Source organism: Cellulosimicrobium sp. Marseille-Q8652 (assembly GCF_965112045.1).
Map to the genome: position 1 here is coordinate 575,037 of NZ_CBCOPS010000001.1, position 57,671 is coordinate 632,707.

Annotated in this window: 40 protein-coding genes (2 of these 40 cut by a window edge); 13 read left to right on the top strand and 27 right to left on the bottom strand. The window is 72.5% G+C overall.

Annotation, left to right across the window (positions count from 1 at the left end):
- The 5 genes from ACWPWV_RS02515 to ACWPWV_RS02535 all read right to left on the bottom strand — a co-directional run.
- A protein-coding gene (locus ACWPWV_RS02515; RefSeq protein ID WP_454041390.1) for a sugar ABC transporter ATP-binding protein crosses the window boundary here: on the bottom strand, window positions 1–55 show its 5' end (the start). It extends 1,487 nt beyond the left edge of the window; the window shows 55 of its 1,542 coding nt (coding positions 1–55); it begins with the start codon at window positions 53–55; the stop codon falls past the left edge of the window.
- 180 nt (window positions 56–235) lie between these two features.
- Window positions 236–1,246: an ABC transporter substrate-binding protein gene (locus tag ACWPWV_RS02520; RefSeq protein WP_454041391.1), complete on the bottom strand. Its 1,011-nt coding sequence runs from the start codon at window positions 1,244–1,246 to the stop codon at window positions 236–238.
- A gap of 390 nt (window positions 1,247–1,636) precedes the next feature.
- A complete protein-coding gene (locus ACWPWV_RS02525; RefSeq protein ID WP_454041392.1) occupies window positions 1,637–2,719 on the bottom strand; it encodes an arabinan endo-1,5-alpha-L-arabinosidase in 1,083 nt (360 codons plus the stop codon).
- Window positions 2,716–4,227, bottom strand: coding sequence for an arabinosylfuranosidase ArfA (arfA, locus tag ACWPWV_RS02530; protein ID WP_454041393.1), 1,512 nt, complete (start codon window positions 4,225–4,227; stop codon window positions 2,716–2,718). Before arfA (ACWPWV_RS02530) ends, ACWPWV_RS02525 begins: the two co-directional genes overlap by 4 nt.
- Window positions 4,228–4,316: 89 nt before the next feature.
- Window positions 4,317–5,684: a glycoside hydrolase family 27 protein gene (locus tag ACWPWV_RS02535; RefSeq protein WP_454041394.1), complete on the bottom strand. Its 1,368-nt coding sequence runs from the start codon at window positions 5,682–5,684 to the stop codon at window positions 4,317–4,319.
- Window positions 5,685–5,999: 315 nt separating this feature from the next.
- On the opposite strand from ACWPWV_RS02535, the gene ACWPWV_RS02540 reads away from it, so the two are divergent.
- The 5 genes from ACWPWV_RS02540 (at window position 6,000) to ACWPWV_RS02560 (ending at window position 11,420) form a co-directional block, all read left to right on the top strand.
- A complete protein-coding gene (locus ACWPWV_RS02540; RefSeq protein ID WP_454041395.1) occupies window positions 6,000–7,334 on the top strand; it encodes an ABC transporter substrate-binding protein in 1,335 nt (444 codons plus the stop codon).
- Window positions 7,335–7,448: 114 nt separating this feature from the next.
- Window positions 7,449–8,417 carry a carbohydrate ABC transporter permease gene (locus tag ACWPWV_RS02545; RefSeq protein ID WP_454041396.1) on the top strand — a complete coding sequence of 323 codons (969 nt, stop codon included), beginning with the start codon at window positions 7,449–7,451 and terminating at the stop codon, window positions 8,415–8,417.
- 17 nt (window positions 8,418–8,434) lie between these two features.
- Window positions 8,435–9,292: a carbohydrate ABC transporter permease gene (locus ACWPWV_RS02550; RefSeq protein WP_454041397.1), complete on the top strand. Its 858-nt coding sequence runs from the start codon at window positions 8,435–8,437 to the stop codon at window positions 9,290–9,292.
- A 2-nt stretch (window positions 9,293–9,294) separates the two neighbouring features.
- Entirely contained in the window at window positions 9,295–10,716 is a 1,422-nt protein-coding gene (locus ACWPWV_RS02555) for an arabinan endo-1,5-alpha-L-arabinosidase (RefSeq protein ID WP_454041398.1), read from the top strand.
- Window positions 10,713–11,420 (top strand): YesL family protein, encoded by a 708-nt coding sequence (locus tag ACWPWV_RS02560; protein ID WP_454041399.1) that lies wholly within the window; start codon window positions 10,713–10,715, stop codon window positions 11,418–11,420. Before ACWPWV_RS02555 ends, ACWPWV_RS02560 begins: the two co-directional genes overlap by 4 nt.
- 120 nt (window positions 11,421–11,540) lie before the next feature.
- Here ACWPWV_RS02560 and ACWPWV_RS02565 read toward each other — a convergent pair whose 3' ends face one another.
- Window positions 11,541–12,167 (bottom strand): hypothetical protein, encoded by a 627-nt coding sequence (locus tag ACWPWV_RS02565; RefSeq protein WP_454041400.1) that lies wholly within the window; start codon window positions 12,165–12,167, stop codon window positions 11,541–11,543.
- Between the two features lie 771 nt (window positions 12,168–12,938).
- Window positions 12,939–14,030, bottom strand: coding sequence for a LacI family DNA-binding transcriptional regulator (locus ACWPWV_RS02570; protein ID WP_454042792.1), 1,092 nt, complete (start codon window positions 14,028–14,030; stop codon window positions 12,939–12,941).
- Between the two features lie 223 nt (window positions 14,031–14,253).
- On the opposite strand from ACWPWV_RS02570, the gene arfA (ACWPWV_RS02575) reads away from it, so the two are divergent.
- On the top strand, window positions 14,254–15,789 hold the full coding sequence (arfA, locus tag ACWPWV_RS02575) for an arabinosylfuranosidase ArfA (RefSeq protein WP_454041401.1): 1,536 nt from the start codon (window positions 14,254–14,256) through the stop codon (window positions 15,787–15,789).
- Window positions 15,790–15,886: 97 nt separating this feature from the next.
- Here the strand turns inward: arfA (ACWPWV_RS02575) and ACWPWV_RS02580 are convergent, their stop codons facing one another.
- The 10 genes from ACWPWV_RS02580 to ACWPWV_RS02625 form a co-directional block, all read right to left on the bottom strand.
- A complete protein-coding gene (locus ACWPWV_RS02580) occupies window positions 15,887–17,578 on the bottom strand; it encodes a glycoside hydrolase family 43 protein (protein WP_454041402.1) in 1,692 nt (563 codons plus the stop codon).
- A gap of 65 nt (window positions 17,579–17,643) precedes the next feature.
- Complete coding sequence (locus tag ACWPWV_RS02585) at window positions 17,644–18,642, bottom strand: glycoside hydrolase family 43 protein (RefSeq protein ID WP_454041403.1); 999 nt, start codon at window positions 18,640–18,642, stop codon at window positions 17,644–17,646.
- Complete coding sequence (gene araA, locus ACWPWV_RS02590) at window positions 18,639–20,147, bottom strand: L-arabinose isomerase (protein ID WP_454041404.1); 1,509 nt, start codon at window positions 20,145–20,147, stop codon at window positions 18,639–18,641. The genes ACWPWV_RS02585 and araA overlap by 4 nt, the downstream gene beginning before the upstream one ends.
- A 94-nt stretch (window positions 20,148–20,241) precedes the next feature.
- Complete coding sequence (locus ACWPWV_RS02595) at window positions 20,242–20,988, bottom strand: L-ribulose-5-phosphate 4-epimerase (protein ID WP_454041405.1); 747 nt, start codon at window positions 20,986–20,988, stop codon at window positions 20,242–20,244.
- A complete protein-coding gene (locus tag ACWPWV_RS02600; RefSeq protein WP_454041406.1) occupies window positions 20,985–22,673 on the bottom strand; it encodes a xylulokinase in 1,689 nt (562 codons plus the stop codon). Before ACWPWV_RS02600 ends, ACWPWV_RS02595 begins: the two co-directional genes overlap by 4 nt.
- 114 nt (window positions 22,674–22,787) lie before the next feature.
- Window positions 22,788–23,861 carry a LacI family DNA-binding transcriptional regulator gene (locus ACWPWV_RS02605; protein WP_454042793.1) on the bottom strand — a complete coding sequence of 358 codons (1,074 nt, stop codon included), beginning with the start codon at window positions 23,859–23,861 and terminating at the stop codon, window positions 22,788–22,790.
- Between the two features lie 38 nt (window positions 23,862–23,899).
- On the bottom strand, window positions 23,900–24,739 hold the full coding sequence (gene proC, locus ACWPWV_RS02610; protein ID WP_454041407.1) for a pyrroline-5-carboxylate reductase: 840 nt from the start codon (window positions 24,737–24,739) through the stop codon (window positions 23,900–23,902).
- Window positions 24,740–24,823: 84 nt separating this feature from the next.
- Window positions 24,824–25,483: a hypothetical protein gene (locus ACWPWV_RS02615; RefSeq protein WP_454041408.1), complete on the bottom strand. Its 660-nt coding sequence runs from the start codon at window positions 25,481–25,483 to the stop codon at window positions 24,824–24,826.
- Between the two features lie 244 nt (window positions 25,484–25,727).
- On the bottom strand, window positions 25,728–28,907 hold the full coding sequence (locus tag ACWPWV_RS02620) for a family 43 glycosylhydrolase (protein ID WP_454041409.1): 3,180 nt from the start codon (window positions 28,905–28,907) through the stop codon (window positions 25,728–25,730).
- 466 nt (window positions 28,908–29,373) lie between these two features.
- Window positions 29,374–29,907: a potassium channel family protein gene (locus ACWPWV_RS02625; protein WP_454041410.1), complete on the bottom strand. Its 534-nt coding sequence runs from the start codon at window positions 29,905–29,907 to the stop codon at window positions 29,374–29,376.
- An 88-nt stretch (window positions 29,908–29,995) separates the two neighbouring features.
- On the opposite strand from ACWPWV_RS02625, the gene ACWPWV_RS02630 reads away from it, so the two are divergent.
- Together ACWPWV_RS02630 and disA are read left to right on the top strand one after the other, a co-directional pair.
- The gene (locus ACWPWV_RS02630; RefSeq protein WP_454041411.1) at window positions 29,996–31,480 is read left to right on the top strand and encodes a DNA repair protein RadA; all 1,485 of its coding nucleotides are present in this window, start codon (window positions 29,996–29,998) and stop codon (window positions 31,478–31,480) included.
- Window positions 31,481–31,556: 76 nt separating this feature from the next.
- Window positions 31,557–32,642, top strand: a complete 1,086-nt coding sequence (gene disA / locus ACWPWV_RS02635; protein ID WP_454041412.1) for a DNA integrity scanning diadenylate cyclase DisA — start codon at window positions 31,557–31,559, stop codon at window positions 32,640–32,642.
- Between the two features lie 165 nt (window positions 32,643–32,807).
- Here the strand turns inward: disA and ACWPWV_RS02640 are convergent, their stop codons facing one another.
- The 4 genes from ACWPWV_RS02640 to ACWPWV_RS02655 form a co-directional block, all read right to left on the bottom strand.
- Complete coding sequence (locus ACWPWV_RS02640; RefSeq protein WP_454041413.1) at window positions 32,808–37,316, bottom strand: TIM barrel protein; 4,509 nt, start codon at window positions 37,314–37,316, stop codon at window positions 32,808–32,810.
- A 458-nt stretch (window positions 37,317–37,774) separates the two neighbouring features.
- The gene (locus tag ACWPWV_RS02645) at window positions 37,775–38,617 is read right to left on the bottom strand and encodes a bestrophin-like domain (RefSeq protein ID WP_454041414.1); all 843 of its coding nucleotides are present in this window, start codon (window positions 38,615–38,617) and stop codon (window positions 37,775–37,777) included.
- A gap of 134 nt (window positions 38,618–38,751) precedes the next feature.
- Window positions 38,752–43,473, bottom strand: coding sequence for a galactose-binding domain-containing protein (locus tag ACWPWV_RS02650; RefSeq protein WP_454041415.1), 4,722 nt, complete (start codon window positions 43,471–43,473; stop codon window positions 38,752–38,754).
- 487 nt (window positions 43,474–43,960) lie between these two features.
- Window positions 43,961–44,764, bottom strand: coding sequence for a hypothetical protein (locus ACWPWV_RS02655; protein WP_454041416.1), 804 nt, complete (start codon window positions 44,762–44,764; stop codon window positions 43,961–43,963).
- A gap of 209 nt (window positions 44,765–44,973) precedes the next feature.
- Between ACWPWV_RS02655 and ACWPWV_RS02660 the strand changes: the two genes are divergently transcribed.
- Window positions 44,974–45,882 carry an A/G-specific adenine glycosylase gene (locus tag ACWPWV_RS02660; protein ID WP_454041417.1) on the top strand — a complete coding sequence of 303 codons (909 nt, stop codon included), beginning with the start codon at window positions 44,974–44,976 and terminating at the stop codon, window positions 45,880–45,882.
- Window positions 45,883–45,888: 6 nt separating this feature from the next.
- On the opposite strand, the gene ACWPWV_RS02665 is transcribed toward ACWPWV_RS02660, so the two are convergent.
- The 4 genes from ACWPWV_RS02665 to ACWPWV_RS02680 all read right to left on the bottom strand — a co-directional run bounded on the left by ACWPWV_RS02665 (window position 45,889) and on the right by ACWPWV_RS02680 (window position 51,239).
- Window positions 45,889–47,742: a glycoside hydrolase family 127 protein gene (locus ACWPWV_RS02665; RefSeq protein ID WP_454041418.1), complete on the bottom strand. Its 1,854-nt coding sequence runs from the start codon at window positions 47,740–47,742 to the stop codon at window positions 45,889–45,891.
- A 217-nt stretch (window positions 47,743–47,959) separates the two neighbouring features.
- Window positions 47,960–48,847: a carbohydrate ABC transporter permease gene (locus ACWPWV_RS02670; protein ID WP_454041419.1), complete on the bottom strand. Its 888-nt coding sequence runs from the start codon at window positions 48,845–48,847 to the stop codon at window positions 47,960–47,962.
- Between the two features lies 1 nt (window position 48,848).
- Window positions 48,849–49,838 carry a carbohydrate ABC transporter permease gene (locus tag ACWPWV_RS02675; protein ID WP_454041420.1) on the bottom strand — a complete coding sequence of 330 codons (990 nt, stop codon included), beginning with the start codon at window positions 49,836–49,838 and terminating at the stop codon, window positions 48,849–48,851.
- 90 nt (window positions 49,839–49,928) lie between these two features.
- Window positions 49,929–51,239, bottom strand: coding sequence for an ABC transporter substrate-binding protein (locus ACWPWV_RS02680; protein WP_454041421.1), 1,311 nt, complete (start codon window positions 51,237–51,239; stop codon window positions 49,929–49,931).
- A 319-nt stretch (window positions 51,240–51,558) separates the two neighbouring features.
- Here ACWPWV_RS02680 and ACWPWV_RS02685 point away from each other — a divergent pair, with 319 nt between their 5' ends.
- Window positions 51,559–52,590, top strand: a complete 1,032-nt coding sequence (locus ACWPWV_RS02685) for a LacI family DNA-binding transcriptional regulator (RefSeq protein WP_454041422.1) — start codon at window positions 51,559–51,561, stop codon at window positions 52,588–52,590.
- A gap of 84 nt (window positions 52,591–52,674) precedes the next feature.
- On the opposite strand, the gene ACWPWV_RS02690 is transcribed toward ACWPWV_RS02685, so the two are convergent.
- Window positions 52,675–53,238 carry an amino-acid N-acetyltransferase gene (locus ACWPWV_RS02690; protein ID WP_454042794.1) on the bottom strand — a complete coding sequence of 188 codons (564 nt, stop codon included), beginning with the start codon at window positions 53,236–53,238 and terminating at the stop codon, window positions 52,675–52,677.
- A gap of 64 nt (window positions 53,239–53,302) precedes the next feature.
- Window positions 53,303–54,256 (bottom strand): sugar-binding transcriptional regulator, encoded by a 954-nt coding sequence (locus ACWPWV_RS02695; protein ID WP_454041423.1) that lies wholly within the window; start codon window positions 54,254–54,256, stop codon window positions 53,303–53,305.
- 259 nt (window positions 54,257–54,515) lie between these two features.
- Here ACWPWV_RS02695 and ACWPWV_RS02700 point away from each other — a divergent pair, with 259 nt between their 5' ends.
- The 3 genes from ACWPWV_RS02700 to glpK form a co-directional block, all read left to right on the top strand.
- Entirely contained in the window at window positions 54,516–56,264 is a 1,749-nt protein-coding gene (locus ACWPWV_RS02700; protein ID WP_454041424.1) for an FAD-dependent oxidoreductase, read from the top strand.
- Between the two features lie 80 nt (window positions 56,265–56,344).
- Complete coding sequence (locus ACWPWV_RS02705) at window positions 56,345–57,106, top strand: MIP/aquaporin family protein (RefSeq protein WP_454041425.1); 762 nt, start codon at window positions 56,345–56,347, stop codon at window positions 57,104–57,106.
- Between the two features lie 107 nt (window positions 57,107–57,213).
- Window positions 57,214–57,671, top strand: the beginning of a protein-coding gene (glpK, locus tag ACWPWV_RS02710; RefSeq protein WP_454041426.1) for a glycerol kinase GlpK. 1,060 nt of this gene lie beyond the right edge of the window; 458 of the gene's 1,518 nt are visible here — the first part of the coding sequence; it begins with the start codon at window positions 57,214–57,216; its stop codon lies off the right edge, out of view.

The following is a 57,671-nucleotide window of genomic DNA, read 5'->3' on the forward strand; positions in this document are numbered from 1 at the left end:
TGGAGATCCCGGTCATCTCGACGACGGGCGGACCGTCCGGGCTGGGGGTTGTCATCGCTGACCTTCCGTGCGGTCGACGGCGGCCGGTCGACGTCGACCGGCCGTGCCTGGTTGGGCGGCCGCGCGCCGGGGCCTCGATGGGCTCCCGGCGCGCGGCCGGTCCTCGGGGTGGGGGAACGCTACCGCGCTCTCCCCCGGGCGGGAACCCGGCAGGGCTCCGCGCGCTCCGTCGGGATCAGTACTCGCGGGTCGGCAGGGCCTCGATCGCCTGCTCCTGCGTGAAGGACTGGTCCTCGACCACGATGCGCTTCTCGACCTCCTCGCCGGCGACGACCTTCTTGATGATGTCGGCGAGGTCCGGGCCGAGCAGCGGGTTGCACTCGACGATGAAGTTGATCTTGCCGTCGGCGAGGGCCTGCATGCCGTCCTTGACCGCGTCGATCGTCACGATCTTGATGTCCTCGCCAGGGACGAGACCCGCGGCCTCGATGGCCTCGATCGCGCCGAGACCCATGTCGTCGTTGTGCGCGTAGACGAGGTCGATGTCGTCGTGCGCCTGGAGGAAGCCCTCCATGACCGTCTTGCCCTCGGCGCGCGTGAAGTTGCCCGTCTGGGAGTCGATGATCGTGACGTTCGGGTTGTCGGCCGTGGCGTCCTCGAACCCGGTCTTGCGGTCGATCGCCGGGGCGGCACCCGTCGTGCCCTGGAGCTCGACGACGTTGATCGGCTCGGTCGCGACGTTCTCGGAGACCCACTCGCCGGCCATCTCGCCCTCGAGGACGAAGTCGGACCCGATGAACGACTCGTAGAGCGTCTCGTCCTCGGAGTCCACGGCGCGGTCGGTGAGGACGACGGGGATGCCGGCCTGCTTGGCCTCCTCGAGCACCGAGTCCCAGCCGGACTCGACGACCGGGGAGAACGCGATGACGTCGACGCCCTGCGCGATGTAGGACCGGATCGCCTGGATCTGGTTCTCCTGCTTCTGCTGCGCGTCGGAGAACTTCAGGTCGAACCCGTTCTCCGCGGTGAGGGTGTCCTGGATGGACTTGGTGTTCGCCGCGCGCCAGCCGGACTCGGCGCCGACCTGGGAGAAGCCGACGGTGATCGTGTCACCGCTGCCGCCGCCGCTGTCCGCGGTGCCGTCGTCGCCCGTGTCACCGCCGCTGCTGCACGCCGCGAGCGCGAGGACCGCCGCGCCGGCGAGGATTCCGGTCAGGCGCGTGCGCGCCGTGGTCGTGCTGAACATGCTCTCCTCCTTGAGATGCGGCCCTCGGCGCCGTGCCGAGGTCCCGTTCCTTCGTGCCAGCCCGCCATCGGGCTGTTGACTCTTGTTCGTACGTGTTCAGATGTGTCCTTGTCTAGCGGTGTCACCGCCTCGCCGCAAGCCCCTCGGGCCGCGTCGCGGATCACCGTTCGGTAACCCTTGCGAGCTACCTGCCGGCCCTCCGACCTCCGTACCCTCCGAGCGATCAGCGCACCCGTGCGACAGGGCACGGATGTGAGCGCTAACACCCCCCTGGGCGGAGATGTTAGCGCTCACACGCGGCCGAGCGAAAGTCTTTCCGGTCACGGTTGGATCACGACCGGCTCCCCGCCCGGGAACACGGGGGCCGGCGGGCGCGCGCCCACAGCGAATTCACCCGACGGGCGCCGCCCGGGGCCAGCCGTCGTCGGTCCAGCCGAGCTCGTGCAGGGCGAGCCGGAAGTCGCCGCCCTCGCGCTCGTCGTAGTAGTGGAACGCGAGCACGTCCGCGGTGTCGGCCTCGGACACCGACTGCCCGCCCGGGCCGATCGCCCACCCGTCCGACGCGAGGAGCTCCGTCCCGCCCCCGAGCGCCATGTCCGTGCCCTCGGCGTCGAGGAACGGTCCCGCGACGTCGCGCGACCGCCCGACGGCGACCCGGTACGTCGAGTCCGTCCCGCGGCAGCACGAGTCCCACGACACGAAGAGGTAGTACCAGCCGTCGTGCTCGAGCAGCGCCGGGGCCTCGATCGCGTTGTCGGGCACGCCGGAGCGCGACGCGACCGTCACCGGCTCCGCGCCCTCGGCGGGCTTCCCGCTCGGCCACTCGACCGGCACCGCCTGGATCCCGCCCCAGAACGAGCCGAAGAACAGCCACGGGGAGCCGTCGCGGTCCTCGACCACGGTGGGGTCGATCGCGTTGAAGTCGTCCTCGCCCGGGCGCGACCGCACGACGGCGCCCTGGTCCGTCCACCCGTACCCCGGGTCCGCCGGGTCGATCGTCGACCCCGTCGCGACGCCGATCGCCGAGTCGTTCGAGCCGAACGTCGACGCGGAGTAGTAGAGGTACCAGGTGCCGTCGTGCTCGACCACCTCCGGCGCCCAGAAGTTCCCGACGCCGTCGATCTCGTCGCGCACCCACCGCGGGTCGCCGCTCGCGTCCCACGCGGTGCCCGCGTCCTCCCACGTGCGTCCCGCGTCGTCGGACCGGCGGACCTGCGGCGCGCCGAAGCCCACGCGCACGTCACCGGTCGAGTAGACGAACCACGGCTCGCCCTGCGCGCCGGCGACGAGCGCCGGGTCGTGGACCCGCACGTCGCCCGTGACGGGGATCGCCGTCCCCGTCACGGGCTCCCACGGCCGCACGACGGCCAGGACACCGGCGGCGGCCACCCCGACGAGCACGACCGCGACGACCACGGCGCGCACGACGACGGACCGTCCTGCGCGCCGCCGCGTCACCCGGGCTCGGCTCACGCCCGGGCCAGCCGCAGCACGGACCACGAGACGGCGGGGAGCTCGGCGCGTGCGCGGTCGTCCGCGACCTTCGCCGACGTGTTGACGACCGGGACGACGCTCGTCGCGTCGTCGGCCGTCGCCTGCCACGTGTGGTCCGGGTTCGAGAGCGTGAGCGCCTCGACGAGGCGCAGCCCGGGGAACCCGCGCAGGTCGACGTCGAGGTCGACCGCACGCGTGGTCGAGCGGTTGACCGCGAACAGCACCACGTCACCGGTCGCGGGGTCGTGCGTCGCCACGGCGTCGAGCACGGGGACGTCGCCGAAGCGTGCCGTCTCCTCGGCGGGCGACTGCACCGCGACGCGCAGCACGTCGCCCGCCGCGTGGCGCGCGGTCAGCGCGAACGGGTGGAACGTCGTCTGGCGCCAGGACCGGCCGCCCGGCTCGGTCATGATCGGCGCGATGACGTTGACGAGCTGGGCGAGCGACGCCGCGTGCACGCGGTCGGTGTTGCGCAGCAGCGAGACGAGCAGGCTGCCGACGACGACCGCGTCCGCGACGTTGTAGCGGTCCTCGAGCAGCACGGGCGCGACGGGCCAGTCGTCGCCCGACGGCGGCCGCGACTCGGCGCGCTTCTGGTACCAGACGTTCCACTCGTCGAACGAGATGCTGATCCGCCTGGAGTGCTTGCCGGCCGCTCGCACCTGGTCCGCGGTGGCGGCGACGGACTCGACGAAGTGGTCCATGTCCACGGCCGAGGCGAGGAACGACGCGAGGTCGCCGTCCTCCTCCCAGTAGTACGCGTGCGCCGAGACGTGGTCGACGTGCTCGTACGCCTCCGTGAGCACGACCCGCTCCCACTCGCCGAACGTCGGCATGTCGGAGCTCGACGAACCGCAGACCACGAGCTCGACGCCCGGGTCCATCATGCGCATCGCGCGTGCGGTCTCGGCCGCGAGGCGCCCGTACTCCTGCGGCGTTTTGTGGCCGATCTGCCACGGGCCGTCCATCTCGTTGCCGAGGCACCACATCCGGATCCGGTACGGCTCCTCGACGCCGTTGGCGCGGCGGCGGTCCGACCAGAAGGACCCGCCCGGGACGTTGCAGTACTCGAGCAGGTCGAGCGCCTCCTGGACGCCGCGCGTGCCGAGGTTCACGGCCATCATCGGCTCGACGCCGGCCTTCGCGGCCCAGCGCATGAACTCGTCGACCCCGACGGTGTTCGGGTCGCTCGAGTGCCACGCGAGGTCGAGGCGCGTCGGGCGCGCGTCGACCGGTCCGATGCCGTCCTCCCACCGGTAGCCCGAGACGAAGTTACCGCCCGGGTAGCGCACGGTCGTCACGCCGAGCTCACGCGTGAGGTCGAGGACGTCGCCACGGAACCCGTCGGCGTCGGCGGTCGGGTGGCCCGGGTCGTGGATGCCCGTGTAGACGCAGCGGCCGAGGTGCTCGACGAACGAGCCGAAGGTCCGGGGCCGGACGGGCCCGACGACGAAGGCCGGGTCGAGCGTGACGGTGGCGGCGTGCATGGGGTCCTCCGGGACGGTGCGGGACGGCGCCGGGTGCGGCGCCGGTCGGGTCGTGCGGGTCGGTGGTCGGGACGGGGGTGGTGATCGGGTCAGGGGTCGAGGCGCAGGAGACGCACGCCGTGCGCGGGCACGTCCACGTCGACGAGGTGGTCGCCGCCGGTCGCGGCGCTCGGGGGCACGAGCGGGACGCGCTCGCCGGTCCAGACGTCCACGAGGACCGGTCCGGCGCCGTCGACCCGACGCCCGCCGTCGCGCACCCCGGGCGCCACGCCGGCCCTGCCGACGGCGAGCCCCGCGGACGCCGCGGGCACGGTGACGCGGCGCGGCGACGACGCGGTCGAGAAGATCCCGGCCCAGCGCACGCCGTCGAGCGTGCGGTCGCCGGCGGCGCCCCACACGACCGTGTCTCCCTCGCGGAGCAGCTCGCGGCCCCCGGAGGACCGCAGGAGCACGTCGAGCACGTCGGTCCGGGTGAGGTCGGCGATCGTCGCCGCGTCGGACGCGGGAAGGTGCCCGCCCACGAACAGCGGCGAGCGGGCGAGGCACCACAGCGAGAGCATCGTGCGGCGCTCCGCCTCGGTGAGCAGGCTCTCGCGCGGCTCGCCGCGCTCGGCGCGCAGGCCGATGCGTCCCAGGGGGAGCATGTCGGCGTCGGCCCACGCGCCGGGACGCTGGTGCGGGGCCCAGCGCGCCATGCGCGCGAGCTGCGCCTCGACGTCGTCCCACCGGTCCCACAGGTCGTCGCTCACGCGCCACATGTCGGCGTGCCGGCGCAGGTGGTCGAGGTGGGCGAGGGACAACGACGTCCCCGGGGAGAGCGACAGGACGACCTCGCGCCCGTGCCGGTCCTCGGCGCGCGCGACGGCCGCGGCGAGCGCCTCGACCGCGTCGGCGTGGTAGGGCGCCAGCATGTCGTCGACCTTGAGGAGGTCCACGCCCCAGCCGACGACGCGGTCGACCTGGGCGTCGAGCCAGGCCCGAGCGCCGGGGTGGGCGAGGTCGAGACCGTAGTTGTCGCCGTTCCACGGGCACGTGCTCGACCGGTCGGCGATCTGCCCCGTGCGGTACGGAGTCCCCGGCACGGGGAGGTCGGCGTCGACGGCGCGCCGCGGGATGCCGCGCAGGAGGTGCACCCCGAACTGCAGGCCGAGGTCGTGCACCTGCCGCGAGAGGGGCGCGAAGCCTGCCCCGCCGGCCGCCGAGGGGAACCGCGCGGGGACCGGGCGCTGGACACCGAGCTCGTCGAGGAGCACCGGCGCGGCGGGGTTGTAGCCGCCGGCGCGCGCGGTCGGCTCGTACCACTGGATGTCGACGACGACCGTCGACCAGCCCGCGCTCGCCATGTCCGAGGCGAGGAAGCGGGCGTTGTCCAGGACCTCGGCCTCGGTCACGGTGGTGCCGAAGCCGTCCCAGGAGTTCCACCCCATGGGGGGCGTCAAGGACGCGGTACGGTGCATGGCGTGCGGGACCCCTCTCGGGCGGACAGGCGCCCCTCGTCGGTGACCGAGGCGACTTCTACAACGATGTAGACCGTGATGGTGCAGGGGCGGAGCAGGGTTCGTCAAGCCCGGGACGATCGAGGTGGCGACGACTTCTACATCGTTGCAAATCCGTGACGAGGCGCGCTTGACCGTGCGGCGGGCGGTGTGCAACCGTGCTCCCCATCGAGATTTTTCATCGATGTAAACGAGAGGTCGACGACGACGTCCGTGGCGGGACCCTCCGCCCCACCGACAGTCGCCCCCGCGACCACAGGACCGAGAGGAACCGTGATGAGGAAGTCACGACTCATGGCCGGCGTCATGGCCGGGATCATCGTCGCGAGCACGGCGGCGTGCAGCAGCGGCTCCGGCGGGGACGACGGGCTCACGTTCATGTTCCGCGGCGGCCCGGACGAGAAGGCGGCGTACGAGGCCGCGATCGCGAAGTTCACCGAGGAGACCGGCGTCGAGGTGAAGATGATCGTCACCGACGCCGACCAGTACGCGACCAAGCTCCAGGCGGCCGTCTCGGGCAACAACGTGCCCGACGTCTTCTACGTCGAGCAGGCGACCCTCCAGTCCTACGTGGGCTCCGGCGTGCTCATGGACATCACCGACCAGGTCGAGGAGCAGGGCGTCGACCTCGACAACATCTGGGAGTACGGCGTCGACTCCTACCGGTTCGACGGCACGCTCCAGGGCACGCCCGACGGCCGCCTCTACGGCCTGCCCAAGGACGTCGGCCCGTTCGCCTTCGGGTACAACAAGACGATGCTCGAGGCCGCGGGCATCCCCCTGCCCGACAAGGACGTCCCCCTCACCTGGGACGAGTTCGTCGCGATCAGCAAGCAGCTCACGACGGACACCGACGGCGACGGCGCGGTCGACCAGTGGGGCACCGGCCTCAACGTGCAGTGGAACCTGCAGTCGATGGTGTGGAGCAACGGCGGGGACTGGACGAACGAGGACCGCACCGAGGTCACGGTCGACACCCCCGAGTTCGCCGAGGCGCTCCAGGCCTTCGCCGACCTCACCAACGTCGAGGGCGTGACGCCGTCCGCGTCCGACGCGGCGACGCTCGACACCTACCAGCGCTGGATGGCCGGCGAGATCGGCTTCTTCCCCGTCGGGCCGTGGGACGTCAGCGTCTACAACGACCTCGAGTTCGAGTACGACCTCATCCCCTGGCCGTCCCTGGGCGGCGAGGAGAGCGCCACGTGGATCGGCTCGCTGGGCATCGGCGTGTCCGCGACGACGTCGGACGCCGAGAACGCCGTGAAGCTCGCGACCTACCTGTCGACCGACCCCGACGCGCAGCAGACGCTCGTCGACGCGAACATCCAGGTGCCCAACCTCAAGGACATGGCGCAGGAGTGGGCCGCCGCGCCCGACGCCGAGCCGGCGAACCGCCAGGAGTTCCTCGACATCGTGGAGGACTACGGGCGCGCGATGCCCGCCGCCTTCACGTACGGCGCGGAGTGGTACGACGAGCTGTGGGTCAACATCCAGCCCGTCCTCGACGGCAAGACGACGGCCGCCGACTACCTCGCCGAGACGCAGCCGAAGATGCAGACGCTGCTCGACGAGTCGAACGCCAACGCCGAGCAGGCCGCGGCCGGGAGCTGACCGTCCGGCACGGTCGTCGGGCGTCGCCCCGACGGCCGTGCCACCGACGGTCGACCGCCCGGTCGCGGACCGGCACGGTCGGGCACACCCGGACCAGCCCCGAGAGGAACCCCGATGACGCAGATCGCGGACGTCACCGACGACGCCACGAGCCCGCCCGGCGTGGAACCGCCGCCCCCGGCGCTGCGCAGCGCGAAGCAGCGCCGGCACCTGCACCGCACGGAGCACCGCTGGGCCTTGGCCTTCGTCGCCGCGCCGGTGCTCGGCTTCCTGGCCTTCACGCTGTACCCGCTCTGCTTCGCGGTCTACGCGTCCTTCACGAGCTGGAACGGGCTCGGGCCCATGCGCTTCGTCGGGCTCGAGAACTACTCGACGCTCCTCACCGACGAGTACTTCCACAAGAGCCTGTTCAACACGTTCTTCTACATGATCGGCATCCCGATCGGGATCGTCCTCGCGCTGATGCTGGCCATCGCGCTGAACCGGCGCCTGCCCGGTCGGACGTTCTTCCGCACGGTGTACTACGTGCCCGTGATCTCGTCGCTCGCCGCGATCGCCATCGTGTGGCAGTTCGCGTACAACGGCGACTTCGGCCTGATCAACCAGGTGCTGTCGTGGTTCGGGATCGACGGTCCCGACTGGCTCCAGAACACCGCGACCGTCAAGCCCGCGATCATCATCATGGCCGTCTGGAAGGGCCTCGGGTACTCGATGCTGCTGTACCTGGCGGCGATCCAGTCGGTGCCCGCGTCGCTCTACGAGGCCGCGGCGCTCGACGGCGCGAACGGCTTCCAGAAGTTCCGCTCCATCACGCTGCCGATGGTCCGCCCCGTCACGTTCTTCATCGTCGTCACGAACGTCATCGGCGGCGCCCAGCTCTTCACCGAGGTCAACATCATGACCCCGACCGGCGGCCCCGAGTTCAGCTCCGCGACGGTGGTCTGGTACATCGTGCGCAAGGCCTTCAAGTACCAGCAGATGGGCTACGCGACGGCGATGGCCGTCGTCCTCGGGCTGATCATCCTCGTCATCACGCTCATCCAGTTCCGCCTCAACCGGCGCAACAGCTTCAGCATCGACTGAGGGCAGGAGACACCACCATGAGCACCCCCCTCGCCGGCGGCGCCACGCGCTACCGCGTCACCAACATCGTCCTGCTCGTCGTGCTGAGCGTCTTCGCCGTCGTGATGATCGCGCCGCTCCTGTGGATGTTCACCACGTCGATCAAGACCAAGGCCGAGGTCTTCGCGCTGCCGCCCGTGTGGTGGCCCTCCGACCCGCAGTGGGACACCTACGTGCGGATGTGGTCGGACGCGCCGATCCTCTCCGGCTTCAGGAACAGCATCATCGTGTCCGTCACGGCGACGGTCGTCGGGTCCTTCACGTCAGCGCTCGCGGCGTTCGCGCTGGCGAAGATGCGCCTGCCGGGGAAGAACGCGATCTTCATCGCGCTGCTCACCGGCATCATGATCCCGTTCCCGACCGTCATGATCCCGCAGTTCGTCATGTTCTCCCGGCTGCACTGGGTGGACACCCTGCTGCCGCTCATCGTGCCGCTGCTGTTCGGCAACATCGTCATGATCTTCTTCCTGCGGCAGTACCTGCAGTCGGTCCCCGACTCCCTCGTCGAGGCGGCGAAGCTCGACGGCGCGTCGTACTTCCAGGTCTTCCGCGTCATGATCATGCCGATGATCCGGCCCGCGATCGCCGCCCAGTTCATCCTCTGGTTCATGACGGTCTGGAACGACTACCTCGCGCCGATCCTGTACCTGAACTCCCCGGAGAAGCAGACCATCCAGGTGGTCATCGCCAACCTCAACGTCGAGTTCGCCACGCAGCGCGACTACCCGCTGATCATGGGAGCGTCGTTCGTCGCGCTCCTGCCGATCCTCGTGGTGTTCCTGGTCTTCCAGCGCCAGATCATCGAGTCCGTCGCGCTCACGGGGTCGAAGGGCTGAGCGTGGCCGCCTCCACCACGCCGACCACGGCGGCCGCGGCGTCGGGTGCGTCTTCCCTCGGCGCACCCGACGCCACCCGCCCCGTTCCGCCGGAGACCCCGGACACCCCGGACTGGGGCGCGCGCCACGCGCACGACCCGACGGCCGTCGTCGACGACGAGGGCACGTACTGGCTGTTCTCCACCGACGCGTCCGCCGACGGCCCCGTCCCCGGGGGCGTCCAGGTCCGCCGCTCGACCGACCTCGTCACGTGGGAGTTCCACGGCTGGGCGCTCGCGGGGGTGCCCGGGCCGGCGGCGGCGTGGTCCGGCGCGGCCGGGCTGTGGGCGCCCGAGGTCGTTCGCGTCGACGACGAGTGGCGCATGTACTACTCCGCGTCGACCTTCGGCTCGCGCCGGTCCGCCATCGGTCTCGCGACCGCCCCGCACCCGCGCGGCCCGTGGACCGACTGGGGTGTCGTCGTCGCGAGCGAGCACGTCCCCGCACCCGAAGGTCTCGAGCACCCCAACGCCATCGACGCGAACGTCGTGACCGAGGCGGACGGGAGCCACTGGCTCGTGTACGGGTCGTTCTTCGCCGGGATCCACGCGCTCCGGCTCGACCCCGAGACGGGGTTCGTCGCCGACGAGCCCGCGCCCGGCACGCTCCACGACGCTCCCGGCACGCTCCTCGCGCGCCGGCCCCGCGCGGTCGACGGGGCCGTCGAGGGCGCGTTCGTCCTCCCCCGCCCGGGGGGCGGCTGGGCGATGCTCGTGAGCTACGGGTCGCTGTTCTCCACCTACCACCTGCGCGTCGCGGTGGCCGACTCCGTCACCGGCCCCTACCGCGACCGCGCCGGGCACGACCTGCGCGACCTCGACGCGCCGCCCGACGAGGTCGGCACGACGGTCCTCGCGAGCCACCGGTTCCCCGGCGGTCCGGGCGTCCTCGCCCCGGGCCACGCGTCGGTCCTCACCGAACCCGGTCGCCAGCTCCTCGTGCACCACGTGCGCGACGCCGAGGACCCGGCGCAGCACCGCGTCGAGGTGCGCCGGCTCGTGTGGACGCACGACGGCTGGCCGCTCGTCGCGCCGCAGCCCTGGGCCGGCCCCGACCGCGAGGTGGACGACACCGCGCTCTGGCCCACGAGCGCCGACGTCCTCGACGGCGCGTGGGAGCTCCTCCACCTGGCGGACCGCCCGGACGTCGTGCAGGACGCCCGGCGCGCGCGGCTCGACGTCGCCCCGGGCTCGGCCCGCGCGCTCGGCGAGGGCCGCTTCACCTGGACGACGACGGCCGGCACCCCCGTCTCCGCGGTCGCCTTCCCGTCGTGGGACGCCGTGCGCGGTCGTCCGGCACCGTCGGTCGTCGCGATCGGGTCCGACGGGCGCGTGGTCGCGGGAACGCGCACCGACGCCCCAAGCCCTGGGACCATCGACGCATGACCGACTCGGCCCGGCCCCGCACCGCGGACCCCGACGACACGAGAAGCCGGCGGCCGCTCGACGAGCGTCGCCCGTCCGGCGACGAGGTACCCGGCTGGGCCGGGCGTGTCATGACCGTGCTGCGGTTCGTCACGCAGCTCGTCGCGATCAACCTCCTGATGCTCGCCGGGACCGTGGCAGGGCTCGTCGTCGCCGGGTTCGCGCCGGCCCTGCACGCTGGTGGGCTGCTCCTCGCACGCCTGGTCGACGGCGACCCCTCCGACCACCTGTGGCGCGACTTCTGGGGTGCCTGGACGGGCGCGTGGCGCCGGACGGTGCTGCTCGGCCTCCCCGTCATCGCCGCGGCCCTGGTCCTCCTGCTCGACGCCCAGGTGCTGCGTGTCATGGACGGCCCCGCCGCCGCGGCGCTGCGCACGGGCGGCGTCGTCGTCGCGCTGTGGGTCCTCGTCGTGACGGCCTACCTGCCCGCCGTGACCCGCCGCTACGACGAACCGTGGGCCCCCACGTGGCGCTACCTCGTCCTCTCCCCCGCGATCGGGCCGCTCGTGGCCGTCGCGATGCTCGTCACGTGCGCCGTCGTCGCGGTCGTGCTGATCTACCTGCCGGTGCTCGGCCCGCTGCTGGGCCTCAGCGTCCCCGTGCTCGCGACGGGTCTGCTCGCTGACGGCCGCCTCGACCGCCTCGACGGGACCTCGGCGCGGTAGTCGGTCGGTGCCGTTCGGGGTCAGGTCCGCGGTGCGGTGAGCCATCACGCCTGCTCCTCGCTGACTCCATCTACTCGTGACGGTGCATCTGAAACGGGTACAGACGCTCGTCGTGAAAGGTCACCAGCGCACTGCTGGGCTCGCGCGCCACTGCTGACGGCGAGGTATCCAGGCCAGGGAGTCGGCCACCGCCATATCCGCGAGGATGACGACCGACTCGTCGTAGAGATGCCACTCGCCACGGGAGTACGCCTCAGCAGCGACAAGAAGGGCCGACCCGTTGTCGCCCCGGATCAGAACCTCCGTCAGAACACCTCGACCTGGTGAAGCGAGACCGTCGGCCACTGTGTCGTAGAGGGCGTCGACCTGGGTCAGCCGTCCATGGACAACCGGGATACCGCGTCGTGATCGCATGGAGCCAGCATCGACGTCGGGCAGCATCCGAGGTTGCCGTCGTGGCGAGAAGTCCAGGCCGAATGCGGCGTCGTCCTGGTAGACGCCGACGACCGCGTTCTGCTCGGTTGTCCGCGCGCGCAGCCAGGCAAATGGGGTGCGGAAGTCATCCGCGGTCGCCCAGGCAAGGGGCGCGTCGTTGTCGCCGGACTCCAGCGCCCACTCCTCGCCCTCCCACGACGCCACATCGAGCGAAGCAAACAGGAGCGCGGCGGCGATGTTCGCCGTCACCCACCCGACCTCATCCGCGAAGCCGGCCGCGGCGAGGAGATCAGAGACGGCCTCGCGAGTCATCTCCGTCAGCTCGTCGCTAGGTGGAAGCTGCCCCATGCCGCGAACAGACGAAAGGACGGGAACGGGCCCACCATCGTCGCAAGATACGGCCCAGACAACCTCGCCGCTACGACCAGTGAACTCCCATCCACGTCTGTCGACCTCGCCGCCGGCGTCGCTAGCGACAGTCGCTCGCCAGCATGATCGCCAGTTGGCCATTCGAGGACCTGTTTCCCTATCCGTGACCCTTTCCTTTCGTGCACGTTCAACGCCGCACCGAGGGCCGGCTTTGTCTCGCTCGACCCTAGTGGTCCCTGGCATCCATGTCGCACATCGGCTGGCATTCCCACGTGGCACTTCACCCGACGCAGGGCCTACCTGGCGGGGATCGCCTTGTCTCAGGACCTACTTGGCAGTCGTGCATCAGGAGACGCGCGACATCGCCGTGATCGCCGGCTCGGGCCGACGTCTGCGCGTCCGTCGCCCGTGGCGCCCGTTCCTCAGGTTGCAGGTGCCGTATCGGTCAAGCGGCGCGTGCGCTCGTCTTTCGACAACGCCAGCAGCCGAACGGACTCGGCACGTTCGGTAGCGCCGAGTCGGGCCCGTCGCTCCGCCGCTGCGCTGATGTACCGATCCCGCAGGACGGCGCAGGTCTCGCCGTCGTCCGCGCCGTCCGACACCCACAGCGAGCTGCTGCCGACATGAGTTCGTCGTTCCAGGACTCCCTTTACCCAAGTTGACCGACGGCACCCGGCCCCTCCGGGCGACCGGAGCTGCCCTCCGCCGACGCCGTCAGCCGGCGATCTGCTCGCGGACGGGTTCGACGGTCTCGACGCGACCCTCCTGGACGGCGACGACCTTCTCGCCGCCGCCGGCGGGCACGTCGCCGGTCGACTCGCGGCCGACGATCGACGAGTCGGGGACGACGCGACGGAACGGCGCCGGTTCGCCCGCGCCCCGTGCGTCGATCCGCGCGACGAGGAGCTCGACGGCGCGCGCGGCGATCTGCTCACGGCCCGGGGAGACCGACGAGATGGTCGGCACGGAGTAGCGCACGTCGTCGACGTCGTCGAAGCCGATGAGCGCGACGTCGCCCGGGACGTCGACGCGGCGCGCGTGGAGCGCGTGCAGCGCGCCGAGGGCCATGGCGTCGTTGAGCGCGAAGACCGCGTCGATCTCGACGCCCGAGTCGAGGAGCCGGCCCATCGTCTCGGAGCCGGTCGCGCGGTGCCAGAGGCCGGCCTCGCCGACGAGGCGCGGGTCGAACGCGATGCCCGCGTCCGCGAGCGCCTGCTGGTATCCCTCGAGACGCAGGGCCGCGGAGCCGACGGCCTCGCCCGCGTGCGCCCCGACGACGGCGATGCGGCGCCGTCCCAGCGCGAGGAGGTGCGCCGTCGCGGCGCGCGCGGCGGCGACGTTGTTCATCGTCACGTGGTCCGCCGGTGCGCCGAAGACGCGCTCGCCGAGGACGACGAGCGGGAACGTGACGTCGAACAACGGCAGGTCGGACGGTCCGAGGGCGAGCGGCGAGAAGATCACGCCGTCGGTCATGTCCTGGTACCGCCCGGACAGCACCTGCGCCTCGCGCTCACGGGTCGAGTTCGTCTGCTCGATGAGCACCGTGTACCCGTGGGACTCCGCCGCCCGGATGACCGAGTCGGCGAGCTCCGCGAAGTACGGGAGAGACAGCTCGGGCACCGCGAGCGTGATCATCCCGGTGCGCCGCGTGCGCAGGTTCCGGGCGGAGACGTTCATCCGGTAGCCGAGGTGCTCGATCGCCTCCTCGACGCGTCGACGCGTCTCGGGCCGCACGTGCGGGTAGGCGTTGACGACGTTCGACACCGTCTTGACCGAGACACCGGCGCGGGCCGCCACGTCGTGCATCGTCACCGGCAAGCTGCTCACTCCTTCGGGATTCCGTGCCCTCCCGGGCCCGGATGGGTCAACTGTGCCACGCACGAGGCACGGGGCTGTCGGAAGCATCGTCGACGAGTACTCTACATCGTTGTAAAGTGATCCCGTCGCTGCTCCTGACACGGTCGGGCCGGCGCGACGGACACCCCGGCAGTCCTGACGCACCGCCGGACCACCACGAGCGAGGATCCCGATGACGCACCCCCGCGCCCGCGTGGCGCTGCACCCCGACTTCCGGGTCGGCCCGATCGACCGCCGCCTGTTCGGCTCCTTCGTGGAGCACCTCGGCCGCGCCGTCTACACCGGCATCTACGAGCCGGGCCACGCCGCTGCCGACGAGCACGGCTTCCGCCGCGACGTCGCCGACCTCACGCGCGAGCTCGGCGTGACGATGCTGCGCTACCCCGGCGGCAACTTCGTCTCCAACTACCGCTGGGAGGACGGCGTCGGCCCGGTCGAGGACCGCAAGCCGTTCCTCGACCTCGCGTGGCGCACCGTCGAGCCGAACCTCGTGGGCACCGACGAGTTCCTGCAGTGGGCCGAGCGCGAGGGCTTCGAGCCGATGATGGCCGTCAACCTCGGCACGCGCGGCGTCGAGGCCGCTGCGGCGCTCGTCGAGTACTGCAACGGCGAGGCCGGCACGCGCTGGGCCGACCTGCGCATCGCCAACGGCCGCGCGGAGCCGTACGGCGTGCACCTGTGGTGCCTCGGCAACGAGATGGACGGCCCGTGGCAGATCGGCCACAAGGACGCGCACGAGTACGGCAGGCTCGCGGCCGAGGCCGGCAAGGCGATGAAGCTCGTCGACCCGTCGATCTCGCTCGTGGTGTGCGGGTCGTCCTCGATGCAGATGGACACGTTCGGGGAGTGGGAGCAGACGGTCCTGTCGTACACGTACGACCTCGTCGACCACGTCTCGATGCACGCGTACTACGAGGAGCTCGACGGCGACCGCGCGTCGTTCCTCGGGTCGGGCACCGCCATGGACCGCTTCATCGACCGCGTGGTCGCGTCCGCCGACGCCGTGGGCGCGCGCCGCCGCTCGGACAAGAAGATCACCATCAGCTTCGACGAGTGGAACGTCTGGTACCTCGAGTCCCGGTTCCCGGGCGAGACGAACCTGCCGGTCCAGCGCGACGCGCCGCGCATCATCGAGGACGTCTACTCGGCGCTCGACGCCGTGGTCGTCGGCGACCTGCTCGTCACGCTGCTCAACCACGCGGACCGTGTCCCGGTCGCGGCGCTCGCGCAGCTCGTCAACGTCATCGCGCCGATCATGACCGAGCCCGGCGGGGAGGCATGGCGCCAGCCGACGTTCCACCCGTTCGCGACGACGGCGCGCCTCGCGCACGGCGAGGCGCTCGACGTGCGCGTGGACTGCCCCACGACGACGACGAAGCGCCACGGCGACGTCCCGCTCGTCACCGCGGCGGCGACGCACGACGCGGAGACCGGCGCGCTCGCGCTGTTCCTCACCAACCGCTCGGCGGAGCCCGTCGAGGTCGACGTCGAGCACCTGGGCCTGGGCGTCGAGCTCACCGAGGGCTGGCGCATGGTCGCGGACCACGAGGCCGCCGTCGAGGGCCCCGCGCACGCGCGCAAGGTCGTCGACGCGTGCTGGTCGGCGGTGGACCTCGCGGTCGACGTCTCGGCCAGCTCGCGCACGACGACGGTCACGCTCGCGCCCGAGTCGTGGACCGCGCTGGCCGGGACGGTCCGCGGGGACTGACCCCCGCCGTCGGGCAGTCCCCTTACGTGTGGGCAGGAGACGGGCCCGGTCTGCGACGACAGACCGGGCCCGTCTTCTCGCACAGGGGTGCGGCGGATCAGGCGCAGGCCGCGCCGACGTGCTCGACCGTCACGGTGGTCGAGCGCTCCCCCGCCGTCGCCGTGACGGTCGCGCGCCCCGCGGGGAGCTCGGAGGAGCGCGCCGCGAACGCCTGGTAGGCGGACCGCCCGGAGGCGACGTCCACGACCGTGCGCGAGCCGTACGGCGTGGACAGCGCGATCGTCACCGGCCCGGTGTCCGCCGAGGTGGCGCGCACCGCGAGGTAGGCCGAGCCGGCGAGGCACCGCGGCTGGGCGACGACGTCACCGAGCGCCACGCCGTCCGCCACGGTGAGCGTCGCCGTCGGGCTCACCACGCGCCCGTGCGCGTTCTGCACGACGGCGCGGGCCAGCAGGCCGTCGTCGTCGGCCTCGACCGCAGGCAGCTCGAGCGACGCCGAGCCGGTCACCGCGCGCCGCGCCGGCGCGGCCTGCTCCCAGGTCGCGCCCCCGTCGCGCGAGGTCTCCCACGTGACGACGGGCGCGGGGGCACCCGACACGTCGACCGCGAACGTCGCGGCGTCGCCCTGCGCGACGTCCGTGCCCTGCGGCCCGGCGAGCACCGTGGGCGCCCCGACCGTGGCGTCCACGACGGGCCACCCGTCCACCCACGCGAGCCGCTGCAGGCCGAGCGTCGGGAAGTACGGGACCTGCGCGTTCGACGCGTCGTAGTAGTGGAACGCGAGCACGTCGTCGAACACCGACTGCCCACCGGGACCGACGACGGCGCCGTGCGTGTCGAGCAGCGTCGTCCCACCGCCGCCGACCATGTCGCGACCCTCGGCGTCGCGGTAGGGGCCCGTGACGGACCGCGAGCGCCCGACGGCCACGTGGTACGTGCTGTCGGCGCCCTGGCAGCACGCGTCGAACGACACGAGCAGGTAGTACCAGCCGTCGTGCTCCGTGATGAACGGCGCCTCGACCCGGTTGCCGGGGGCGAACCGGTCGACGAGGTGCGTGGCGTCCGCGACCGCGCCGGGGACGGGCTTCCCGCTGGGCCACGAGATCTCGACGAGGAAGATCCCGTACCAGTGCGACCCGATCGCCATGTACGGCGTGCCGTCGGCGTCCTCGACGATCCCCGCGTCGATCGCGTTGAACGTCTTGCCCCCGGCGATGTCCTGCGGCGACTCGATCACGAGGCCCTGGTCCACCCACGCGTGGTCCGGGTCGTCGGGATCGAGCGTCGTGTTGGTGGCGAGCGCGGTGAGCGACGTGTTCGTGCCGAAGCGCGAGGCCGAGTAGTACAGGTAGTACGTGCCGTCGTGCTCGTAGACCTCGGGCGCCCACAGGTTGTCGGGCGGCGCGCCGTCGGCGAAGTGCTCGTCGATCCACGCGGGGATCTCGTCCCAGACCGTGCCCTCGGACGCCCACGTGACGCCTTCGTCCGCGGACGACCAGACCTGGATCGTGCCGCCCTTCTCGCGGTTCGCCAGGCCGGTCGAGTACACGTACCAGGTGCCGTCGTCGTCGACGACGAGCGCGGGGTCGTGGACCGGGGACGTCTCACCGGTGACGGACAGCCCTCCGGCGGGCAGCTCGTCGGACGATCCGGCGTCGGCGGGTCCGGCGTCGGCGACGGCCGGTCCGGAGAGGAGCGTCGCCGTGAGCCCGACGACGAGCGCGGCGGCCCCGGCGAACCGTGCGGGTCGGCGGCGCCCTCTCGTTCGTGCGATGTGCGTGCGGTGCATCTCGATCCCTTCTACATCGTTGTAAAGCCGGGCCGTGAAGAACCCCGGCCCTCAGGGGGTCGGGGTCAGGGGTGGAACGCCTCCGCGATCCGGTGCCACTCGTCGCCGTGCAGCGGGAGCACGACGCCGTGCTTGGTGCGGTCGGGCAGGTCGAACCCGGAGTCCACCGGCTCCCACACGCCCGAGGCGAGGTCGTCGGTGACGAACGGCCGGTAGCCCTGGCCCGCCCCGCCGTACTGGTCGACGAACAGGTACCAGCGCTCGGCGTCGTTGGCGCGGAACACCAGCGGCCCCTCGACGTGGCCGAAGCGGTCGGCGCCGATGCGCTCCGCGAGCACGACCGCGTCGTCGGACAGCGCGTGCGGCACGACGTCCATGTAGAGCTCGCGACCGCTCGGGCTGTTGTCCTTGTGGAAGCGGAACACGCGACCGTCGTGCTCGATCATCGTCGTGTCGATGGTCGTGCGGCCGGTGTCGAGCAGCACGCGCGCGGGCGAGAACGTCACGAAGTCCGTCGTCGTCGCGCAGAGGATCCGGGAGTACGACTCCCCGGCGTGATCCGCGTCCGCCGGGTCGTAGAGCGTCGACGACCAGTGCACGACGTAGTGCCCGCCGCGCGCGTCCCAGAACGCCTCGGGCGCCCACACCATCCCGGCCTCGGGGGGCGCCACGTCGACGAGCCACGGCTCGGACCACCGCACGAGGTCCGTGGAGCGCGCGACGACGAGGGACCTGCTGCCGTGGCGCTGCCACGCGTCCCAGCCCGCGTCGTCCCCGCCGAACACGCGCAGGTCCGTCGCGACGAGGAAGAACTCGTCGCCGCGGGGTGAGCGCACGACGTGCGGGTCGCGCAGGCCGGTCGTCCCGAGACGCGACTCGACGACGACGCCGACCCGGTCCCACGCCGTCGGGTCGTCACCGCGGCTCAGCGAGTAGTGGATCCGCTCCTCGTGCCCGTAGGGGTCCTCGACGAAGTGCACGAGGAGGTAGCCGAACCGGGCCCGTGCGGCCCGGTCCGGCTCCCCCGCGCCCGCGCTCGCGGGCGGCGCCTCGACCTGCGTCACAGACCCTGGGCGAGGCGGTAGTAGACCTGGTTCCAGCGCACCTGGTCGCGGAAGCCCCGGCGCGTCGTGCTCTCGTCGATGACGAGCAGCTCGGTCCCCGCGATGTCGGCGAAGATCTCGAACGCGTCGATGCCTGCGGCCGTCGACATCACGGTGTGGTGGGCGCCGCCCGCGGTCAGCCACGCCTCGGCGGACGTCGCGAAGTCGGGGCGCGGCTCCCAGACGGCGCGCGCGACCGGCAGGTGCGGCAGGGGCGCCGTCGGCGCGACGACGTCCACGACGTTGGCGGTGAGGCGGAACCGGTCGCGCATGTCCGCGAGCGACACGACGACGCCGACGCCGGGGTCCGCGTCGAACACCATGCGGACCGGGTCCTCCTTGCCGCCGATGCCCAGCGGGTGGATCTCGACGCGAGGCTTCGACGTGGTCAGCGAGGGGCAGATCTCCAGCATGTGCGCGCCGAGGATGCGCTCGCTGCCGGGCGTGAGGTCGTACGTGTAGTCCTCCATGAGCGACGCGCCGCCGGGCAGCCCCTCGCCCATGACCTTCGCGGCGCGCACGAGCACGGCCGTCTTCCAGTCGCCCTCGGCGCCGAACCCGTAGCCCTTGGACATGAGGCGCTGGACCGCGATGCCGGGGAGCTGGCGCAGGTCACCCAGGTCCTCGAAGTTCGTCGTGAAGGCCTTCGCCCCGACCGACTCGAGGAAGGTCTCGAGCGCGATCTCCTGCCGCGCGGCGTAGCGCAGCGACTCGTGCCGGTCGCCGTCCTTGCGGAGCTCGGGGACGACGTCGTACAGGGTCTCGTACTCGGCGACCAGGGCGTCCACGTCGGCCTCGGAGACGGCGTCGACCGCCGCGACGAGGTCGTTGACGCCCCACGTGTTCACGCTCACACCGAACCGCAGCTCGGCCTCGGTCTTGTCGCCCTCCGTCACCGCGACGTTGCGCATGTTGTCGCCGAACCGGGCCAGGCGCAGCTCGTGCGTCGCGGCCCAGCCCGCGGCGCCGCGGACCCAGGCGCCGACGCGCGCGGTCACCGCCGGGTTGGACACGTGCCCGACGACGGTGGTGCGGGCCACCCCGAGCCGCGTCGCGATGTACGCGTACTCGCGGTCGCCGTGCGCGGCCTGGTTGAGGTTCATGAAGTCGAAGTCGATCGTGTCCCACGGCAGCTCGACGTTCGCCTGCGTGTGCAGGTGCAGGAGCGGCTTGCGGAGCCGGTCGAGCCCGCCGATCCACATCTTGGCCGGGCTGAACGTGTGCATCCACGTCACGACGCCGAGCACGCGGTCGTCCGCGTTGGCGTCGAGCATCGCGCGACGGATCGAGACGGCGTCCTTGAGGACGGGCTTCCAGACCACGTTCGCCGGCACGTCGGACGACGCGTCGAGGGCGCGCGCGACCTCCTGCGACTGCTCGGCGACCTGCCGCAGCGTCTCCTCGCCGTACAGGTCCTGGCTCCCGGTGAGGAACCAGATCTCGCGGTCCGCGTAGGGCTTGCTCATGTCTTCCACATCTTTCGTGTCGGTCGGGCGGTCGACGCGTCGGTGCGAGGCCGCGGGGTTGCTCGGGTGGTGCGGGTCGTGCGCGGGGTCCCGGTCAGTGCTGGCCGGTCGCGGGCTGCTGCCCGTAGACGTTCTGGTAGCGCGCGTAGAGCGAGTCGACGTCGGACGGCGCGATGCGCGTCGGCTCGCCGAGCTGGCGGCTGATGTGCACGGTCCGCGCGACCTCCTCGCACATGACCGCCGCCTTGACGGCCGAGCGCGCGTCCTTGCCGATCGTGAACGGGCCGTGGTTGCGCATGAGCACCGCCGGGCTGCGCGACTCCCGCAGCGTCTCGACGATGCCGCGGCCGATGGAGTCGTCGCCGATGAGCGCGAACGGGCCGACGGGGATGTCCCCGCCGAACTCGTCGGCCATCATCGTCAGCACGCACGGCACGGCCTCGCCGCGCGCGGCCCAGGCGGTCGCGTACGTGGAGTGCGTGTGCACGACGCCGCCCACCTCGGGCATGTGCCGGTACACGTACGCGTGCGCGGCCGTGTCGGACGACGGTGCCCGGTCGCCCTCGACGAGGTTCGCGTCGAGGTCGCACACGACCATCGCCCCGGGCGTGATGTCGTCGTAGGCGACGCCGGACGGCTTGATGACCAGCAGGTCGCGGCTCCCGTCGCCGGTGCCGTCCTCGTCGGGGACCCGCACGCGCTCGGACACGTTGCCGGCGGTCCACACGACGAGCTCCCACCGGGGCAGCTCGGCGTGCAGCGCGGCGACGCGCTCCTTCGCCGCGTCGACGGCGGCGCGCAGGACGTCGGGGACGCCGGCGGTCTCGGTGGCGGTGGTCATGAGTTCTCCTGTCGTCGGGGCCGGAGCGCCGCGACGGCGGCGCGCTCGGCGGCGAGGCCGGCGTCGTAGCGCTCGAGGTAGGTGGCGAACCCGGTCACGTCCGCGGGGTCGGGGTCGACGGTCGACAGCTCGGCGGACGCGAACACGCGCTCGCTCAGGTAGGCGCCGAGCTCGAGCCCGCCCGCGGGGCCCGTGTCCGCCGGTGCGGACACGTCGGCCGCACCGGTCGCCGCGCCCTTGCCGCGCGCGAGGAGGAACGCGGCGAGCACCGCGATGCCCCAGGCGCCCCCCTCCCCGGCGGTCCGGCCCACGGTGACCGGGGCGTCGATCGCCGCCGCGAGCAGCCGCTGCGCGACGCCCTCGGTCCGGAAGATCCCTCCGTGGGCGAACATCGCGTCGATGCCGACACCTTCACCGGCGAGCACACGCATGCCGAGCGCGAGCGTGCCGAACGCGGAGTAGACCTGGGTCCGCATGAAGTTCGCGAGCGTGAGACGGCTGTCGGGCGTGCGGACGAACAGCGGACGCCCCTCGTCCAGCCCGGTGATCGGCTCGCCCGAGAGGTAGTTGTAGGCGAGCAGACCGCCGCCGTCGGCGTCGCCGTCGAGCGCCGCGCGCAGGGTCGCGCCGAACACGTCGTCGGGCGCCGCCGGTGTTCCCAGGGCCGCCGCCACCTCGCCGAAGAGCCCGGCCCACGCGCTGAGCTCGCTCGCGCCGTTGTTGCAGTGGACCATCGCGACGAGGTCGCCCGTCGGGGTCGTCACGAGGTCGAGCTCGTGGTGGACGCTCGCGAGCGGTCGCTCCAGCACGACCATCGCGAAGATGCTCGTGCCGGCGCTGACGTTGCCCGTGCGCGGCACGATGGCGTTCGTCGCCACCATCCCCGTCCCCGCGTCGCCCTCGGGCGGGCAGAACGGGACGCCGCGCCGCAGCGAGCCCGTCGGGTCGAGCCACGCCGCGCCGTCGGCCGTGAGGCGCCCGGCCTCCTGGCCCGCGACGAGCACCTCGGGGAGCAGCTCCTCGAGCTTCGGCGCCTCGCGGCGGGTCGCGAGGCGCGCGTCGAACAGGTCGAGCAGGCGGCGGTCGTAGCCGCGCGTCTCCGGGTCGACGGGGAACATGCCCGACGCGTCGCCGACCCCCAGCACGTGCCGGCCCGTCAGGCGCCGGTGCACGTAGCCCGCGAGCGTCGTCAGGGACGCGACGTCGGGCACGTGCGGCTCGTCGTCGAGGACCGCCTGGTACCAGTGCGCGACGGACCAGCGCAGCGGGATGTTGTGGCCGAGGAGCTCCGAGAGCTCGGCCGCCGCAGCGCCCGTCGACGTGTTGCGCCACGTGCGGAACGGGACGAGGAGCTCCTCGTCGGCGTCGAACGCGAGGTACCCGTGCATCATCGCGGAGACACCGAGCGCCCCGAACGTCGTGGGCCGCACGCCGTACCGCTCCTCGACGTCGGCGACGAGCTGCGCGTAGCAGTCCCGCATCCCGACCTCGACGGCGTCGAGGGAGTACGTCCACGTGCGCCCGTCGAGCTGGTTCTCCCACGCGTGGCTCCCGCTCGCGAGCGGCGTGCCGTCGGCGGCCACGAGGCACGCCTTGATCCGCGTCGACCCGAGCTCGATGCCGAGCGCGGTGTCCCCCGCGATGACGGCGGCCCGAAGGTCGCTGACGTCGTCCTGCTGCCTCATTGCTGCTGCTCCTCGTCGCGGCGTCGCGCCTCGGTCGTCGTGCACGTTGTCGTGAATGTTAGCGCTCACACTGCGCGAGGCCAACCTCCTCGGCGAAACGGGTGACAGCGCTGCTCAGCCGCGCGGGCTCGTGGTGCTCTCGCGCACGACCAGCTCGGGCGGGATGGACACGGGGCGCACCTGCGCGCCGGCGAACGCGTCGAGCATGAGCGCCATGCAGCGGCGCCCGAGCGCCGCGAACGGCTGCCGCACGGTCGTCAGCGGCGGGATGAAGTGGCCCGCGCCCGCGACGTCGTCGAACCCCACGACCGACACGTCCCGCGGCACCCGCACGCCCGACTCCCAGAAGGCGCGCAGCAGGCCGAGCGCGAGCTGGTCGTTGCCCGCGAAGACGGCGGTGGGTCCCTTGCCCGCGCGCAGGTCGGCGGCGAGCTCCCGCCCGACGGCGTACCCGCGGTCCGAGGACCAGTCGCCACGGATGGGCTCGGTGACGGGCGCGCCGCGGTCCTCGAGGGCTCGGCGCCACCCCGTCTCGCGCTCGCGCGCGTCGAACCAGTCGAGCGGGCCCGACAGGTGCACGACGGTCGCGTGGCCGAGGCCCAGCAGGTGCTCGGTCGCGAGGCGGGCCCCGAGCCGCTGGTCGACCGCGATGGGCAGGACGAGCCCCGCAGCACCGGGACGCCGCCGCGCGTCCGGGACCGCGGCGGTCCCGTTCTCGCCGCTCGGGGTCCCGTCCTCGACGCCCGGGTGGTCGCGCGCCGCGATCATGATCACGGGCACCGGCGCACGGAAGGAGTCGACCGCGTCCGCGACGTCGGACTGCGGCGCGATGACGACGATCCCCTCGACGCCCTGGTCCATGAAGTGCTCGAGCACGCGGTGCATCGTGTCGGCGTCGTAGCGGCGGATCGTCGCGACGCTCACGAAGTAGCCCTGCTCGCGCGCGGCCTCCTCGACCGCGATGAGCGTCGACGTGGGCCCGTAGAGCGCCGAGCCCGTCGTCACCACGCCGACCGTGCCGGAGCGCATCGTCACGAGCGCGCGGGCCGCGCTGTTGCGCCGGTAGCCGAGCGTCGCGATGGCGTCGAGCACCCGGTCCCGGGTCTCGGGCCGCACGCTGGGGTGCTCGTTGAGGACGCGCGAGACCGTCTGGTGGGACACGCCCGCGAGCCGCGCGACGTCGGCCATCGCGGGCGGACGCGTGCGCGGGGACGGCCCGGCGTCGGTCACTTCGCGGCCTCCCCGCCGAGGCTCGCCGCGAGCTCGGCCGAGCGGTCGCGCGCGGCCTCGAGCGCGTCGAGGAACGCGGCGCGCACGCCCCCGGCGTCGAGCTGCCGCAGCGCGGCCACGGTCGTGCCGCCGGGCGACGACACGCGCTCGCGCAGGATCGCGGGGTGCTCGCCCGTCTCGCGCAGCATGGTCGCCGCGCCGTGCACGGTCGCGGTCGCGAGCTCGAGCGCCGTCGCGCGCGTCAGGCCGAGCAGCACCCCCGCCTCCGCGAGCGCGTCGACGACGTAGAACACGTAGGCCGGACCCGATCCCGAGAGCGCGCCGACGGCGTCCTGGTCCTTCTCCGCGACGCGCACCACGAGCCCGGTCGACGCGAGGAGCCGCTCGACGAGCGCGACGTCGTCGTCCGTCGCGCCGCTGCCGCCGCTCACCGCGCTGACCCCGGCGCCGACGACCGACGGCGTGTTGGGCATGACCCGCACGACAGCGGTGCCCGCGGGCAGCCGCTCCTCGTAGAAGGACGTCGGGAGCCCGACGACGACGCTCACCACGACCGTGCCGGGCGCCACCTCGTCGTGTACCTGCGCGAGGAGACCGGCGACGTCCTTGGGCTTGACCGCGACGACCACGACCCCTGCGCCGCGCACCGCCGCGAGGTTGTCCTGCGTGACCTCGACACCGTGCTGCTCGGCGAGCTCCGCGCCCCGCTCGGGCCGGCGGACCGTCGCGACGACGTCGGCGGGCTCCCACCCGCCCGCGAGCGCTCCGGACAGGACGGTCTCGCCCATGACGCCCGTCCCGAGGACGGCGAGGCGCGGGCGGGGGAAGTCGGTCATGTGCGGTCAGCTCTCGTCCGGGAGTGGATCAGGGCATTCTTGCGCAGATGCCGCGCCCGCGGCGCCACGCCCCGGGACGGGGCATCACATCGAGTAGGCCTCGTACACGTCCTCGACGAGGTCGGCGGGCCCGGTCGCCCGGAGGACGGCAGTCTCGTTGCGCCACGTCACGGTGGCCTCACCGTCGGCGCCGGGGACCACGGCGTAGTGCCCCACGACGGCATCCTCCACGGTGACGTCGCCCTCGACCGTCGGGGTCGCGTCGCCCACGAGGTCCGTCGCCGCGACCTCCGCCTCCGCGTCGGTGGGCCACTGGCCCGCGACGACCGTCACGGTGGTCGCGCCCTCCCCCTCGGCGTCGGCGTAGACGAGCTCGTACGCCTCGAGCGCCCCCGCCGGCGTCCAGGCGTCCGTGGCCGCGTCGCTGCGCAGCGCGAGGTCGAGCACGGTCGCGGGGAGCGCCTGGGCGAAGGCCGTGGTCGACGTGCGCTCGGCGGGCTCGAGCGCCGGCGTCGGGGACTCCTCCGTCACGGTCACCGTGGGCGCCGGGTCGGCCGCCGCGTCCGAGCGCGCGAAGCCCGGCCAGACGAACGCGAGGAGCGTGACGAGCAGGGCCACGACGAGCAGGAGGACGACCACGGCGAGGAGGCGCCGTCGGCGGTAGACCTGGGCGGAGGTCGGCCTGCTGTGGCGGCGGTCGGAGGCGCCGACCGCGTCGGACGGGCGGCGGGGCGGTCCGGTCACCGGCGCCGGCGTGCCGGGGCGCGCACCGCCGCCCGGCGTACGCGTCCCGCCGGCCGGTCGGCTGCTCGTCGGCTGACCCACCACGCTCACCTCTTCCTGCGCCGCCCTCGACGACCGGGGACTCGTGGGGTCAGCGTAGGACGCCGCGGGCCCCGCCCCGCGCGACGTCCCCGGGGTGTCGGCAAGTGCGGGCGGGGCGCGCCACGCGCACCCCGCCCGCCCGTCCGGCGCAGCCGGTCGTCGGTCAGTCGCAGTCGGTCGCCGCGACCTCGGCCACCTCCTCCGTCGTGACCGTCTCGCCGTCGACGGTGCCCGTCGCACGGACGGTCACGGAGCCCGCGCCGACCTGCGTCGCGCGCACGGCGAACGACTGGTAGGCGTTCTTCCCGGGCGCGACGTCGTCGAACGACCGGGTGCCGTACGGCGTCTCCAGGACCAGGTCGACGGGACCGTCGTGGTCGTTCGTCGCGCGGACCGCGACGTACGCCTTCCCGGCGAGGCAGCGCGCCTCGGCCGTGACGGTGACGGGCACGTCCGGGTCGGGGCCGCCCGTGCCCGGGTCGTCCGCGAACGCACGCCACTCGGTGACCGCGACGGCCGAGTACGTCGTGCCGTTGCCGTTCGCCTGGAACGTCGCGCGCAACCGGGACGTCGTCACGGGGTCGAACGTGACGGTGTTGAACGCCGTCGTGCTCGTCCCGTACGCCGACGGGTTGGTGACGGGCGCCCAGGCCTGCGCGGCCTCGTCCCAGTACTCGAGGACCCACGCGTTCGGCGCGTTGACGCCGTCGCCGCTGCCCGGGGCGGAGTCGCGCCAGAACTTCAGCTCGGCCCCGGTGAGCCGGATCGGGCGGGACCAGTCGTAGCGGGTCCACAGGCTCGCCGGGCGGTTGCCGGACCAGGTGCCCCAGATCTGCGCCTGGCTCGGGTTCGCCGGGTCGGCGCCGTCGTTCAGCGCGCCGACGCTGTTCCAGCCCGCCGTGTACGACGCGCTCGCCGTCGCGATGGGCGCCACGTTGCCCGTGAGCGGCCCCGAGACGTCCGCGGGGACCGTCACGCTCTTCGGCGTCTCGACGTTGCCCGCCGCGTCGACCGCGCGGAACGAGATGCGGTGCTGGCTCGCGTCGGGCGCGGCCACGGGCTCCTCGTAGGCGGTCCACGGTCCCGTGCCGATCGCGTACTCGACCCGCACGACGCCCGACGTCGCGTCGGTGGCCGTGACCGCGACGGTGCGGGCGTCGGCGTCGAGCCTCCCGGTGCTCACCGGGGCCACGCGGTCGATCCGGACGTCGAGCGACTGCTCGGCGGACACGTTGCCCGCGCGGTCCGTCGCCGTCGCGACGACGCGGTGCTCGCCGTCGCCCGTGACCGTGACCTCGGTCGTGCGGGTCGGCTCCGTGACGACCGGCGCGCCGTCGTCCACCCGCGTGGACACGACCACGCGGCCACCCGAGTCGTCCGCGCCGTCGGCGCGCACGCGCACGTCGGACCGGAACCAGCCGTCGTTGCCCGCGCTGCCGAGCGGCGTGAGCGCGAGCGTCGGCGCGGTCTCGTCGCCCTCCACGGCCTCCGCCGGGATCACGGTGACCTCGGCGCCCACGCGTCCGCCCGCGTACCCGAGCACGGACCCCTCCACGGTGAACGTGCCGGGCGCCGCGACGTCGTCGGGCGTGACCGCGTCCCAGAAGGCCGGGACCTGGAGCGTCGTGCCGCCCGGGAAGGTGACCGGGACGGTGGCGGGCAGCTCGGTCTCGCCGACCTCGACGGTCGTCGCGGGCGGGTCGACGGCGTCGGGCTGCTGCGCGAGGACCTTCCACTCCTCGACCGCGACGGCCGAGTACGTGCTGCCGTTGGTGGAGGCGTCGAAGACCGCACGGACCTGCGTCGTGGTGACCGGGTCGAACGTCGTGTCCTGGAAGCCGGCCGTCGCGGTGCCGTACCCGCTCGGGTTCGCGACGTCGACCCACGTGCCGCCGCCGGACGCGTCCCAGTACTGGATGCGCCACGACGCGGGGGCCGCGACGCCGACGCCGGTCCCCTGCGGCTGGTCGTTCCAGAACTCGATCTGCGAGCCGGCCACGCGCATCGGCTGGTCCCACGTGTACTGCACCCACTGCTGCGGCGGGTTGCTGCCCGTCCACGTGCCCCACATGTCCGGGGGCAGCGGGTTGGGGCGGACGATCTCGTCGTTGAGCGCCTTCTTCCAGTACTGCGTCGGCACGGGCTCGTTCGAGACCGTGACCGTCGCCTCCTGCGCGACGTTCGCGCGCGGCGTCGTGTCCTGCGTCCTCGCCGGCGTCGTGACGACCTGCTTCATGCGCGGCGGCGTCTGCGTGTCGTCCCACTCGACGCGGTCGATCGCGACCGAGCGCCGGAAGTGGTTCCCGCCCTCGGCGTCGGCCGTGTGGTACGCGATCCACCACTCGCCGTCGAGCTCGACTATGCCGGGGTGGCTCGTCGTCGACGAGACGGGCGCGAGGATCGTCCCGCGGTACGTCCACGGGCCCTGCGGCGACGACGCGGTGCCGTACGCGATGCACGCGTGGTAGTTCGCCGGGGTGCACTGCGAGGTGGGGCCGGCGTTGTTGCCGGCGTACGCGAGGTAGTAGGTGCCGTTCCGCTCGAACGCCCACGCAGCCTCGAAGAACCCCGTGAGGCCGGTGACGGTCCGGACGGTGCCGACGGGCGTCCTCATGTCCTGGCCGAGCTCGAGCATGCGCAGGTTGCCGAAGCTGCCCCAGTACATGAAGACGCGCGCGTCAGCGTCGCCAGGTCCCTCGCCGTCCACGAGCACCGTGGGATCGATGTTGTGGATCGTGTTCGCGGTCGGGACGCGCTGGGAGATGATCGGCGCGCCGACGTGGTCCGTCCAGGGACCCGTCGGGCTGTCGGAGACCGCGACGCCGATGCCGAACGTGTCGCTCGCCGTGCTCGCCGCCTCGTTGACCGGGACGTACCAGTAGTAGCGGCCGTCGACGCCCGCCACGACCTGGCCCGCGTACGCGCGGCCCGGCGTGGCCCAGTCGAAGACCTCCTCGGGGCGCATGAGCGACGGGTGGTGGGTCCACTCGCCCGCGTCGACGTCGCTCGTGACGAACGCGCCCCACTCGTTCATGATGAAGTCGTTCTGGCGGGGTCCCGCCTCGTCGTGGCCGGTGTAGACGTAGAGCTGGTCCTCCGCCGTGTCGTTGCCGGGCGCGCCGGCCGGGACCACGAGCGGGGCCGGGTCCGCCGAGTAGTAGCTCCCGTCGTCGAGGATCGGGTTCTCCGTGCTCGTGAAGGTGTACGGGTCGGCGGCCGACGCCGGGCCCGCCGACACGGCGACGGCACCGAGGGCGAGGACGAGTGCGAGGGGCGCGGCGACCGCGCCGGCGAGCGCGCCGGATCGTGAGCGCGCTCGCCCCCTCGTGCGGTGGATGGTCATCTGGTCTCCTGACGGTCGGCGCGAGACGTCGTCGTCTGCTCGCGCGGAGAGGGTCGTGCGCCCCGGGAGTTCCCTCGGCCCCCGGGACGCACGGTCTGGGGCGCCCGTGCCGGCGGGCGCTGACCGGTGCTCGACCGGCTCGTGGCGGTGACGTCCCCGCGCCGCGGCGCGGGGGTCGGACACGTCACCGCCGCCGGAGCGGCACCGTCGTGGTGCTCGGCGGGACGTGTGGTGCGGTGCTGCGTCGCGCTCGCGTCGTCACGGGCGTGCACCTCTCCTCGTCGAGATGGGACCTGCAGGGCAAACATGCCACAGACAGAAACTGCACCGCAATGGGTTTCGGTCTTAGGTCGATCCGCCACGCACACCGCCTGCCGCCCGCTGACCCACTCGGTGCCCAGGACCGTTGGGATCACGCCGATCCGCCGCGCCGCGGCCGAGTGGGACCGGTGCCCGGCGCCCGAAATCAGATCTTGCGGTTTTCGGTGCGGGTGGCGTGCTCGCGGCGCGCCGCTCGGGCACGGGCCCGGCTCGTCGCGACGGAGACGAGCAGCCCGACCACGACGAGGTCGAGCACGATCTGCACCATGGTCACGATCCGGGCTCCCTCCCCGACGGGGTGCACGTCGCCGTAGCCGACGGTGCCGAGCGTGACCACGGCGAAGTACAGCGCGTCGGTCCGGTTCTCGATCCCCACGAACTGGTCGGCCATGAGGTAGTAGACGAGCGCGAAGAAGACGATGACGGGGAGCAGCAGGCCCACGACCGACTGGACGCGCACGCTGGCCTCCTCGCCGGCGAGCACCTGCCGCCGGACCTGCACGGCGAGCACCCCGCACAGCAGGACGAGGCCGGCGACGAAGAGGACGACCTGCAGCACCGCGGGCGCCTTGTCGTCGCGCGGCAGCGGCACGCCGTAGTAGACGACGAGACAGGCCGTGATCGAGGCGAGCGTGAGGATCGGCGTCCACCACGGGCTGTCGTGCGGGAGGGTGCGCATGGGCCCAGGATCCCGCTCCGAGGGCTTCTCGTCGCGGGATCCGGCTCGAGGTTCCGTTCGTGTCGGCGGGCGTGGCTAGGTTGGGGCGGTGACATCGTCGACGAGCGCCCCCGCGCGCGGCTCCGCCAAGCGCTCCCGTCCCGCCTACCGCTGCAGCGAGTGCGGCTGGACGACCGCGAAGTGGGTGGGCCGCTGCGGGGAGTGCCAGGAGTGGGGCACGGTCACGGAGGACTCCCCCGCGGCGTCCGGCCCCCGCACCACGGCGGTGAACCCGACGCGCTCGCCGGCGCGACCGATCGGTGAGATCGACGTCGAGGCCGCGCGTGCGACACCGACCGGCGTCGCCGAGTTCGACCGCGTGCTGGGCGGCGGCATCGTCCCGGGGGCGGTCGTGCTGCTCGCGGGCGAGCCGGGAGTGGGCAAGTCCACGCTCCTGCTCGCCGTCGCGAGCAACGTCGCGTCGGGCGGCTCGGACCTGCCGACCGCGACGCGCGGCGCAGCGCCCGGCACCCTCCCGGGCACCGCGGTGGCCCCGCGCCGCGTCCTGTACGTCACCGGGGAGGAGTCCGCGGGCCAGGTGCGCCTGCGCGCCGAGCGCGTCGGCGCGCTCGCACCCGGTCTCCTGCTCGCCGCCGAGACGGACCTCGCGACCGTGCTCGGGCACATCGAGGCCACCGACCCCGACCTGCTCGTCGTGGACTCGGTGCAGACGATCGGGTCCACGGAGGTCGACGGCTCGCCGGGCGGCGTGAGCCAGGTGCGCGAGGTGGCGGCCGCGCTCATCGGGGCGGCGAAGGCGCGCGACCTCCCGGTGATCCTCGTCGGGCACGTGACGAAGGACGGCTCGGTCGCGGGGCCGCGGACGCTCGAGCACCTCGTCGACGTCGTGTGCCAGTTCGAGGGCGACCGGCACTCGCGACTACGCCTCGTGCGGGCCGTCAAGAACCGCTACGGCCCGACGGACGAGGTCGGGTGCTTCGACCTCACCGAGGACGGCATCGTCGGGCTGGCCGACCCGAGCGGCCTGTTCCTCTCCCACACGGGCGCGGGCGTCCCCGGCACGTGCATCTCCGTGACCGTCGAGGGGCGCCGGCCCCTCGCGCTCGAGATCCAGGCGCTCACCGTCCCGAGCTCGCTGAACAACCCGCGGCGCACCACGAGCGGCGTCGACTCGAGCCGCCTCGCGATGATCCTCGCCGTGATGCACCGGCACGCCGGCGTGCGGCTCGTCGACCAGGACGTCTACGTCTCGACGATCGGCGGCGCGAAGGTCTCCGAGCCGGCGGCCGACCTCGCGATCGCGCTCTCCGTGCTGTCCGCGCGCGAGGACCAGGCGCTGCCGCCCGGCACCGTCGCGTTCGGCGAGGTCGGTCTCGCGGGCGACATCCGCCCCGTCAGCGGCCTCGACCGCCGGCTCGCGGAGGCTGCCCGGCTCGGGTTCACGCGCGCGGTCGTACCGCGGGGCTCGTTCCCCCGACCCGTCGAGGGGATGACCGTGCACGCGGCCCGGCACCTCGGGGAGGCGTTCGAGCTGGCCCGCACGCCGGAGGCGCCGCGCCCGTCGGGACCGTGACCGGATCGTGACCGGTTTCCCGCTCGGCGCCGCGCCGTCAGGGGTCCGGGAGGACGCCGCAGCGTAGGATTTCGTCGTGGCCAACTCTCCCGCGCACCCCGACGAGCTGCTCCGGGAAACCCTTGCCGCCGTCGCACCCGGCACGGAGCTGCGCGACGGCCTCGAACGCATCCTGCGCGGACGCACGGGAGCGCTCATCGTCCTCGGCCTGGACCGGGTCGTCGAGGAGATGTGCTCGGGCGGGTTCGTGCTCGACGTCGGGTTCTCCGCGACGCGGCTGCGCGAGCTGTCGAAGATGGACGGCGCCGTCGTGCTCGACCGTGAGGCGAACCGCATCCTGCGCGCCGCGGTCCAGCTCCTCCCGGACCCCACGATCGAGACCACCGAGTCCGGGACGCGCCACCGCACCGCCGAGCGCGTCGCGAAGCAGGCGGGCTTCCCCGTCATCTCCGTGAGCCAGTCGATGCGGATCGTCGCGCTCTACGTCGGCGGCCAGCGGCACGTGCTCGAGGACTCCGACACGATCCTGTCGCGCGCGAACCAGGCCCTCGCGACGCTCGAGCGCTACCGCGCGCGCCTCGACGAGGTCTCGGGGACGCTCTCCGCGCTCGAGATCGAGGACCTCGTCACCGTCCGCGACGTGTGCGCCGTCGTGCAGCGGCTCGAGATGGTGGCGCGCATCTCCGAGGAGATCGCCGGGTATGTCATCGAGCTCGGCACCGACGGCCGCCTCCTCGCCCTCCAGCTCGACGAGCTCATGGGCGGCATCGGCTCGGACCGCGAGTTCGTGATCCGCGACTACGTCGACCTCGGCCGCAAGGACCGCTCGCTCGCCGAGGTGCAGAAGTCGCTCGGCGGCCTCGACTCGACCCAGCTGCTCGACCTCGGCCAGATCGGCCGCGTTCTCGACCTCCCGGGTGGTGGCGACGCGCTCGACGCGGCCGTCGCGCCCCACGGCTTCCGGCTCCTGTCGAAGGTGCCCCGCCTGCCCGGGACCATCATCGACCGGCTCGTCGCCCACTTCGGCGGCCTGCAGAAGCTCCTCGCCGCCAGCATCGACGACCTCATGGCCGTCGACGGCGTGGGCGAGCAGCGTGCGCGGGCCGTGCGGGAAGGCCTCTCGCGTCTCGCCGAGTCGAGCATCCTCGAGCGCTACGTCTGACCCCTCGGGCCGTTCCGGCACGACGTCGTGCGGCCACCGACGGCGCCCGCCACCTCCCTGACGCAGCAGTGTGCCCGCCCCGGTCGCGAGACCGGGACGGGCACACCGTCCGTCCGGGACGGGTGAGGCGGAGTCGGACCCCGCCTCACCCGTCGTCAGGGTTCGTCAGCCGCAGCTGTGCGCGGCGTACTCGGTCTCGACCGTGGCCGTCCCTCCCTCGGCGTCCGTCGCGGTGACGGTGGTCGTCCCACCGTCGACCGCCTCGCCCCGGGTGTTGAACGACTGGTAGGCGTTCTTGCCCGGTGCGACGTTCTCGAACGTCTTGCTGCCGTAGGGCGTCTCGATCGAGATCGTGAGCGGGACGTCCTCGTCGTTGAGCGCGCGGACCGCGAGGTAGGCGTTGCCGGCGAGGCACCTCGCCTGCGCCGTCACCGCGACCGTGCGCTCGTTCTCCCCGGCCGGGATGCCGGTGAGGTACTCGAACCCGGTGGTCACGAAGTCCTCGCCGTCAGGAGCCCGGTCGTACTCCATGACGTAGTACGCGACACCGGCCTCCTGGCCGGCGGCCAGGATCTCCTGCAGCGGCATGTCGCCCTCACCGAGGTTGGTGAACGTCGGACGACCACCGGCGTTGAGGTTGACCGCGTCCTTGACGTGCAGGAGCTCGATCCGGTCGCCGTACTCCTCGATCAGCGCCGGCACGTCGACACCCGCGTGAGCCGCCCACGCCACGTCCAGCTGGAACGTCACGTACTCCGGGTTCGTCTCGCGGACCAGGATCTCCCAGGCCGAGAGCGTCTCACCCTCGTGCTCGTACGTCGTGCGGAACTCCTGGTCGTGGTTGTGGCCGAAGAACTTCTCCAGCCCCGCGTCCACGGCCCGCTCACCGAGACGGTTCATCGCCTCGGCCGTGGCCAGCGTGTTCTCGTACGTGCCGATCCCCGGTGCGGGGAAGCCACCCGAGCCCACGTACTCCTGACCCAGCGTCGTGACGTACTCCAGGGTCTCGTCGAACGTGTCCTCGTTCACGTTGTAGTGCGACGACTTCACGCTCAGGCCGTACGAGTCGGCCAGCGCCTTGAACTCCTCGGCCGTGTAGCCCGCGAAGTTCCCGCCGAACGGCTCGATGTTCTGGAAGCCGATCTCGCTCAGACGCTCGAGCACGGCCGGAAGACCGACCTCGCTGACCCACGGGGTGAGCGAGAACATCTGGACCGACACCTGCTCCACGGGGACCGTGACCGGCTCCTGCGGCTCGCCGGCCGGCAGGCCGGTCAGGTACTCGTACCCGGTGGTCACGAAGTCCTCGCCCTCGGGAGCCAGGTCGTACTCCATGACGTAGTACGCGACACCGGCCTCCTGGCCGGCGGCCAGGATCTCCTGCAGCGGGACGTCGCCCTCACCGAGGTTGGTGAACGTCGGACGACCACCGGCGTTGAGGTTGACCGCGTCCTTGACGTGCAGGAGCTCGATCCGGTCGCCGTACTCCTCGATCAGCGCCGGCACGTCGACACCCGCGTGAGCCGCCCACGCCACGTCCAGCTGGAACGTCACGTACTCCGGGTTCGTCTCGCGGACCAGGATCTCCCAGGCCGAGAGCGTCTCGCCCTCGTGCTCGTACGTCGTGCGGAACTCCTGGTCGTGGTTGTGGCCGAAGAACTTCTCCAGCCCCGCGTCCACGGCCCGCTCACCGAGACGGTTCATCGCCTCGGCCGTGGCCAGCGTGTTCTCGTACGTGCCGATCCCCGGTGCGGGGAAGCCACCCGAGCCCACGTACTCCTGACCCAGCGTCGTGACGTACTCCAGGGTCTCGTCGAACGTGTCCTCGTTCACGTTGTAGTGCGACGACTTCACGCTCAGACCGTACGAGTCGGCCAGCGCCTTGAACTCCTCGGCCGTGTAGCCCGCGAAGTTCCCGCCGAACGGCTCGATGTTCTGGAAGCCGATCTCGCTCAGACGCTCGAGCACGGCCTCCAGACCCGCCTCCTCGACCCACGGGATCAGCGAGAACATCTGGACCGACACCTGCTCCACCGGCACGGTGACCGGCTCGACCGGCGGCTCGCCGACGGCGAAGGACACCTGGTCGACGTCCACCCCGCCCGTGCTCGTCACGACGATCGAGCCCGAGCCCTCGGGCACGCTGCTCAGCCACTCCGTGACGTCCTGCCAGCCCTCGCCCGTGAACTCGAACTCGGCGAGCGGCTCGGTGCCCTCGGTGCCCTCGGCCGTCCAGCCCAGGGACACGGTGCCCTCGCCGCTGCCGCGGACGGTGATGCCGTTGATGGCCTCACCGGTCGGGGCGTGGTGCAGCGCGATCGGCGCGTAGGTGAACGAGTCGCCCTCGTCGAGCGAGGACACGTAGCCCCCGGCTCCGGCGGACGCGTCGTCCACGACCTCGACACCCTCGGCCGCGTCGTACCACTCGGCCTGCTGCACCTCGGGCTTGAGGATGTGCGTCGCCTCACCGGTCGTCGCGGGCACCTGGCCCTGCGCCGTGTCGGTGTAGGTCACGACGAGGGTGCCGAAGATCTTCTCGCCCTCACCGTGCTCGACGGCGTCCGCGCTCGTCTGGATCGTGAACCCGCAGCCGGCCTCCGTGGCCGCCGCGCGCCCGCTCACCTCGGGGTGCGCGTGGGTGTTGTGACCGAGACCGAACGTGTACTGGATGTTGCGGCACGTCGGCTGGTTGCCGTCCTCGGCGTCCTCCACCGAGACGGTGTACGGCACGGCGTCGCCCCAGTCGAAGATCGCGCCGTCCGGCTGGTCCAGCGTGATCACCGGGGCCGTGTTGCCGACCGTGATCTGCTGGATGGCGAGGCCGAAGTTGCCCTCGGGGTCGGTGACCCGCAGCTGCACGTTGAACTGACCGAGCTCCGTGAACGTGTGCGTCACGGTCTCGCCCTGGGCGTCGTACTCACCGTCGGCGTCGAAGTCCCAGTCGAACGTGAGCTCGGCGTTGGGCGTCTCCGCGTCGGACGTCGCCGACGCGTCGAACGTCACCTCCAGCGGCGCGGTGCTGCCGGAGACCGGGTCGGCGGAGATGGACGCGCGCGGGGTGGCGTTGTCGGCCCCGTAGGTGATCTTGTACAGGCCCGCGTCGGGGTTCTGGCGGAAGAAGCCGTCACCGTACTCGAGCACGTAGAGGGCGCCGTCGGGACCGAACTCCATGTCCATGACGTTGTCCCAGATCGGCTGGCCGACCGTCTGCAGGTGGGCGTTCGGCAGGAAGTCCTCGACCTGCGTCACGACCCCGTCGGACGAGAGCTCGTCCAGCGTGAGCGCGACGACGTAGTCCTGGGAGAACTCCGCCATGAGCGGGTGCCCGTCCCAGTACTCGGGGAACTTGACGTCCGAGTCGAGGTTCTCGTCGAAGCGGTAGATCGGCCCGCCCATGGGCGCCTGGCCGCCGCCGCCCAGCTCGACCAGCGGGTCGAGGACCTCGGGCTGGTCGCCCGGGTTGTCACCGTAGTAGACCTGCGGCGCGACGACCGTCGGCACCTGGTCGAGCCCGGTGTTCCACGTCGAGTTGTTCTCGGGACCGGCCTCGCAGTCGAAGAACTGGTCGCCCGGCGTACCGGTCGCGTAGTCCCACTCGTTGTAGGCGGCGTTCGGTCCGTGGCAGTACGGCCAGCCACCGTTCATGGGCTCGGTCGTGAGCTGCCACTCGACGTAGCCCATCGGACCGCGGTCGGCCTGCGCGGCTCCGGCGTCCGGGCCGTAGTCGCCCCAGGACAGCGAGGCCGACTCGAGGTCGTAGTCGATCCGGAACGGGTTGCGCACACCCATCACGTAGATCTCCTCGCGCACCAGGTCGGGCTCCTCGGCGCCGTCGAACAGGTTGCCCTCGGGGATCGTGTAGGTGCTGCCGGGGCCGACCTCGGTGTCCGCCGCCAGGTCCTCGATCGGGTTGATGCGCAGGATCTTGCCGCGCAGGTCGTTGGTGCTGCCCGCGCCGCGTCGAGCGTCGAAGCCGGGGTTCATGCCGGGCGCGTTGTTGATCGGCGCGTAGCCGTTGGCACCCGGGGTACCGGCCGGGGTGTTGTCACCGGTCGACAGGAACAGGTTGCCGTCGGCGTCCCAGGCCATGTCCGCCCCGACGTGGCAGCACTGACCGCGCTGGGCGTCGACCTTGATGATCTCGCGCTCGCTGGACAGGTCGAGCGTGCCGGCCTCCGGGTCCCACGTGAACCGGGAGAGCTGGTTGTAGCCGAGCCACTGGTCCCAGTAGCTCTCGTCCTCGCCCGCGGGCAGCGAGTTCGGCGCGCTCCCCTGCGGGGTGGTCTCGGGGTACTCGACCCCGCTCGGCGACGTGCCCTCCATCACGCGGGGCGCGTACACGAGGTAGACCCAGTTGTTCTCCTCGAAGTTCGGGTCGAGCGAGACGCCCTGCAGCCCGTCCTCGGAGTTCGCGTAGACGTCGAGCTGGGCGGCCTGCGTCGTCCGCCCGGTCGCCGGGTCGGTGAGCCGCACGACGCCGTTGCGGGCGGTGTGCAGGATCCGGGAGTCGGGGAGCACGGCCAGGTCGATCGGCTCGCCCGTGTTCTTCGTGATCAGGGTCTTCTCGTACTGGTTCCAGTCCGTCGCCGGATCCCCGGCAGGCGGTGGATCCTCATGACCGGGATGAGCGCTCGCCCCGCTGATCGACAGGGGTACCACCACTGCGGCGGACACCGCCGCGGCGATGGTTCGGGACAGCCATCGGCGGCCCGTGGTTGGTCTGTGCACAACGTCCTCCTTGACGTGGATCGAGGAGCCGGCGGCCCGGATCCTGAGCAAGGCGTCGTGACCGTTCGTCGTGCCGCCCCGCACGGATCGGTGGACCTCCAGACAGGCTGGGAGCCCTCTGCGACGAGAGCCCCACCGCGACGACGGGAGAGTTCTCCCGCGTCACGCGGTCGACCCTACCCCGCACTTTTGCCGATGCCAATACGAAAGTTGATTACTTCGCGCCCAGTTGCGACCGCGCATCGTTTGAAGTAAAGAGCCTCCCGTGGGTCGGCGAGCGGCGGCCCCGTCCGCCCAGAGGGCCGCCCCCGAGCGGGCCGCCCTCGGTCCTGTCAGGAGTTGTCAGGAGCTGTTCACGGGCTGTCAGGAGCGGTCAGGAGCGGCAGGCGGCCGGCACGGAGCGGTCACGACCCGCCCGCCGCGGCCAGCGGCCGTCCCTGCTCGTCGCACGGCGCGTCGACGACGACGCCCGCCGCGTCGGACTCGAGCTCGAGCAGCACGAGGGTGCGTTCCATCGCCGTCGGCCGGAGCTTGCCGACCTCGTGGCCGTGCGGACGGTCGAAGAACGCGAGGAGGCACAGCAGGAGGGTGATGACCAGGACGACGCTGCCCATGAGGACACCCTGGGTGGCCGCCCCCTCGGCGGAGTCGGCGAAGAACAGGAGGAGGACGAAGATCGTCGCGGAGACGGCATAGAGGACGAGCCACAGCGGCAGCGGGATGAGTCCCTCGGCGCCGTGCACCCGCGACTGGCGCGCCTCCTCGCGGTCCGCCTCCTGGGCGAGCCACCGGTCGTACGCGGACTGCTCCGTGTCGGAGGCCGGAACGACCCCGCGGATCGTCTCGAAGAGCTCGACGCCCCAGGGGTTCACGGCGTCACCGAGCTCCCCGTCCGCCATCTGCTCCCACTCGAGGCTGACCACCGACCGGGCGTAGCACACGAGCTCGCCGGAGAGCTCGGCGGCGTCGGGGTCGGCGAGGAACTGCGCCGTCTCGAGCTGCTGCACGACGATCCGCGCCTCGGCCTGGGCGCCGGTTCGCGCCTCGTCGTACGACTCGAAGGCGAGGAAGACGATGAAGCCGAGGAGCACCGAGAACCCGGTGGCGACGACGCCGAAGACGCCGGCCGCCCGGTCGCCGTCGGCGAACCTGCTGCCGGCCGGCGCGCGGCGACGCGCGAACAGCATCGCCACGACCGCCAGCGCGGTCACGACCGCCGTCACGACCGCACCGACGAGGATGCTCACGGCCTCGCCACCATCACGCCACCCCACCCCACGTCGGGACGTCCTGCGTCGCGCGCCACCCTACGCGGGAGACGCCGCGCGCGCCGGGGCGGGACGGCGGGAGGACCCGCCGCCCCGCCCCGGTGAGCCGGCGCTCAGCCGCAGCTGCGCGCGTCGTACTGCTCGGTGACGGTCGTCGACCTCCCCTCGGCGTCCGTGGCCACGACCGTGACCTCTCCGGCGTCGACGCCCGTCGCCCGCGCCGCGAACGACTGGTAGGCGTTCTTGCCCGGCGCCACGTCGGCCACGGTCCGGGTGCCGAACGCGGTGTCGAGACGCACCGTGAGCGCCGCGTCGTCGTCGTTGGTCGCCCGGACCGCCACGTAGACCTTGCCCGCGAGGCACCGCGTCTCGGCCGTGACCGAGACCTGGGGACCGACGGGCACGCCGTCGCCGACCGTGAGGGTGAGCGTCGTCGTCGTGGTGCCGGCGGTGCTCACGTAGTCCGGCAGGACGAGGTCGCCCTGGATGACGTAGACGCCCGGCTGGTCGACGACCGACTCGTCGTAGTCCCACTCGACGCCGATCGCCTGGTTGTCGCGCGACCCGTCGTTGTACGACACCTCGACCTTCGTGGGCAGCCAGGGCTGCTCGCCGACGTCGACGCTCTGCTCGAACTGCTCGGCGCCCTGGATCGAGATGCCGCCCTGCGAGCTCTCCGGCCGCACGTAGACCCGCGCCTCGGCGATGAGCCCGTACGTGGTGTTCGTGCCGTAGACGACGAACGGCTCGACGTTGGTCTCCGCCACCATGGCCGGCGTGATCGGCTGCCAGGTGAAGTCGACCGTGCCGCGGCGCCCGCTCGAGTACACGACGTCGAGAGCCGACGGGAGCGTGGGCACCTCGCCGGTGACCGTGCGCATGATGACCGGGCTGGCCACGGTGTCCACGGTGTCGCCGTTGACGCGCCACCGCAGGACGCCGGTCCCGGCACCCGTGCCCTGCACGCCGGTGATCCGGACCCGCAGGTACTGCGCCTCGACGGCCTCGAACTCGAGGTGGTTGTACGCGTTGCGCTGGAGCGCGCCCGCGTACGTCGAGCCACCGGTGAGCGTGACGGGCGTCCAGTCGGTGCCGTTCTGCGAGTGCTCGACGACGTACGTGTCCGCGCGCGGCATGCGCGTCCCGCCGTTGTCGTCGTACCAGTAGAGGTCGGTCGACGCGACGAGCACCGGGGACTCCCACGCGTACCGGATCCACGCCGCGTTCTGCGGGCTCGTCCCGTTCGCGGGCTGCCCCCACGTGCCCCAGCCGTTGCCGGCGCCGGGGTTCGAGCTCGCCGGGGTGGTCGCCTCGTTGACGCGCAGCGGGTTCTCCCACGACGCCGACCCGCTCGTCGTGATCGTCGCGAGCGCACCGAACTCGGCCGAGGTGGCCTTCTCGGTGAGCTCGACCTCGACGTCGCGCTCGGTCGTCAGCTCGCCGTCGGAGGCGCTGAGCCGGAAGACGTACGTTCCCGGCTCGGTGCCCGTCACCGTCGTCCGCAGCGCCCCGGCGTCGCCGTAGATCACGCCCGCACCGTCCGGCGCCGACACCGTCGACCACCCGTACGTGAGCTCGCCGTCGTCGGGGATGCCGTCGTCCGTCACCGTGCCGACGAGGCTCGTGGAGAGGTTGCCGTCCTTGGAGCGGTCGACGTTCACCGAGACCGACGGAGCGTCGTTGACCACCTCGGGGACGTCTCGACCGGAGTCGAAGACCTGGATCTCCGAGATCGCCGTCCAGAACGACGGCGTGTTCGTGAAGGCCACCCGCACGCGGTCCGTCGTGACGGTCTCGAAGAGCGCCTCGTTGAACTTCGGCCCGGGGACCTTGGGTGCCTTGAACGCGTCGGGCACCGTGGCCCAGCCGCCGGAGCCGTCGGGGACCTGGATCGAGTACCGCGACGGCTCGCGGTAGCCGCCCGCCTGCCGGTCGCTGACGAACCACACCTTGACGTTGTCGAACGACGTCGGCTCACCGAGGTCGAGCTCGACGTACCCGGTGTCTCCCTCGGTCCCGTAGTTGCCCCAGTAGGGCTCGTTGACCGTCGTGCCGTCGGTGACGGCGGCGAGCGACACGGGCTGCTCGGTCGTGCTGACGGCACCCGGGGTGTAGTTCATCGACCCCGTGCTCCAGCCCGGCGTGTGGAACTGGCGCCACGGCGTCGGCCGCGGACCCTCCTGCGTGGCGGACGACGAGAGCTCGGCGCCGAGCGCGAGGTTCTCCGCATCCTCCGTGAGGTCGATGCCGGCCGTCCTCAGGTAGGACACGACCCGCTCGTCGTCGATCGGGGTGTCGACGGCCGTCGGCACGTCGGCGCCCTCGTCGTCGACGACCGTGACCGCGAGACCCTCGTCGGACTCGACGACCGTGTTTGCCGCCGGGTCGTAGACGAACCGGCCGAGCGCGTCGGCGGTCGCCTTGCGCTCGCCGTCGACGAAGAGCGAGTAGCCCTCGCCCAGGCCGTAGTGCGAGCCGTCCTCGTCCCACACGATCGTGACGTCCTGGCCGTGGTAGCGCAGGTTGTTGACCATGAAGTGGTCGTACCCGAGGTCGATCGGCCAGAGCTCGATCTTGTCGTCGGACCGCGGCTGGATGCCGCCCATGTCCTCGACGTAGATGTAGTTCATGTTGCCGAGCATCACGTGGTTCGGGTTGTTGCGGTTGTACGTCTGCGTGGCCGGGTTCCAGTTCGAGTAGTACTCGGCCTGGTTCGGCGCGCGCACGTCGCCGCCCGGGTAGACGCTCCACGCCATCCAGTCGAGCAGCCGTGCGGCGTACTCGGGCGTCACGTACTTCTGCTCGGGGTCGTAGTGCCGCAGCGCGGAGCGCACGGCGCGGTACTGGACGGTGAAGTTGATGTTGGAGAAGTTGTTCGACCCGCCGATGTTGTACTTCGTCTTGTCGTACTGGTTCGCCGTGTAGAACGGGAAGATCGGGAAGTTGTCCCCGTACCGCAGGAAGCGGAACCCGTCGACGTACTGCTCGGCGTCCTCGACCGGGATGAGGTCCTGGGCGTAGACGTCGTAGAGGTTGGACTCGCGCGCCGGGATGAGGTCGCGCTCCGCCTCCGGCAGCGGGTTCGCCGCGCCGTTGTTCGAGGTCGGGGCGGACCGCGCACCGTGCGACGTGCCCGCGAGGAACATGCGGGCCGACTCGCTCCAGAGCCGGTCCAGGACCGCCGTCCGGATCTCGTCGGCCTTCGCGTGCATCTCCCCGACCTTGGCGTCGTCGGCACCGGACATCGCGTACAGCTGCGCGGCCGCGTCGAAGTCGCCCCAGACGTAGGCCGACTCCGGCCGCTCGATCGTGCGCGCACCCGGCGCCCCGGCGTTCACCTTGGGGAACCCGAACGAGATCGCGTCCGAGTCGTTCCCCGGCATGTAGTTGGTGTCGTAGGCGATGAGGCCGTCGTCGTTGCCGTCGTAGTGCTCGAGCTGGCCCTCGCCGTCGCCCTCGAAGTACGTCGCGAAGCGCTCGGCGACCGCCGGACCGCCGCCGTGCACGTTGTACGCCTCGAGGCCCGCGGTGCCGAGGTACTGCGAGTAGTGGTTGTTCCAGCTCGTGTGCCCCGGGCTGTCGAGGAACGCCGACGAGCCGGAGAGCTCGCCGATGTTGAGGATCTGCCCGTACCCGAGGTACGGGTTGCGGATCCACTTCGTGTCCTGCAGGTGCATCGGCTGCGTGAGGGCGACCGAGTTCTGGTACAGGTTCACGCCCTCGATCGTCGTCGGGTACTGGTAGACGTAACCGGGCTCGTTGGTGTCGAGGCTGTTGTAGCGCTCCCCCCACCAGCGGTAGACGATCGCCTTCTCGATGGCGTCGCTCGGCACGTCGATGTACGGGATGTCCTGCGCCCACTGCCGGTTGAACGCCGTGACGCCGTCACGGAACGCCTCCGCCGGCGCCATCGCCGCGTACTCGTCGAACTGCTCGAAGGACTGCGGCAGGGCGTCGGACCCGAGGACGCCCACGACCGACAGCTCGACCGAGCCTCCCGCCGGCACCGTCACGGCGCGGTCCAGGTTCGTGCCCGACCGCTCGAAGCCCTCGGCCTTCAGGCCGACGGTCACCGTCGACCACGGCGTGTCGACCAGGCCGTTGTTCGCGCCGCTCGTCAGGGTGCGCGTGCCCGTGAGCTCGTCCGGCGCGTCGGTCGACGTGGTCGCGAGCGGCGACGCCGCACGGACCGTGAACGACGCGTCGGCCGCACCCGGGTTCGTGAAGGTGATCGTGGTGAGCGCGACGTTGTCGTACGTGATGAGCTTCTTGAGGTCGGCGGTGACGCCCGTGGTGCCGACGGTGTACCGCGCCGTCGCGTGGCTCGGCGCGTTGAACCGCTGCGCCCCGACCTCGGTGACCGTCTGCCCCGGGACCGTCACGGTGTAGAGGTTGCCGAGGTTGTTCGGCCCGCCGGCGAAGGCGGACCCGGCGAAGCCCATGACGTTCCAGTTGCTGCCGCCGCGCAGGTACAGCGACCGCCCGCGCGTCTGCAGCACGCCGTTGCCCGCCGTGCCCGTCACGCCCAGGACACGGTCCAGGTAGTAGTCGGTGCCGCCCGCGGCGAGGTCCTTCTCGAAGATCGACCCGTGCATGGATCCGGCGGTCCACGGGACCCCGGGCGCGAGCGCGGCGCTGACGGCGCCGACCCCCGTGTACGTGGGGTCGCCGATGTCCATCGAGTCGGTCTCGCCGTTCGTGTACACCCCCACGTCGCTCTCGTTGCCCGGCAGCACGTCGGCGTGCGCGCTCGCCGGTACCAGCGCGACGCCCGTGACGGCGAGCGCGCCCGTCATCGCCGAGGCGACGACCCTTCTCAACGTTCTTCCCGACATCACTGTGTCCTCTCCATCGGGAACCGGAACGGGACAGGGCACCGTCGCCGGCTCGCCGGCACGGGACGACGACGTCCCGTGCCGCGCCCCGTCGCACCTGCGACGACCACGCACCCTGCTCGCGTCTCGCCTCGACGCCCACGACCCGCGGGACAGACGCCGGGTGAGCGCGTCAGCGCGCCTCCGTGCCACCGCCCCGTGAGCACCTGGGCGTCTCGAGGTCGAGATCGCCAGCCGCTCGCCAGTCAACCAGCGTCTGCACGCGCCCGCAATGCTTTTCGGCAATCCGTCGAGCAGACCGCCGCATCGGCGACGACTGCGCGGATCGGCGATTTCTCGCCGATCCGCGCCATTCCGCGGCTCCGGGCACTCACCGCAGGCGAGCCGCGCAGCCGAACTTCGCGGAGGCGTCTCGAAAACGTGTCGAGCGGTTTTCGGTCTGCGTCGCCGAGGGGCGGCGGAGCGGCGCGAGCGCCGGGAGGCTGCGCTACCCGGCCGGGGAGCCCCCGGCGGCCGTCCCGTCCCCGGCCGACGCCTCGTCCGCCGGCGGCGCGGGCTGCTCGGCAGGGTTGTCGCCCTCGGTCGCCGGCTCGTCGGCCGGCTGATCGGTCGGCTCGTCGGCCGGCTGATCGGTCGGCTCGTCGGCCGGCTGCTCCGTCTCCGCCGGAGCCGGCCCGAGGATCGTGAACGTGGCGGGGTCGCTCGTCGCCCCGTCGACGCCGGCGACGCTCACGAGCGCGGTGTACGTTCCCGGCGCCGCCACGGGCTGGTCCGGCGCGCAGCCCTCCACCGAGCGGCGCATGTCCCACCGCACGGTCGCCGCGACCTCGTCGCCGCGGCTCATGAGCAGCAGGTTCTCGCCCGACGCGCAGTGCGCCGAGGACCACACGAGCTCGTCCCCGGACCGCACGAGCACCCGGCGCACCGCGTCGGAGCCGTCGACGAGGCACGGCCGCGCTCCGACGTGGCGCATCGTCACGGCCAGGGCGACCGCCTCGTTCTCGGTGAACTCGGCCTTCGCGGGTGCGACGGAGAGCTCGAGCGACGCGGCGCCGCAGTCCTGGGGCGGTCCGGCCGCCTCCGGCGTGGGCGGCGCCGTCCGGCCCTCCTGCGGCGCGCCGCCCCCGAGCATCGGCTGCACGGCGCGGACGACGACCTGCCCCAGCAGGACCAGCGCCACGACGAGGGCCGCGAGGAGCGCGACCGCGACAACGCGACGACGCCAGAGGACGCCGCGGGGGGGTGGGGCGCCGGCGCCTCGTCGGGCGGTGCTCGTCCGCGGCGTGCTCAACGGGGTCCTCCAGGGGTGCAGAAGCTGGTCGTCCGGGACGGCGCTGCGCGGTCCGGTCCGTGCCCACGCTAGTTCGGGGCGCACCGATGCCGTTCGAGCCGCGCCGGGGTCCCGCGACCTCGGGGAGAATGGGCACGTCCGGCGCCCGGCCCCCGATGCCCGGTGTCGACCTGACGACCTGACGACCTGACCACCGAGAGGCAGCCCAGGTGCCCGACGAGCACGACCGCACGACCCCCGTCGACGCCCTCGCCGAGCTGCGCGGCGCCGTCGGGCGGTGGTTCGCGCGCACCGCCCGCGACCTGCCGTGGCGCTCCCCCGACCGGAGCGCGTGGGGCGTCCTCGTCAGCGAGGTCATGCTGCAGCAGACGCCGGTCGTGCGGGTCGAGCCCGTCTGGCGGGAGTGGATGGACCGCTGGCCGACCCCTGCCGCGCTCGCGGCGGCGTCGACGGCCGACGTCCTGCGTGCGTGGGGCCGGCTGGGCTACCCGCGGCGGGCGCTGCGCCTGCAGGACTGCGCGCGCGCCGTCGTCGACCGCCACGACGGGGTCGTGCCCGCCGGGGAGGAGGCGCTGCGCGCGCTGCCCGGGGTCGGCGAGTACACGGCCGCCGCCGTCACCGCGTTCGCGCACGGGCGCCGCGCCGTCGTGGTCGACACGAACGTGCGGCGCGTCCTCGCACGGGCCGTCGAGGGCGTCGCGCTCCCCGCGCCGTCCTACACGGCGGCGGAGAGGCGGCTCGCGCAGGCGGCCGCGCCTGCCGACGACGACGCGGCGACCCTGTGGGCCGCCGCGTCGATGGAGCTGGGTGCGCTCGTGTGCACCGCCCGGGCACCCCGGTGCGGCGCGTGCCCCGTCGAGGACCTGTGCGCGTGGCGGCGCGCCGGCCGCCCCGCGGACGCCCACGCGGACCGGCGCCGGACGCAGGCGTGGGCCGGCACGGACCGCCAGGTCCGAGGACGGGTCATGGCCCTCCTGCGCGACGCGCCGGGCCCGCTCCCCCGGGACGTCGTCACGGGGTCGTGGCCCGACGCCGCCCAGCTCGACCGGTGCGTCGCGAGCCTCGTCGAGGACGGGCTGGTCGAGCAGGACGGCGAGGCCTACCGGCTCCCGGTCTGAGCCGCGTCAGGTCGTCGGGAGCCAGACCCGCATCGTCGACGGTCCGCGGCTCGCCCAGTCGTGGTAGGCCACGAGCGGCACGTCGATCCCCGCCGCCCCGTCGTCCTCGGCGGTGCGGGCGCCGCGTGCCGCACCTTCCGGCGCGTAGGGCCACGGGGCCGTCCGCCCGTGGTCGACGACGACGCCGCGCACCACGACGCGCCCGTCGACCTCGCGCGGGGCGACCGAGGGGTCGACGCGCAGGTCGGCGACGTCGCGCCCGTCGGGCAGGTCGACCGACTCGACGCACAGGACCTCCGGTCCGCGCTGCACCGCGACGCACCCCCGGACCGCGTCGATCCGGTCGTCGGGCCGCAGGAACCGCGGCGCGGTGTCGAGGTCGAGGACGACGACGCTGCCCTCCCTGAGGTCCGGCACGGCGACCGGTCCCGCGGGCACCGTGCGCGCCGTGCCGTCGTCCACCGTGAGCGTCGCCGTCGGCGACCACGCGGGCACGCGCAGCGTCAGCGCCCAGCGCCCCGGGGGCGCCTCGACGACCCGCACGCGCACGCGCCCGTCCGCGGGGTAGGCGGTCTCGACGTCCAGGGCGACCGCCGCCCCGGAGGGGAGCGTCGCGCGGACCTCGCTCGTCGCGTACTGGTGGAGCTGCACCCCCCCGTGGTCCACGGTGGCGACGTACGCCGCGAGGCTCGCGAACGTGCGCGCGACGTTCGGGGGGCAGCACGACACGTGGAACCACGGCGCACGCAGGGACGACTCGGCGCGCGCGCTCGCGACGTCGGTCGCGGCGGGCTCACCCGGGACGCGCTGGTGGAGCGTGTTCGCGTAGTAGAAGGCCCGGCCGTCGTCCGACGGCGACGTCGCGACGACGTTGAACAGCGCGCGCTCGACGGCGTCGGCGTAGCGCGCGTCGCCCCGCGCGAGCAGGAGCCGCCACGCGACCATGACCGAGCCCACGGCGGCGCACGTCTCGGAGTAGGCGCGGTCGGGCGGGAGGACGAAGTCCTCGCCGAACGCCTCATCCTGGTGGTGGGAGCCCTGGCCGCCGGTGACGTACGTGCGGGCCGCGGTCGTCCGCGCCCACTGCCGGGCGACGGCCTCGACGAGGGCGTCGTCGCGCGCGTCGACCCCGACGTCGAGCGCACCCGCCGCGAGGTAGTTGGCCCGCACCGCGTGGCCGCGGAACACCTCGGCGTCGCGCACCGGCACGTCGTCCTGGTAGTACGAACGTCCCCACTCGATGTCGGCGAGCGTGCCGTGCCCGCGACGCTCGACGAAGAGCGCCGCCTGGCGCAGGTACCGCGGCTGGTCGAGCGCACGGCCGAGCTCGGCGAGACCCACCTCGATCTCCGCGTGGCCGCACACCCCCTGGTTCCCCGTCGGACCGAAGGTCGCGCAGACGTGGTCCGCCGAGCGGCGGGCCACCTCGACCAGCTGGTCGTCGCGGTGCCCCGTGCGGGCGCGGGCCACCGCCGCCTGCATGAGATGGCCCTGGCAGTACAGGTCGTGCCCCCACTCGAGGTCGGAGTACCGGGCTCCCTGGCCGGGACGGCCGAACATCGTGCCGATGTAGCCGTCGGGGTCCTGCGCGGCGGCGACGCGTCGCACGATCGCGTGGAACCGCTCCTCGAGCTCCGGGTCGTGCTGCCGGCCGAGCTCCCACGCCATCGCCTCGAGCAGCTTGTAGACCTCGGAGTCGCTGAACTCCCGCCCACGGCGGCCCTCGGGCAGCCCGCCCCGGACCGCCAGGTCGAAGTTCGGCAGCCAGCCCTCGTGCTCGAGCCAGTGCTCGATGTGCCCGAGCGTCGCGGCGCGGTTGACCTCCTGGCGCCGGGCCCAGAAGCCGTCCGTGATGCGCACCTGGGCGAGGCCGAGCGGCTGCAGCCGGCCCGAGGCCGGGACGACCGGGCGCCCGCCGTCGGTCGCGGTCGCGTCGCCGGTGAGGGGGTCGCGGCCGGGCGCGACGGTGTCATGGTCATGGGAGAACCTCCGGGGGCGGCGAGTCCGCCCGGGTCGTCGGGGAGGCCGCCTCGCGGCGACGGGGTGGGGGGCGGCGTCGTGGACGCCCGGTCGGCGGTCATCCCTTCAGCGCGCCCGACATGAAGCCCCGCACGTAGTGGCGCTGGAGCAGCAGGAACAGGACGATGCACGGGACGGCGAGCACGACGACGCCCGCCTGGGTCGCGCCGTAGTCGACGATGCCCATGACCTGCTGGCGCATGTTCGCGACGGCGAGCGGCAAGGGGGCCTTCGTGGAGTCGGTGATGAGGATGAGGGGGGCGACGAAGTCGTTCCACGCGGCGAGGAACGCGAACAGCCCGACCGTGATGAGCCCGGGCTTGACCGCGGGCAGCAGCACGCGCCACAGCGCGCCGAACGACGAGCAGCCGTCCACGAGCGCGGCCTCGTCGAGCTCGCGCGGCACCGACTCGAACGAGATGCGCATCATGAACGTCGCGAACGGCAGCTGGAACATCGCGAGCACGAGCGACAGCCCGACGAGCGAGTTCTGCAGGCCGATCTCGTTGAGCAGCACGTAGAGCGGGATGAGCAGCGTCGCGTACGGGACCATGAGGATCGCGAGCGTCACGAGGAACAGCACGTCGCGGCCGGGGAAGCGGAAGCGCGCGAACGCGTAGCCGCCGAGCAGCGAGACACCGAGCGTGAAGAGCACGGTGAGCCCCGAGACGACGACGGAGTTCCACAGGTACTGCACGACCCCGGCCTGGTAGCCGGCGAGCGTCACGTAGTTCCCGAAGCCCCACCCGTCGACCTGGTTGGACCCGGGCTGGGGCGAGACCGACGCGACGCCCGCCCACACGAGCGGGAAGAGGAAGACGAGCGCGAGCCCGCCGGTGAGCACCCAGTAGGGGGTGCGCGTGACGACGCCGGCGATGCGGGCGCGCGGTGCCTGCCCGCGCGGCGCGGGCCGGGCGGGGGCCGGTGCGGTGGCGGTTCCGGTCATGTCACTTCTCCTGGGGGGCGCGCATCGCACGGATCTGCGCGAGGTTGATGAGCACGAGGGCGGCGAGCACGATGATCGACAGCGCGGCTGCGACGCCCAGGTCGTTCTGCCCCTGGAAGGCCACGTTGTAGATGAGCTGGACCACGGTGATCGTGCTGTTGTCCGGCCCGCCCTTCGTGAGGATGTAGAACTGGTCGAAGGCCAGCAGGGACCCGGTGACGCAGAGGATCGTGCACAGCGCGAGCGACGGTCGCAGCAGCGGGAGCGTGACGCGCGAGAAGGTCTGCCAGCGGCTCGCGCCGTCCATGCGCGCGGCCTCGTACACCTCGTGCGGGATGCCCTGGAGACCGACCATGAGCAGGAGCATGTAGAAGCCCGCGAAGCGCCAGACGACGAGGAAGACCGTGGACCACAGCGCGCCGTCGGGCGTGCCGAGGAACGACACGGGCTCGTCGACGATGCCGAGCGACTCCAGCACGGGCGAGATCGGCCCGACCTGCGGCGAGTACAGCGCGTAGAAGAGCAGCGACGCCGACGCGAGGCCGAGCGCGCTCGGCACGAGGACGGCGGTGCGCAGGAAGCTCTTCCAGTGCGTCGACTCCTGGACCAGCAGTGCGAGTCCGAGGCCGAGGCCGATGAGGAGGACGGTCGCGATGACGGTGTACTTCAGCGTGAAGACGACCGAGTCCCAGAAGAAGCGGTTGTCGACCGCGTCCTGGAAGTTCTCCGGGAAGTTCGGCCCCTGGTTCCCGGACAGGAGGGGCCAGTCGGAGGCGGACATCTGGCCGACGAGGAGCACCGGCAGGACGAAGAAGACGAGGACGAAGATCGCGGTCGGCGCGGCGTAGGCCCAGCCGCGCGCGGACTGCGAGCGACCGGGGCGCCGGCGCCTCGGCGGCGCGCCGGACCGGGTGCGCGACCCGGTGTCCCCGGTCGGCGGGAGCTGCTGTCCCTGGCGTCGCGAGGACGACGGGGCGGACTGCACGGACATGACGGTCTCCAGGTTCGGGCGGAGGGACGCTCGAGGGTCGCGCCGCCGCCGGACGGCGGAGGGCCGGTCGACGGCGGCGGCGCGGTCCTGCTACTGGGAGAGCACCGCGGTGATCTCCTCGTTGTCCTCCTCGATGCTCGAGGCGTCCTCGAACACGGCGTTGCGGACCAGGGTCATCCACGGGCTGTTCGGCGCGTTGAACGCCTGCTGGAAGTTGCGCGCGACCGGCGTGCGACCGGCGGCGGCGACCTCGTTGATCGTCACGACGCGGGGGTCGGCCGAGGAGTACTCGTTGTCGACCAGGTCGGCGCGCGAGACGACGTCGCCGTTCTGCGCGAGGACCTCGACCTGCGCCTCCTCGGACATCAGCCAGGACAGGAAGTTCCAGGCCTGGTCGGCCTTCTCGCTGTCCTTGGAGATGCCGATGCCGTCGCCGCCGACGAAGGTCGAGCCGCCGCCGTCGGGGCCGGGGATCGGCGCGACGCCCACGTCCACGGTCTCGTCCGCCGTCGACAGGAGCGTCGCCGGGTACGGCATGACGCCGATCTTGCCCTCCTGGAACGGGGCGACCCAGGTCGCGCCGGTCTCGTCGCGCGAGCCGGCGCCGACCGCGTCGGAGTCGACGAGGTCCTTGTAGGTGGCGTACACCTCCTGCGCGGTGTCGCTCGCGAGGAGCGACTCCGTGCCCTCGGCGTTCATGACGTCCTCGTCCGCGGCCCAGATCATCGGGAACCACGTGAAGACGAGGCACCCGCCGCAGTTGCCGCCGAAGAACGTGCCGTCGACGCCGCCGCCGAGCGCGTCGACCGCCTTGGCCTGCTCGGCGAACTCCTCGAGGGACGTCGGCCCGGCCTCGGGGTCGAGGCCGGCCTGCTCGTAGAGGTCCTTGTTGTAGAACATCACCGACACGTCGAGGACGAACGGCAGGACGTGCTCGGCGTCCTCGTACGTGCCCGCCTCGAGGTGGCCCGGGTTGATCTCGTCCGCGAAGTCGAGCTGGTCGATGCGGCTCGTGACGTCCTGGAAGAGCCCCTGCTCGACCCAGTTCGGCACGTACACGATGTCCGCGGCGAAGAGGTCCGGCAGCCCGTCGCTGCCGGCGGCCGCGCCGACCTTCGCGACGTAGTCGTCGTTGGGGACGATGGTCAGCTCCACCTGGTTCTCGTGGCTCTCGTTGTAGGCGTCCACGAGCAGGTTCGCCTGCTTCTCGAGGGGTGCTCGCGTCCACAGCGTGAGCGTGCTGCCGTCGTCGACGCCCTCGGCACCTCCGGCGCCGGCGGTCGCGGGGGCGTCGTCGCCCTCGTCGGAGCCGCCGCACGCGGCGAGGCCGAGAGCGGTCAGGCCGATCACCAGCGTCGAGGCCACGGCCTTCGTCGCCGACGTCCTGCGGTGGTTCGTCATCTCGCGTCTCCTGTACTCGTCGTCGAGCCAATGCGCCCCGCCCGGCAGGTCCGCCGGACGTCCGAACGCCTTTTCGGTCCAGGTGTCGCCGCCGGGTTCGTCGCCTGGCCGTCGCGCCCCGCCGACGGCTAGTCTTCGATGCTCCAGGGCCCCACCGGGGCTGCTCGTCTCGATCTCCACTTGACCGAAAGAACCCGAAAAGGTTTTCTGAATCTAGGACAGGCGCACGGACCCGTCAAGCGGTGCGCAGGGTTACAGTTCGATCACGGCACTCGGTCGACGGCGACCGCGCCGTGGGACCAGGAGGGGGCACGGCCTCATGACCACCCAGAACGGCGGTGCGACGCCGCGCGCCGCGACCCTGACGGACGTCGCGCGCCTCGCCGGCGTCTCGATCGCCACGGCGTCCAAGGCGATCAACGGCCGCGACCAGGTCAAGGCCGAGACGCGGCTGCGCGTCCTCGAGGCGGCCGAACGGCTCTCGTTCGCACCCAACGCCCTCGCCCGTGGCCTGCTCAAGGGGCGGACCGGCACGGTCGGGCTGCTCACGAGCGACCTGGAGGGTCGCTTCTCGATCCCCGTGCTCATGGGCGCCGAGGACGCGTTCGGAGCGGGCCGCGTCTCGGTCTTCCTGTGCGACGCCCGCGGCGACGCCATCCGCGAGCAGCACCACGTCCGCGCGCTGCTGTCGCGACGCGTCGACGGCCTCATCGTCGTGGGGTCGCGCACCGACCCGCGTCCGCCCCTGAGCGCCGAGATCCCGGTCCCGGTGGTCTACGCGTACGCGCCGTCGGAGGACGCCGGGGACGTGTCGATCACGGCCGACAACGTGGGCGCGGGCCGCCTCGCCGTCGAGCACCTCCTCGCGTGCGGGCGGCGCCGGGTCGCGCACGTGTCGGGAGACCCCGGCTACCAGGCGGCCCAGGACCGCGCCGCCGGCGCGCAGGCGGCGCTCGCCACCGCCGGGCTCGAGCTCGTCGGCGGGCACACGTACTTCGGCTCGTGGAGCGAGGGCTGGGGCCGTGGCGCGGCGCGCATGGTCGTCGAGCAGCACCCCGACGTGGACGCGTTCTTCTGCGGCAGCGACCAGATCGCGCGCGGCGTGCTCGACGCGCTGCGCGAGCTCGGCCGGGACGTCCCGGGCGAGGTGTCGGTCATCGGCTTCGACAACTGGGAGGTGCTGACGACCAACGCGCGACCCCAGCTCACGAGCGTCGACATGAACCTGGAGCGCCTCGGTCGCGTCGCGGCCCAGCGTCTCTTCGCCGCGATCGACGGCACGGTGCGGCCGGGGATCGAGGAGCTCCCGTGCCGCGTCGTGACCCGGGCGTCGACGGCGCCCATCGCCTGACCGTCGCGGCCCGCCCGACCCGCAGCGACCGGGCACGACCGGGCTGGGTCGGTCTCGACCCGGCTCGCCGGGGCCCGGTCGGGCTCAGTCGAGCTCGAGGAGCATGCGCGTGTTGCCGAGCGTGTTCGGCTTGACGCGCGCGAGGTCGAGGAACTCCGCGACGCCGTCGTCGTGGGAGCGCAGCAGCTCGGCGTAGACGTCGTGCGTGACGGGGGTGCCGTCGATCGGGCGGAAGCCGTGCCGCACGAAGAAGTCGACCTCGAACGTCAGGCAGAACACCCGGCGCAGGCCGAGCGCCCGGGCGCGCGCGAGCAGCTCGACGACGAGCGCGTGCCCCACCCGGTGCCCGCGCCAGGCGGGGTCCACGGCGAGCGTGCGGATCTCGGCGAGGTCGTCCCACATGACGTGGAGCGCCCCGCAGCCGACGACCTCGGGCGCGGCGTCGGGCGCTGCGTCCGGGCGCACGGCGTCGGCCACGACGAACTCCTGCACGGCCTCGTAGTAGCCGACCATCTCCTTCGCGAGGAGGATGCGGGCCTCGGCGTAGGGCTGCACGAGCGCCCGCACGGCCCGGACGTCCGCGGGGAGCGCCGGGCGCACGCGGACCCGGGCGGGACCGGGGCGCGCGTCGTCGGCGGGAGGCGTCAGCACGCCGCCACTGTACGACGGCGCCACCTCGGATGCATAGTCACGCGGAGTGCTGCATAGATGCTCACGCACTCGCCACGAGCCTCGATGCGGTGATCTCGTCGATCACGAGGTCCGTCACCACGCCGGCGCGCAGCGCGGCCCGCAGCGGCGCCACCTTGTTGTCCCCCGCCACGACGCACACGCGGCGCGGCACGCGGCGCAGCTCGTCGGGAGCGGGACCGGTCGCCCGCTCGTTGAGCGCGATGTCCCGATAGGTCCCGTCCGGCCGCAGGAACACGGTGCACACGTCGCCCACGACGCCCTCGCCCTCGAGCACGGCGATGTCCTCGCGCTCGAGGTATCCCGCGGAGTACACGTGCGACGGCACGCCGCCCGCGACGGCGCCCACCGAGAAGAGCGCGATGTCCGCCCGTCGCTGCACGTCCAGCACGCGCCGGACCGAGCGCTCGCGCCACATCGCCCGCTTCGTCTCGGCGTAGTCGAAGAACGCCGGCACCGGGAAATGGTGCACGTGCGCGTCGAACGCCGTGCCGAACCCGGCGATGAGGTCGCCCGCGTAGTGGACCCCCGACGTGCGCGTGTTCGCCGCGCCGTTGAGCTGCACGACGGCGCTCCCCCGCGTCGCCTTGCGCGGCAGGTGCCGCGAGACGGCCGAGAGCGTCGTGCCCCACGCGATCCCGAGGACCATGTCGGAGTCGAACCACGTCGACAGCAGGCGGGCCGTGGTCATCGCGACCTGCTCGAGCCGCTCGACCTGCGGCGCCTGGTCAGGGACCGGGACGACGTACGCGTCGACGCTCCAGGTGCTCGCGACGTGCTGGCCGAGGCCCGGCGCCCGGCTCTGCGTCGGGCGCAGCGAGATCTCCACCAGGCCGGTCTCCCGGGCGCGCTTGACGAGCCGCGAGACCGTCGAGCGCGACGTGCGCAGGTGCTTCGCGATCGCCTCCATCTTCATGTCCTGCAGGTAGTACATCGAGGCCGCGCGCAGCACGTCCTGCTCTCGGTCGACCATCACGGCTCCGTCCGTCGGGAACCCCTATTCTGCACGTTCGTGCACACCGCTTGCGCGTCCGTTCGCCACGTGGTGGTGTGAAGGGCGTGCGTGGACGCGACGGTCCGCCCGGACCAGGACGATTCCGGCTCGCGCGCCCCGGTCGTGCGTGGGAACGTCGGCTGTGGGCGTCACCTGAGCGGTTCCTCGCGGCCCGCCGGCTCGGCAGCGGTCACGTCGGTCCCCGCACGCAGGACGACACGGACGGGAAGAGGTTGGACGGATGGCATCCACGAGACTCACGGCGGACTCCCGCCGGCAGGCGCTCGCCGCGCTCGAGGCGAGCACGAGCGCCGACGCCGAGCTCGACGTCCTCGTCATCGGCGGCGGCGTCACGGGCGCCGGCATCGCGCTCGACGCGGTGACCCGCGGGCTGTCGACGGCGATCGTCGAGGCCCAGGACTGGTCCGCCGGGACGTCGAGCCGGTCGAGCAAGCTGGTCCACGGCGGCCTGCGCTACCTCCAGATGCTCGACTTCCACCTCGTGCACGAGGCGCTCACGGAGCGCGACCTGCTCCTCAAGGAGATCGCGCCCCACCTCGTCCGCCCCGTGCCGTTCCTCTACCCCCTCGAGCACCGCGTGTGGGAGCGCGCCTACGTCGGCGCCGGCATCGCGCTCTACGACACCCTCGCGAGCGTCGCCCCCGGCAAGCGGGCGCTGCCCTTCCACCGGCACCTCACGCGCAGCCGCATGGAGAAGAAGTTCCCCGACCTCGCGCACGACGCCGCGGTCGGGGCCGTGCAGTACTGGGACGCGTCCGTCGACGACGCCCGGCTCGTGAGCACCCTCGTCCGCACCGCCGCCTCGTACGGCGCGCACGCGGCGTCGCGCACCCAGGTGGTCTCCCTCACCAAGGGGGCGACCGGCGCCGTCAACGGCGCGGTGCTCGTGGACCTCGAGACCGGCCACGAGCTCACGGTCCGGGCGCGCTCGGTCATCAACGCGACCGGCGTCTGGACCGAGGACACCGAGGCCCTCGCCGGCTCCGAGGGCGGGCTGCGCGTCCTGGCTTCCAAGGGCATCCACATCGTCGTCCCGCGCGAGCGCATCAAGGGACAGGTCGGGCTGATCCTGCAGACCGAGAAGTCGGTGCTCTTCGTGATCCCGTGGTCGCGCTACTGGGTCGTCGGCACCACCGACACCCCGTGGGAGCAGGACCTGCAGCACCCTGTCGCGACCTCCGCCGACATCGACTACGTGCTCGAGCACGCCAACGCCGTGCTCGCCCACCCGCTCACGCGCGACGACATCATCGGCACCTGGGCCGGGCTGCGCCCCCTGCTGCAGCCCGGCACCAAGGAGGGGACGAGCTCCGCCAAGGTGTCGCGCGAGCACACCGTGGCCTCGCCCACCCCCGGCCTGACCGTCATCGCGGGCGGCAAGCTCACGACGTACCGCGTCATGGCCAAGGACGCCGTGGACTTCGCGATCGGCCAGCGCGCGAGCGCCCTGGGGTCCATCACGCACAAGATCCCGCTGCTCGGCGCCGTCGGCCTCGACGCCGTGCGCCGCCAGGCCCGCCCCTGGGCGTCGCGGTACCGCTGGACCCCCGCGATGGTGGACCACCTGCTGCACCGGTACGGCTCGAACCTGCGCGAGATCGTCGAGCTCTGCGAGGAGCAGCCGGACCTCGCGAAGCCGCTCGAGCACGCACCCGCGTACCTGCGAGCCGAGATCGCCTACGGCGTGTCCCACGAGGGCGCCCTGCACCTCGAGGACCTGCTGCTGCACCGCACGCGGCTCAACTACGAGATCGCCGACCGCGGGCTCGCCGCCCTCCCGGAGATCGCCGAGATCGCGGCCGGTCTCCTCGGCTGGGACGACGCCACCCGGGACGCCGAGGTCCGCAGCTACACCGACCGCGCGAACGCCGAGGCGGCCGCCGAGCAGGAGCCGGACGACGACGCCGCGGAGCGCACGCGCCTCGCCGTCGACGACGTCTCCCCCCTGCAGCCGCTGCGGGACAGCTGAGCACCGCCGGGGAAGCATCCCGGTCGCGACGCGGCCGGGTCGGTTGAGACAGAGCAGTCCACCACGAAAGAGAGCGCACGATGGATCAACTCCTCATGAACGCCTTCTGGTCCGAGATCCTCGGGACGGCGACCCTCATCCTGCTCGGCGCCGGGGTCGTCGCGAACGTCGTCCTGCCGAGGTCCAAGGGTTTCAACGGCGGCTGGCTCCTCATCAACTTCGGATGGGGCCTCGCGGTCTTCACGGGTGTCTACGTCGCGTACAGGTCGGGCGCGCACCTCAACCCGGCGGTGACGATCGGTCTCTTCACGGCGCAGGAGCCGTTCTACTCGGTCACCGGACCGGAGGGCATGGTCACGGCGACCATCGAGCCGACCGTGGGCAACATGCTCATGTACTGGGGCGCCCAGATGATCGGCGCGTTCATCGGTGCGGTGCTCGCGTTCCTCGCCTACAAGAAGCACTTCGACGAGGACGCGCCCGGCGCGACCAAGCTCGCGGTCTTCTCGACCGGCCCGGAGATCCGCTCCTACGCGTGGAACTTCGTCACGGAGGCCATCGCGACCTTCGTGCTCGTGTTCTTCGTCGTCGCGTCCGGCCAGACGCCGTCGGGTCTCGGCCCGCTGGCCGTCGCCCTGGTCGTCGTCGGTATCGGCGCCAGCCTCGGTGGCCCGACCGGGTACGCCATCAACCCCGCCCGTGACCTCGCACCGCGTATCGCGCACGCCCTGCTGCCGATCCGTGGCAAGGGGTCGAGCGACTGGGCCTACTCGTGGGTGCCCGTCGCCGGACCGCTGGTCGGCGGCGTCCTCGCCGGCCTCCTCGGGGCGGCCTGGGTCTGACCCGACCGCCCGCACGTGACCGGGGCCCCGGGGGCCGGCCCCGGTCACGCGACCCACTCGCGCGCACCACCATCCCGTACACACCGACGTGAAGGACTGAGCACACCATGGCCGACTACGTTCTCGCCATCGACCAGGGAACCACGAGCTCCCGGGCCATCGTCTTCAACCACTCCGGGGAGATCGTCTCCACGGGCCAGCTCGAGCACGACCAGATCTTCCCCCGCGCCGGGTGGGTGGAGCACAACCCGGAGCAGATCTGGAACAACGTCCGCGAGGCCGTCGGCCTGGCGCTGACCCGCGCGAACGTCACCCACAACGACATCGCCGCCGTCGGCATCACCAACCAGCGCGAGACGGCGGTGGTGTGGGACCGGACCACGGGCAAGCCGGTCTACAACGCCATCGTGTGGCAGGACACCCGCACGCAGAAGATCGTCGACGAGCTCGGCGGCTCGGACGGCCCCGAGAAGTACAAGTCGATCGTCGGCCTGCCGCTCGCCACCTACTTCTCCGGGCCGAAGGTCAAGTGGATCCTCGACAACGTCGAGGGCGCGCGCGAGAA

Bases quoted from the DNA above. Each gene is read 5' to 3' on its own strand.
- ACWPWV_RS02550 (WP_454041397.1), top strand. From the start codon at position 8,435: ATGAGCACCCCCCTCGCCGGCGGCGCCACGCGCTACCGCGTCACCAAC.
- ACWPWV_RS02680 (WP_454041421.1), bottom strand. From the start codon at position 51,239: ATGACGAACCACCGCAGGACGTCGGCGACGAAGGCCGTGGCCTCGACG.
- ACWPWV_RS02620 (WP_454041409.1), bottom strand. From the start codon at position 28,907: ATGACCATCCACCGCACGAGGGGGCGAGCGCGCTCACGATCCGGCGCG.
- ACWPWV_RS02700 (WP_454041424.1), top strand. From the start codon at position 54,516: ATGGCATCCACGAGACTCACGGCGGACTCCCGCCGGCAGGCGCTCGCC.
- proC (WP_454041407.1), bottom strand. From the start codon at position 24,739: ATGACCGACTTCCCCCGCCCGCGCCTCGCCGTCCTCGGGACGGGCGTC.
- ACWPWV_RS02685 (WP_454041422.1), top strand. From the start codon at position 51,559: ATGACCACCCAGAACGGCGGTGCGACGCCGCGCGCCGCGACCCTGACG.
- ACWPWV_RS02535 (WP_454041394.1), bottom strand. From the start codon at position 5,684: ATGCACCGTACCGCGTCCTTGACGCCCCCCATGGGGTGGAACTCCTGG.
- ACWPWV_RS02565 (WP_454041400.1), bottom strand. From the start codon at position 12,167: ATGACTCGCGAGGCCGTCTCTGATCTCCTCGCCGCGGCCGGCTTCGCG.
- ACWPWV_RS02650 (WP_454041415.1), bottom strand. From the start codon at position 43,473: ATGTCGGGAAGAACGTTGAGAAGGGTCGTCGCCTCGGCGATGACGGGC.
- ACWPWV_RS02705 (WP_454041425.1), top strand. From the start codon at position 56,345: ATGGATCAACTCCTCATGAACGCCTTCTGGTCCGAGATCCTCGGGACG.
- ACWPWV_RS02605 (WP_454042793.1), bottom strand. From the start codon at position 23,861: ATGGCCGACGTCGCGCGGCTCGCGGGCGTGTCCCACCAGACGGTCTCG.
- arfA (WP_454041393.1), bottom strand. From the start codon at position 4,227: ATGCACGCCGCCACCGTCACGCTCGACCCGGCCTTCGTCGTCGGGCCC.
- ACWPWV_RS02560 (WP_454041399.1), top strand. From the start codon at position 10,713: ATGACCGACTCGGCCCGGCCCCGCACCGCGGACCCCGACGACACGAGA.
- araA (WP_454041404.1), bottom strand. From the start codon at position 20,147: ATGAGCAAGCCCTACGCGGACCGCGAGATCTGGTTCCTCACCGGGAGC.
- ACWPWV_RS02595 (WP_454041405.1), bottom strand. From the start codon at position 20,988: ATGACCACCGCCACCGAGACCGCCGGCGTCCCCGACGTCCTGCGCGCC.
- ACWPWV_RS02600 (WP_454041406.1), bottom strand. From the start codon at position 22,673: ATGAGGCAGCAGGACGACGTCAGCGACCTTCGGGCCGCCGTCATCGCG.
- ACWPWV_RS02580 (WP_454041402.1), bottom strand. From the start codon at position 17,578: ATGCACCGCACGCACATCGCACGAACGAGAGGGCGCCGCCGACCCGCA.
- ACWPWV_RS02670 (WP_454041419.1), bottom strand. From the start codon at position 48,847: ATGACCGGAACCGCCACCGCACCGGCCCCCGCCCGGCCCGCGCCGCGC.
- ACWPWV_RS02625 (WP_454041410.1), bottom strand. From the start codon at position 29,907: ATGCGCACCCTCCCGCACGACAGCCCGTGGTGGACGCCGATCCTCACG.
- arfA (WP_454041401.1), top strand. From the start codon at position 14,254: ATGACGCACCCCCGCGCCCGCGTGGCGCTGCACCCCGACTTCCGGGTC.
- ACWPWV_RS02675 (WP_454041420.1), bottom strand. From the start codon at position 49,838: ATGTCCGTGCAGTCCGCCCCGTCGTCCTCGCGACGCCAGGGACAGCAG.
- ACWPWV_RS02570 (WP_454042792.1), bottom strand. From the start codon at position 14,030: ATGCACGACGTGGCGGCCCGCGCCGGTGTCTCGGTCAAGACGGTGTCG.
- ACWPWV_RS02520 (WP_454041391.1), bottom strand. From the start codon at position 1,246: ATGTTCAGCACGACCACGGCGCGCACGCGCCTGACCGGAATCCTCGCC.
- ACWPWV_RS02545 (WP_454041396.1), top strand. From the start codon at position 7,449: ATGACGCAGATCGCGGACGTCACCGACGACGCCACGAGCCCGCCCGGC.
- ACWPWV_RS02540 (WP_454041395.1), top strand. From the start codon at position 6,000: ATGAGGAAGTCACGACTCATGGCCGGCGTCATGGCCGGGATCATCGTC.